Raw genomic sequence first — 56,424 nt, 5'->3', positions numbered from 1 at the left:
CGCTCGGGCCGCAGCAGGGTGCCCACCAGACCGCGGATCTCGTCCACGGCCTGTCCGGGGACCTTGCCGACGAGGTAGGCCACGGTCCGCAGCACGGTGCCCAGGACGAGCCGCAGCAGCACCCAGGGCAGCATGGCCGTGCGCGTGTTGACGAGCAGGGTGTAGGCCGCGCCAGCCTTGTCGACCTTGTGCGGGGAGGCGGTGGTGCGGCCCGCGCAGTCGACGGCGCGGCGCTCGCGGGAGGCTGCCTCGGCGTGTCGTACGACGGCTTCCGGGGCGATCAGCACGCGGTATCCGGCCGCGTTGGCGCGCCAGCACAGGTCGACGTCGTCACGCATCAGGGGCAGTCGGCGGTCGAAGCCGCCGAGTTGCTCGAAGACGTCGCGCCGGATCAGCATGCCCGCGGTGGACACGGACAGCACCGGACGGACGTGGTCGTGCTGGCCCTGGTCCTGTTCACGGCGGTCGAGGCCGGTCCAGCGGCGGCCGGAGTGGGCGATGGTGACGCCGACCTCCAGCAGCTGCCGGCGGTCGTACCAGCCGCGGAGCTTGGGGCCGACGACGGCGACGTCGTCCCGGCCCAGTTCGTACTCGTTGTCCACGACCCGCAGCAGCTGGGCCAGGGCGTCCGGTTCGGGGGCGCAGTCGTCGTGCAGCAGCCACAGCCACTGGACCGGTTCGCCGTGCGGGAGGTCCGGCATGTCGTAGGCGTCGTCGCGCCAGGTGCGGCTGACGGGGTCCCAGCCGCTGGGCCGCTTCAGGTACGGCAGCTCGTCGGGCGTCAGGACGGGGGCGGTGCGGCCGGCCTCCTCGACGGCCTGGCCGAAGCCCGTGCGCCGGGCGAGGTGCAGCACCCGGTCGGCGCCGAGGGCGTCGGTGACCAGCTGGGCGGAGTCGTCCGCGCTGCCGGTGTCGGCGCCCACGGCGAACTGCACGGGGCGCTCCTGGCCGAGCAGCCCGGTGAGCGCGTCGGGCAGCCAGCGGGCACCGTCGTGGGAGACGAGGACCGCGGTCACCACATGACGCGGGAACTCAGGTGTGGCAGCGGTGTCGTGCTGGGCTGCCGGGTGGTTGTGCACGGACATCGAGGTACGGGCCCCGGTTCGCTGGACTGCGGTGGACGCCTGTGCCCCTGGGGGGGCAGCGGGGAGTCTCGGACGAGCGCCCACACTATCGGCAGAACCAAAAGGGGCGGTGCGTCGTGCCTCGATGAGGGCGGTGGCCGGGCGCCGGGCGGGTGAGGGCGGCCGGCCGCCCGTGGACGGCCCCACCGGCGACGGGCCGTTCGTGGACGTAGGTGTGCGCGGACGGGGGGCGGGTGCTCCTCGGTCAGACGGCGGCCTTCTTGAGTCTGCGGCGCTCGCGCTCGGACAGACCGCCCCAGATGCCGAACCGTTCGTCGTTGGCGAGGGCGTACTCGAGGCACTCGGAGCGGACCTCGCAGGCGAGGCAGACCTTCTTGGCCTCGCGGGTGGAGCCGCCCTTCTCGGGAAAGAAGGACTCGGGGTCGGTCTGGGCGCACAGCGCGCGCTCCTGCCAGCCGAGTTCCTCGTCCGCGTCGTCGACCAGCAGTTGCTGCACCGTCTCGGTCATGTGCGCCCCTCGTCTGTCTTTCGCATCCCCGTGATCCAGCCGTTACCGAAGTCGGCTGAACGACACGAGTGAAATTACAAGTGTGCTGATCCGGGCGAGTCAAGCCGAGATCTGCTATTGAGCCCCTTATTCACTCTGCGGAACCAAGGCCTAGCGGAAAGTGTTCAAATCGTCCTAAACCTTGACATGCAGACGAAGCCCGAGAGGGCACCCCCTGTCATGCAGGGCCTTTCCGGCCCTGCATGGAGGAGGACGCCCGGGGGTTCGAACTCGTTCCGACGCGCGCATCGAAGCAAACCGGATCACAGTCGCATCACGGGATCACAACGGGGCTTGCGCGCCTGGTGATGCGCCATGTGTCCCGGGTAACGCCTGCACAAACCTTTCACCTTGGAGATGGACCGGATGAGGTGAAAGATGTCCCACTTGTCGGGTGTCGAGTTGACAGTGGACGTGTGAACCGATGTCCTTGTGGGCATGCTCGCGAACTTGGCACTCACCTCGACCCGCTCGGCCGGGTCCCTCGGTGCTGCCCACGCTCGCTGTAGCTGTTGTTGCTGTCCCAGCTGTTGAGCCCAACGCGCTCCGGCTGTACGTGAGTCCACCGCGACTCGGCTGCCGTTTCCTTGGATCCGCACCAGGATCGAGCCCTCACGGGCATCCTCCCCGCTCGCGACCCGGGCGGACGGTACGCGACACCCAGCCCCCCACTCTTCCGCCGAGGACACACCCACCCCATGAACAGCGACAGCGACATCCAGATCGCCGGCGACATCCTCGAAGTCCCGCACCTGCTCCAGGCCCCGCGCGAGCACCCGGCCACCGTCGCCGAGTTCGTCGGCCTGGCCCGCTCCCTCGCCGCCGACCGCTCCCAGTGGGAGCACCTCGTCCAGTACGACGCGACCACGCGCTGGTACCACCGGCTGCGCACCGGGCCCGGCTACGAGGTGTGGCTGCTGTCCTGGGTGCCCGGGCAGGGCAGCGGGCTGCACGACCACGGCCGCTCCTCCGGAGTCCTGACCGTCCTGGAGGGCACCCTCACCGAGCGGACCGAGCGGGGCACCCGCGCGCTCGGAGCGGGCACCCAGCGGGTCTTCGCCCCGGGATACGTGCACGAGGTGGTCAACGACGCGCTGGAGCCCGCCGTGAGCCTGCACGTCTACTACCCGGGCCTCACCGAGATGCCGATGCGTCCCCAGTCCCTGCTGGGTTCGACCGGGCGGACCGCCCTGGCGTGCACGGCCCCCGCGGCCCACGACGACGTGGACGACGTGACCGCGTGACGAGGGCGGGGACCGGCCGAAAGCGGGCCGGGACCGGCCGGCGCTTCGTGTGACCGCCTGACGCGGTGTCGTACCCGCCTGCAAGACTTGGCCCATGCGCATTGTGGTTCTGGCAGGCGGCATCGGCGGTGCCCGGTTCCTGCGCGGTCTCAAGCAGGCCGCGCCGGACGCGGACGTCACGGTCATCGGCAACACCGGGGACGACATTCACCTCTTCGGACTGAAGGTCTGCCCCGACCTCGACACGGTGATGTACACCCTCGGCGGCGGCATCAACGAGGAGCAGGGCTGGGGACGGGACGACGAGACGTTCCACCTCAAGCAGGAGCTCGCGGCGTACGGCGCCGGGCCCGAGTGGTTCGGGCTCGGCGACCGGGACTTCGCCACGCACATAGTACGGACGCAGATGATCAGCGCGGGCTATCCGCTGAGCGCGGTGACCGAGGCGCTCTGTGACCGGTGGCAGCCGGGCGTACGGCTGATCCCCATGACGGACGACCGGGTCGAGACCCATGTCGCCGTCGAGGTCGACGGGGAGCGCAAGGCGGTCCACTTCCAGGAGTACTGGGTGCGGCTGCGGGCCGGTGTGCCGGCCGAGGCGATCGTGCCGGTCGGGGCGGACCAGTCCAAGCCGGCGCCGGGCGTCCTGGAAGCCATCGCGGAGGCGGACGTCGTCATCTTCCCGCCCTCCAACCCGGTGGTCTCCATCGGCACGATCCTCGCCGTGCCCGGCATCCGCGAGGCGATCGCCGACGCCGGGGTGCCGGTGGTGGGCCTGTCCCCCATCGTCGGGGACGCGCCCGTGCGCGGGATGGCCGACAAGGTGCTCGCGGCCATCGGCGTGGAGTCGACGGCCTCGGCGGTCGCCGAGCACTACGGCTCGGGCCTGCTGGACGGCTGGCTGGTCGACACCGTGGACGCGGACGTGGTGGAGCGGGTGGAGGCCGCCGGGATCCGGTGCCGGGCCGTGCCGCTGATGATGACCGACGTCGACGCGACCGCGCGGATGGCCCGGGAGGCGCTGACGCTGGCCGAGGAGGTACGGGCGGTATGAACGGCGTACCTGGCGTACCTGTCGACGGTTTCCGGGTCTGGGCGGTGCCCGGGCTCCCCGAGGTGCAGCGGGGCGACGACCTCGCCAAGCTGATCGCCGCCGCCGAGCCCGCGCTGGCCGACGGGGACGTCGTCCTCGTCACCTCGAAGATCGTGTCGAAGGCGGAGGGGCGGGTGGTCCGGGCGTCCGACCGGGAAGCCGCGATCGACGCCGAGACCGTACGGGTGGTGGCGCGGCGCGGTGCGCTGAGGATCGTCGAGAACCGGCAGGGGCTGGTGATGGCCGCGGCCGGCGTCGACGCCTCCAACACCCCTTCGGGGACGGTCCTGTTGCTGCCCGAGGACCCGGACGCTTCCGCGCGGGCGATCCGGGACAGCCTGCGGGACGCCCTCGGTGTCGACGTCGGGGTCCTCGTCACCGACACCTTCGGGCGGCCCTGGCGCGCGGGGCTCACCGACGTGGCGATCGGCGCGGCCGGGGTGCGGGTGCTCGACGATCTGCGCGGCGGCACGGACGCGCACGGCAATCCGCTCAGCGCGACGGTCGTCGCCACGGCGGACGAGCTGGCCGCCGCCGGCGACCTGGTGAAGGGCAAGGCCGCCGGGCTGCCCGTCGCCGTGGTGCGCGGACTGCCGCACGTGGTGGCCGGGGAGCACGCTGAGGGCGCGCGGACCATGGTGCGCGACGCGCGCGACGACATGTTCCGGCTGGGGACCTCGGAAGCGGTACGGGCCGCGGTGACCCAGCGGCGTACGGTACGGGCCTTCACGGACGAGCCGGTCGACCCGGGGGCCGTCCGACGGGCCGTGGCCGCGGCCGTGACGGCGCCGGCGCCGCACCACACGACACCCTGGCGGTTCGTGCTGCTGGAGTCCGAGGCCGCCCGGACCGGGTTGCTGGACGCCATGCGCGAGGCCTGGATCGCCGATCTGCGGCGGGACGGGAAGAGCGAGGAGTCCATCGCCAAGCGGGTGCGGCGGGGGGACGTGCTGCGCGGCGCGCCGTACCTCGTGGTGCCGTGCCTCGTCATGGACGGGTCGCACACGTATGGCGACCCGCGCCGGGACACGGCGGAGCGGGAGATGTTCGTGGTCGCCATGGGGGCCGGCGTGCAGAACTTCCTCGTCGCGCTGGCCGGGGAGCGGCTGGGGTCGGCGTGGGTGTCGTCCACGATGTTCTGCCGTGAGGTGGTGCGGGAGGTGCTGGGGCTGCCGGAGGAGTGGGATCCGATGGGTGCGGTGGCGGTGGGGCATCCGGCGGAGGAGCCGCGGGCTCGGGGGGAGCGGGATGCCGGGGGATTTATCGCTGTGCGGTGACGCTCCGCTGGGGGGCGGGACTGAGGGGTTTGGGGTGAGGGGTTTGGGGGCGAGTGCGGGCCGGTGGGGGGTTATTGCGCAGTTCCCCGCGCCCCTGGGGGGTGGGTGGATGGCTGCGGGTTGGTGGGGGCTGGTTGCGCAGTTCCCCGCGCCCCTAATAGGTGGGTGGATGGCTGCGGGCCGGTGGGGGCTGGTCGCGCAGTTCCCCGCGCCCCTTGGGGCGGTGGGTGGCGGGGGCCGAAGGTGGGTGTGGGTTCCGTTTAGTCTCGTAGGGCATTTCCTCTACCTTCAGGGATTTATCCGTGGCAGGACGGTTCACTCCGCGGCCCACGCGTGTGACTGTGCGCGGTGGGGAGGTTGTCGTGCCCGCCGCGCGGGGTGCCGGGTCGGTGGACGCGGGGCGGGTGCGGAGGTGGGTGCCTGGGTGGCCGGTCGATCTCGGGCTGGTGCTCGGGCCGCTTCGGCGGGGGCCGGGTGATCCGACGTTCCGGGCGATGCCGGACGGGTCCGTGTGGCGGGCCAGCCTGACTCCGGTCGGGCCGGGCACGCTGCGGGTCTCCGCGGTGGGCGGTGAGGTGCGCGGGGAGGCGTGGGGGCCGGGGGCGGAGTGGCTGCTTGACCGGTTGCCGGGGATGCTGGGGGCCGATGACGACCCGGCCGCGTTCACGCCTCGGCACCGAGTGGTGGCGGGCGCCTGGCATCGGCGGCCGGGGCTTCGGCTGACGCGGACCGGGCTGGTGCTGGAGTCGTTGATTCCGTCGGTCCTGGAGCAGAAGGTCACGGCCGACGAGGCGTACCGGGCATGGCGGTTGCTGGTGCGCAAGTTCGGGGAGCCCGCGCCGGGGCCCGCCGCGGGTGGGCGGCTGTGGGTGATGCCGACGCCTCGGACCTGGGCGCTGATCCCGTCGTGGGAGTGGCATCGGGCCGGTGTCGACAACAAGCGGGCGTCGACGATTCTGCGGGCCGTCCGGGTGGCGGGGCGGATGGAGGAGGCCGTCCGGATGGAGGCGGCGGCCGCGCAGGCCCGGTTGGAGGTGCTGCCGGGGATCGGGCCGTGGACGTCGGCGGAAGTGGTGCAGCGCAGTCATGGCGCGGCGGACGCGGTGACCGTGGGCGATCTGCATCTGCCGGGGATCGTGGGGTGGGCGTTGGCCGGGGACCGGGACGCCGACGACTCGGTGATGTTGGAGTTGCTGGAGCCGTATGCGGGGCAGCGGCATCGGGCGGCCCGGTTGATCCTGCTGAGCGGGAGGGTTCCGGCCCGGCGGGCGCCGCGGATGCCGCGGGGGGACATCGGGCGGTTGTGAGCCGCCCGGCCGGTGCCTCCCGGTCCCGGCCCTCCGACGCCGGACAGGCGCGCGATGCCCGGCCCGGCGTCGCCGTTCCCGCTGCTACTGGTCCGAGGAGAACCGCACCGACCCCGCCGGGATACGCGCGTCGCACCACACCCGCATGCCGTCGCGGAGCTCGTTGTCCGCGCCGATGACCGCGCCGTCGCCGATGACCGTGTTGGTGAGGACGGAACGTTCCCCCACGCGGGCGCGGGTGCCGATGAGGGAGTCGGTGATGACGGCGCCGGGTTCGATGACGGCACCCGGGAGGATCGTCGACCCGAAGACCCTCGCCCCCTCCGCGACCAGGGCGCCCTCACCCACCACCGTGCCGCCCGTGAGCTTGGCGTCGGGCGCGACGGTGGCCGTGGGGAGGATCAGGCGGTCGGCGCCGCGGCCGGGGACCGCGGGGGACGGGGCCCGGCCCAGGACCAGGTCGGCGGAGCCGCGGACGAAGGCCGCCGGGGTGCCGAGGTCCAGCCAGTAGGTGGAGTCGACCATGCCCTGCAGGTGGGCCCCGGCCGCCAACAGGTCCGGGAACGTCTCCCGTTCCACCGAGACCGGGCGGCCCGCCGGGATCGTGTCGATGACCGAGCGGCGGAAGACGTACGCCCCCGCGTTGATCTGGTCGGTGACGATCTCCTCGGGGGTCTGGGGCTTCTCCAGGAACGCCAGGACCCTGCCCGTGTCGTCCGTGGGGACCAGGCCGTACGCACGCGGGTCGGCGACCTTGGTGAGGTGCAACGACACGTCCGCGCCCGTGGTCTCGTGGGTACGCACCAGCGCCCGGATGTCCAGGCCCGTCAGGATGTCGCCGTTGAAGATGAGGACCGGGTCGTCGGGGCCCGAGTGGAGGCGGGAGGCCACGTTGCGGATGGCGCCGCCCGTGCCGAGGGGTTCCTCCTCGGTGACGTACTCGATGTGCAGGCCCAGCGATGAGCCGTCGCCGAAGTACGGCTCGAAGACCTCGGCCAGGTACGAGGTGGCGAGCACGATGTGGTCGACGCCCGCCGCTCTCGCTCTCGCCAACTGGTGCGTGAGGAAGGGGACCCCGGCCGCGCGGACCATGGGCTTCGGCGTGTGCACCGTGAGGGGGCGCAGCCGGGTGCCCTTGCCGCCGACCAGGAGGATCGCTTCTGTCACCTGTCGTCTCCGCTTCCTGCCGGGACCGGCCGAACTGTCTTTCGGCCGGACAGTGTATGCAGACCGTTGTGCACTGCCTTCGACGGCCAGGCGGCATTCAGCCCTTTGTCCCCGTCGGCGGCGAATGTGTCCTCCAGCCAGTCGAACAGACTCCGAACACACCTTGGTGGTTCCCTGTCCGATCCGGCCTGGCGTTTCTGGTCTGGCGTCCCTGGTCTAGCGTCCCTGGTAGCGGGCCGCGGCCGTGCGGGCGGTGCCGAGCTTGCCGTAGAGCTTTCGGCCGGGGCACTCGGTGGCGAAGCCGTCCCGGTGACCGGAGATCACATTCAGTCGCACATTTTTGCCTTTTCGGTAGAGATTGCCACCACCGGACTTCAGATATGTCTTTCCGCGCGGATTGCCCCCGTGAAGGCCGAGTTTCCACGCGGTGAGCCGAGCGATGGCCGTCACGGTGGCGGCGGACGGCTTGGTGGAGCTGTAGGTGCCGAGGACGGCGATCCCCATGCTGTTGGTGTTGAAACCGAGCGTGTGTGCGCCCATGACCGGCTTCGCCACGCCCCCGGCACGTCCCTCGTAGATGTTTCCGCACTTGTCGACGAGGAAGTTGTAGCCGATGTCGCGCCAGCCCATGCTGACGACGTGGTAGCGGTAGATACCACGGATGACCGAGGGTGCCTGCGCGCACTTGTACCCATTGCCGGTCGCCGTGTGGTGGACGAAGGCCGCCTTGACCGTGTTCGTGTAGCCGAACCACTGCTCCCGCAGCTTCTCGTTCGCGCCCCAGCCGTGCCGCGTGACGATGCGCGGGCGCGGTCCGATGTACGGCTTCGCCCGCGGATACCGCGCCGACTCGCCGGTCCGCAGGACGGACAGCTCCCGCTCGGTCGCCTTGCGGTCGAGCGCGGGGATCGCGGTGGCGCCGAGGGGGACCGACAGTTCGGCGTTGGCGGCGGAGGCCTGCACGGCGGTGAGGGCGTTGTCCGGTGCGGCGGCCGGTACGGTGCCGCGACCGGCGATGCGGCCGGCGATGCGACCGGCCAGGGGCTCCGGGGCGGTGACGTGGGCTGTGGCGGCGCGGGCCCCTCTGTCCTCAGTGGCCGCGGGGGCCTTTGTGCCCTCAGCGGTCGTCCGGGCTGTGGCCGAGGCGGTGTCCTCGCCGGGGTCCACCAGTTCGAGGCGCAGGCCCGCGGGGAGGGGGGAGGTCACCGTCGCCGCGCGGGGGCCGCCGGTGGTCTCGTCGGTGTGGGGCGCCGAGGTCGCGGCGTCCGCCCGGACACGTACTTCCACACCGTCACAGTCCCCCACCCACAGCGGAGCCGTGGCGCCGCGCACCCGCCCCGAGGCGCCTTCGGCGGTGTCCGGGTCGGCCCCGTGTTCGGCGTTGTGTGTCTCGACGTCCTGCCAGTCGGACCAGGTGCCCGTGCCGACGGCGCGGGTACGGACCTGGACTCGGCCGTGGAGTTCGGTGGTGGGGTCGTCCCAGACCACGCCGACGAGCGAGAAGTGCCGCACATCCCGGCGGAGCAGGCCTTGTTCGTCGGCGCGGCCGAGGGTGCGGTCGCGGGTCAGGGGCGCCAGCGGCAGTGACTGGGTGCCGCCGGACGCCTCCGCCGTCGACCGACTGCCGGTCGCCGTGGCCGCGTTGTCCGTCGGCGCCGCGGTGGCCGCCGCACTCGCCGCAGCCGGGGTGTTCACCGCGGCCGCGGGCGGAGTCAGCGGAAGAGCCAGGGCGGCCGCACAGGTGACACCGATCGAGGAAGCAAGGAATCCACGCATGTTCCCGATCTTGGACATAGTCATGCATATCTGTCCATTGCGGAATTGACGGGCCATCGGGCGGCGTTGCGCCGAACCGGTGGCGCGGCGCAGGCCCGGGAACTCGATGCGCCCGACGGGCCCGCGTACGCTTCGGCGGGTGAACGCCACCGACCGCACCCCTGCCGACCTGCTGCGTTCCGCGCTCGCCGCGGACCCCGGACGCCCGCTGGTCACCTTCTACGACGACGCCACCGGCGAACGGGTCGAATTGTCCGTGGCCACCTTCGCCAATTGGGTGGCCAAGACCGCCAACCTGCTCCAGGGCGATCTCGCCGCCGCTCCCGGCGACCGGGTCTGCCTGTTGCTGCCCGCGCACTGGCAGACCGCGGTGTGGCTGCTGGCGTGTTCGTCGGTGGGGGTGGTCGCGGACGTCGGCGGGGATCCGGGGGCGGCCGACGTGGTGGTGAGCGGGCCGGACTCGCTGGAGGCCGCGCGGGCGTGTTCCGGGGAGCGGGTCGCCCTGGCGCTACGACCGCTCGGCGGGCGTTTCCCGCAGACCCCGGCGGGGTTCGCGGACTACGCCGTGGAAGTTCCGGGTCAGGGTGACCGGTTCGCTCCGTTCGCGCCGGTGGACCCCGAGGAGCCGGCGCTGATCACGGCCGGACGGGAGTTCAGCGGGGCGCAGGTCGTCGAGCGGGCGCGGGCGGAGGCGACGGCGGTGGGGCTGACGGGGCCCGGCTCCCGGCTGCTGTCGGGGCTGCCGTACGACACCTGGGAGGGGCTGAACGCCGGGCTGTACGCGCCACTGGCCACCGGCGGGTCCGTGGTGTTGTGCCGGAACCTGGACCACCTGGGTGAGGACGCGCTGGCGAAGCGGATCGAGAGCGAGCGCGTCACCGCGACCGCCCGGTAGACGCAGCCTCCACACCCCCCGCCGCGCGGCCCCGCGCACCCCGTCCAGCAACCTTCACCCCCCTCGTCGCGCAGCCTCCCCGTCACCCGTTCGGCTCAGTTCCACCCGCCCTCGGCGCCCCGTCCGCGCCATCGTCGTAGGAGCAGTCCGCACGACGCGCTCGTACGCGATGAGGGGTGGATCCGACGTGACCGACACCGCAGGCCCCCCCGGACGGAACGGCGCCGACGTCGGCCTCGGTCCGGGAGTGGGGGCCTCGGCCAGTGGGAGGGGGCTGTCCCGGCGGCGCAGGCGGCGGTGGTTGCGGGGGGTGGGGCTGGCCGTCGTGGTCGTGGTGCTCGCGGCGGGCGGGACCGGGTGGGCCCTCTACGCGAAGCTCGACGGCAACATCACGCCGGACGACGAGGCCGCGGCCGAGCTCGCGCGGTACGAACGGGAGCGGCCGACCGCGTTGGTGCGGGGCGCGCAGAACATCCTGGTGATCGGGTCGGACTCGCGGTCGGGGGACGGCAACCGGCGCTACGGGCGGGACTCCGGGACCGAGCGGTCCGACACGACGATCCTGCTCCATCTGTCCGCCGGGCGGCACAGCGCCACCGCCATGTCGCTGCCCCGGGACCTGATGGTGGACGTGCCGGGGTGCCGACGGCCCGACGGCAGCCGCACCGAGCCCATGTTCGCGATGTTCAACTACGCCTTCCAGGTGGGCGGTTCGGCCTGCACGGTCCGCACCGTCGAGCGGCTCACGAACATCCGCGTCGACCACTACGTGGTCCTCGACTTCCACGGGTTCAAGGACATGGTGGACGCGGTCGACGGCGTCGAGGTGTGCCTGGCCGAGCCGATCCACGACAAGGCGGCCAAACTGCGGCTCCCGGCGGGGCGGGTGAAGCTCGACGGCGAGCAGGCCCTCGGCTATGTGCGGGCGCGCAAATCGCTGGGCGACGGCAGCGACACCGACCGGATGGACCGCCAGCAGCGTTTCCTCGGCGCCCTGGTCAACAAGGTCCGCAGCAACGACGTCCTGCTCAATCCGGTGCGGCTCTACCCCGTGCTGGACGCGGCCACGTCCTCCCTCACGACGGACCCGGGACTGGCTAGCTTGCGCGGTTTGTACGAACTCGTGCGCGGGGTGCGCGACATCCCCACCGAACGTGTGCAATTCCTTACGGTGCCCCGGGAGTCGTATGTCTACAACGCCAATCGCGACCAACTCGTGGAGCCCGAGGCCGAGAAGCTCTTCGAACGGCTGCGCACGGACAAACCGGTCGTGGTGACCGCGGCCACCTCACAGAATTCAGCGACAAAAAGCCCCAATTCGGCCGCAGAGTCCAAGGGTGACCACAGCGACAACGACACCGGCACCCCCGACGCGGTGGCGTCCAAGGGTGCAAAGGCGGGCGAAAAGCGCTCGGGCGAACCCACGGGCGACGCTTCCCCCGCGCCCACGTTCCGCGGGAACACGGCCGCCGAGAACCCCTGCAAGTAAAGATTCACCCTGGTGACGAACCTTCGCCCGAGAAAATGAGCGAATTGCCCGGTTGTAGGGAAGTGGAATGCGTCACCGGCGTCGCTCGACGCCTTATCGGGCCGTTAGTGTGAGCGATCCGGTGCGTTCCAGCCACGAGGTCCGTCCTTTGGCCGTGCACCGAGTGACCGAGACCCGGGCGCCTTTTGGAGGGGGAAGGTGCCGCGTGCCCCGACGGAGGAATCTGACAACCGTGGACGCGCCAGGCCGTGGGCGGGCGGATGATATCGATCCCGCAGACCAGTGGGTGCTCAATCCGAACACCGGCGAATACGAACTGCGACTGACCCCTTCCGCACCGCAATCGACGGCGGTCCCCAGACCGCGCGCCGCCGCCCCCGTCGAGGGGGGCACGACACGCGGCCGTACCGCGTCGCCCGCGGCTCCCGGCCGCGATGTCCCGCCGCCGCGCAGGCGCCGTGGCACGCCGGTCGAGGAACCGCTGCCGGGTCGGCGCGGACGCCGGCCGGTCAAGAAGACGTCGAAGGCCAAGAAGGCCCTGCTGTGGACCGGCGGCACGATGGCGTTCGTGCTGGTGGCCGGGGCGGGCGGCGCCTACCTCTACATCGAGCACCTCAACGGCAACATAACCTCGGTCTCCGACGACGGCGCGAGCACCGGCGGCTTCCAGAAGGACAAGGCGATCAACATCCTGTTGATCGGCACGGACAAGCGCACGGGCGCGGGCAACGAGGGCTACGGCGACGCCGGCAGCGTCGGGCACGCGGACACCACGATCCTGCTGCACGTCTCCAAGGACCGTTCGAACGCGACCGCGCTCAGCATCCCGCGTGACCTGATCGTCGACGTCCCCGACTGCCCCACCACGCAGGAGGACGGCACCCAGAAGATCATCCCCGGCACCCCCGGGGTCCGCTTCAACACGAGCCTCGGCCAGGACGACCGGACGCCCAGCTGTACCGCGCGCACCGTCACCGAGCTGACCGGGGTCAAGCCGGACAACTTCATGGTCGCCGACTTCAACGCGGTCAAGACGCTGACCACGGCGGTCGGCGGCGTCGACGTGTGTCTCGCCAAGGACCTCAAGGACCCGGACTCGCATCTGGACCTGAAGCAGGGGACGCAGCACATCTCGGGCGAGACCGCGCTCGCGTTCGTGCGCACCCGGCACGCCGTGGGATTCGGCGGTGACCTCAGCCGGATCGGGCTGCAACAGCAGTTCCTCAGCGCGCTGATGCGGAAGCTGAAGTCCAACGACACCCTGACCAGCCCGTCGAAGATGATCAAGCTGGCGGAGGCGGGCACCAAGGCGCTGACCGTCGACTCCCAGCTGGACAGCATCAACAAGCTGAAGGACCTCGGCCTGGAGCTGGGCAAGCTCAACGTGAAGAACCTGACGTTCACCACCGTGCCGGTGATCGACAACCCGGCGGAGAAGGTCAAGGCGACCGTCGTCGTCAACCCGTCGACGGGTCAGCAGGTCTTCGACATGATCAAGAACGATGTGTCGTTCACCGAGGTCAAGGACCAGAAGAAGAAGGAGGCGGCCGCCGTGGCCGCCCGTCTGAAGGGCGCCAAGTCGGCCGCGTCGGAGGTGCGGGTGCGCATCTTCAACGGCGGCGCGGTGGCCGGCAGCGCGCAGGCGGAGCTCGAGTACCTGCAGAACGACGAGGGCGTGGTGAAGTCCGAGAACGCCGGCAACGCGCCCGCGGAGCTGGCCAAGACCACCCTCGAGTACGCTCCCGACCAGGCCGACCAGGCACGTCGGCTCGCGGACATCATGGGATTGTCCGGGTCGGCGATGAAGCCGGGCAAGAGCGTCACCAACTCCCAGGGCCTGCCGACGATGACACTGACGCTGGGCAAGGACTTCGAGGATGCCGGTGTCTCGCTCACCGCTCCGACGAAGGCGCCGGAGGGGGTCCAGAAGTCCACGGCTGACAAGGTCGAGTGCGCCAAGTGACCTGACGGGCCTGTCGTACGTCTATAGGGACGTACGACAGGCCCGTTCGATGGTGCGAGGGTGGGGAGACAGGGGAGATGACGCGCAGCAGCGTGCATGGGGAGGGAACCCGACCGGACGTCCGGCAGGACGCCGCGGGTCGGGAGGGCGGCCGCCGTGGGGACGGCGGGACCCGTCGGCGCAACGGGCGTTCCGGCGATGAGGCGGGAGGCGGGGACGGCTCCGGCAGACGCGGCACGGGGGAAGGACGCGGAACCGGGGGCGGACGCGGCGGACGGCGGGGCGCACCGCCCGTGCGCAAGCACCGGGTGCTGCGCTGGTCGGCGACGACCCTCGCGGTGCTGATACTCGGCACGGCCGGCGCCGGGTACCTCTACTACGAGCACCTCAACGGCAACATCCAGAAGGGCAAGCGCAGCGGCGGCGACTCCACGGCCCGCAAGGCGGAGCCCAACGCGGCCGGGCAGACGCCGATGAACATCCTGCTGATCGGCTCGGACAGTCGTAACTCCGACGCGAACGTGGCGCTCGGCGGCAGCAGGGACAACCGCGGCAACCCGCCGCTGGGCGATGTGCAGATGCTCATCCACCTGTCCGCGGACCGCAAGAGCGCGGCGGTGGTCAGCATTCCGCGTGACACCCGGGTCGACATCCCCAATTGCGAGGACCCGGACACCGGCGAGAAGTTCCCGGCGACCAACAAGATCATCAACGAGTCGCTGGCCCGCGGTGGCGCCGGCTGCACGCTGACCACCTGGGAGAACCTCACCGGGATCTACATCGACCACTGGATGACGATCGACTTCGCCGGCGTGGTCAGCATGGCCGACGCCATCGGCGGCGTCGAGGTGTGCGTGGACCAGAACGTGTGGGACCGCCCGCTGCCCCGCGTGCCCGGTGGCTCCGGGCTGAAGCTGAAGGCGGGGAAGACCAAGGTCCAGGGCAAGCAGGCGCTGCAGTGGCTGCGTACCCGGCACGCCTGGGGCAGTGACCCGCTGCGGGCGCGGGCCCAGCACATGTACATGAACTCGATGATCCGCACGCTGAAGGGCCAGAACGCCTTCACCGACACCGGCCGTCTGATGAACCTGGCCGAGGCGGCCACCAAGTCCCTGAAGGTCTCCGAGGAGATCGGCACGGTGAAGAAGTTGTACGACCTCGGGATGCAGCTCAAGACGGTTCCCACGGACCGCATCACCATGACGACGATGCCGACCGTGCAGGACCCCAAGGACGCCAACCACCTGCTGCCCGCCGGCGCCGACGCCGACAAGATGTGGGCGATGCTCCGGGACGACATACCCTTCGACAACAAGGGTGACAAGGGCGCGAAGACGGACGGGACGTCGGACGCGAAGCAGCCCGCGAGCGAGAAGGCCTCCGCGGACCCCGCCGCGGCGAAGGACCAGATCGGTGTCCTGGTGACCAACGCCACCCGCACCGCCACTCTCGGTCCGGTGTCCGGCCGCGCGGGCGCGATCGCCCAGGAGCTCGTCGGGAAGGGCTTCACGAAGGCGGCCCGGGACTCCTCGGTGGCGCTCTCCGAGGAGTCGACGGTGGTGCGCTACCCGAGCGCCGAACTGGAGGGCGACGCCCAGGCGGTCGCGAAATCCCTCGGGATTCCTGTGAGTTCGGTGAAGAAGTCGACAGACGTGTCCGGGGTCACGGTCGTCGTCGGCGCCGACTGGCGTACCGGCACGGAGTATCCGAAGCCGAAGGCTCCCAAGGCCGGTGACCTGCCCGGAAGCTCGGATGCCATCAACGGCTCGGACAGCGGTCAGTGCATGCCCGTCTATCAGCCCTACCGCTGGTAGTCCAACTCCCTCGCCACTCAATCCCCAGAAAATTCACTGGCCGCCGAAGTGTGCGGATAGTGTGAGCGGTCCAGTGATCCCCGGCCACGAGATCTGGCCCAGACGGAGGATTCCGACAACGGTGGACACGCAAGGCCGTGGGCGGGCGGAGAACGTCGACCCCGCAGACCAGTGGGTGTTAAACCCGCAGACCGGCGAATACGAACTGCGACTGGACGATTCCACACAGCAGTTGGCAGCCGCGCCGCAGTCGGCTGTGCCCCGGCCCCGGGGGGCGGGTGCCGGCCGTACGGCGCCGCCCTCGTCCCCCGGGCGCAAGGTACCGCCCCCGCGCGGAGGCGCGGGGGCGCCCGAGGATCTGCTGCCGGGGCGGCGCGGTCGCCGGCCGGTCAAGAAGGCGTCCAAGGCCAAGAAGGCCCTGTTGTGGACCGGCGGCACCATGGCGTTCGTCATGGTCGCCGCCGCGGGCGCCGGCTACCTCTACCTCCGGCACCTGGAGGGCAACGTCCAGACGACCGACGTCGGTGACGCGGGCGCCGGTGACTTCAAGAAGGACGAGGCCTTCAACATCCTCGTCATCGGCACCGACAAGCGCACCGGCGAGGGCAACGGGGGCTACGGCGACAAGGGCAGCGTGGGCCACGCCGACACGACGATCCTGCTGCACGTCTCCAAGGACCGCTCCAACGCGACCGCGCTCAGCATCCCGCGTGACCTGATCGTCGACATCCCCGACTGCCCCACCACGCAGGAGGACGGCACCAAGACGACCGTGCCCGGGCTGCGGGGCGTCCGGTTCAACAGGAGCCTCGGTGAGGCGGGCCGGGACCCCGGCTGCACCATGCGCACGGTGACGGAGAACACCGGCATCCGGGTGGACCACTTCATGATGGCCGACTTCAACGCGGTCAAGACGCTGACCTCGGCGGTGGACGGCGTCAAGGTGTGCGTGACGAAGGCGGTCGACGACAAGGAGTCGAAGCTCGTCCTGCCGAAGGGCGAGTCCACCGTCGAGGGCGAGCAGGCCCTCGCCTTCCTGCGCACCCGCCACAGCTTCGGCAATCAGGGCGACCTGGACCGTATCAAGGTGCAGCAGCAGTTCCTGGGCTCGCTGATGCGCAAGATGGCCTCCGGCGACACCCTCACCAGCCCGAGGAAGCTGCTGAAGCTGGCCGAGGCCGCCACCGAGGCGCTGACCGTGGACAGCGCGATCGGTGACGTCGGCACGCTCAAGGACATGGCCCTGGAGCTGAAGAAGGTACCGACGAAGAACATCACCTTCACCACGACCCCGGTGCGGGACAACCCCACCGAGAAGGTCAGGGCGACGGTGATCTTCGACGAGTCCGCGGCACCCCAGGTCTTCCAGATGATCAAGGACGACGTGTCGTTCACCGAGGTCAAGGCCCAGAAGAAGAAGGAGAAGGCGGAGGTCGCCGCGCGCCTCAAGGGCACCAAGGCGGACGCCTCGCAGGTGCGGGTGCGCATCCTCAACGGCGGTGCGGCGGCCGGCAGCGCGCAGAAGGAACTCGGTTATCTGCAGAACAGCGAGGGCGTCGGCAGGTCGGAGAACGCGGGCAACTCGCAGACCACGCAGGCGAAGACAACCTTGGAGTACGGCCCCGACCAGGCCGACCAGGCACGCCGGCTCGCCGACATCATGGGCCTGTCCGGGTCCGCGATGAAGCCGGGCAAGAGCGTCACCAACTCCCAGGGCCTGCCCACGATGACCCTGATCCTCGGCGAGGACTTCACGGGCGCGGGCATCAAGCTCGACGCGTCCTCGGCCAAGACCCCGAACGTGCCCAGGTCCACGGCGGACAAGGTGCAGTGCGCCGGCTGAGCGGGTGAGCCGGTCCGTGGGCCGACCGTTCAGCCGGTCGAGCGGGTGAACGGACCGGGCGGGCCGGGCGGGCCGTGACCCGCACGGCCCGTCCCGGTCCGCGTCCGCTCTCCGCCCCGGTCCCCGTAAGCTCTCCGCCCGGTCCGCGTCAGCGCTCCCCCGGGCCGCCGTCAGGCGGAGGTGGCCTCCGCGTGGACCGCCGGGCGGCGCGACGCGATGACCCGCTTCGCCAGCGACTTCGGGCTGGTCAGAAAGCCCCAGCCCCACGACATGTGCATGGTGGCGAGGGCGACGGGGATCTGCAGCCGGGCCTTCAACGGCAGCCCCTTGCCCGCCGGCACGGACCCGAGGGCGATCGCCGCGAGGTAGCCGCCGGGGATCACGAAGCCCCACGGGGTCAGCGCGGCGCCGACCACGATCCCCGCCGCGATCGCGCACACCGCGGTCGGCGGGGCGAGGTACCGCAGGTTGATGGAGCCCTGGTGGTAGCGGGCGACGACGTGCCGCCAACGGCCGTAGTCCTTGTACTGCTTGGCCAGCGCCCGCACCGACGGCCTGGGCCGGTACGACACCTTCAAGTCCGGCGAGAACCAGATCCGTCCGCCCGCCTCCCGGATCCGGAAGTTGAGCTCCCAGTCCTGGGCGCGGATGAACTCCTCGTTGTAGCCGCCCTGCTGCTCCAGCGCCGCACGCCGGAACACCCCGAGGTACACCGTCTCCGCCTCGCAGGCCGCGCCCCCGGTGTGGAAGACGGCGTTGCCGACCCCGATCTTCGAGGTCATGGCGGCGGCGACCGCGTGCTCCCAGTCGTTCTCACCCTCGGCGTGCATGATGCCGCCGACGTTCTGCGCGCCGGTCTCCTCGAGGAGCCGTACGGCGGTGGTGATGTAGTCCGGCGAGAGCATGCCGTGCCCGTCGACGCGGACCACGATCGGATGGCGGGAGGCCTTGATCGCGGCGTTCAGCGCGGCGGGCGTGCGGCCGGTCGGGTTCGGGACGGTGACCACACGTTTGTTCGTGTGGGACGCGGTTTCCGCGACGAGCTCGGCCGCGATCTCGTCCGTACGGTCCGTGGACGGACCGAGGGCGATCACCACCTCCATCTCGCCGGCGTACTCCTGCGTGAGGATCGCTTGGACGGCTCCGCGCAGATGCCGTTCCTCGTTGAGGACGGGCATGATCACAGACACGGCGGGGAGCTGCACGTCGGGCTTGGCGTTCATAGGGGGCTCACGTTACCGCGAACGGGGGACACCAGTGCGACCCTCCCGGGGCGGCGCCCGTGGTCGCAGATCGTATGGACCTACGGTGCTCACGATCCCACGTTCGGCCCCAGCGGAGGTGTCCCGCCATGCCCACGCCGCCCCGCCGCTCCCCCGCACCGGCGCAGCGCAGCCCCCAGCCGCGCCGCCGCCCGCAGCGGTCCGCCGTACGGCGGAAAAGGCCGCGTTGGGCCATGCGGACGGTGACCACGCTGTCGGTGGTCGTCCTCGCGTCCGCCGGGATCGGTCACACGGTGGTCACGAGCATCGACGCGGACATCGCCCGGGTCGACCCCTTCAAGGACATGAAGAACCGGCCGCGGGCCGGTCACGGCATGAACGTGCTGCTGGTCGGCACGGACGGACGGGACAAGATCACGGAGGCCGAGCGGCGCAGGTACCGGCTCGGCGGCGCCCCCTGCCACTGCACCGACACGATCATGATCGTGCACATCTCGGACGACCGTGAGCGGGCCAGCGTCGTGAGCCTGCCCCGCGACTCGTACGCCGTGGCGCCCGCGCACACCGACCGGATCACCGGGCAGCGGCACGGCGGTCACCCCATCAAGATCAACGCGGCGTACGCGGAGGGCGGCCCGAACCTGACCGTGCGCACGGTCGAGGCCATGACCCATGTGAAGATCGATCACTACCTGGAGATCGACTTCACCAGCTTCATGAAGACGGTGGACGTCCTCGGCGGCGTGAAGATCTGCACCGTCGACCACCTGCGGGACACCTACACCGGCCTCGACCTGCCGCCCGGCGCGCACACCCTGCGCGGGGGCCAGGCCCTCCAGTACGTCCGCGCCCGGCATGTCGACGCCTCCTCCGACCTGGGCCGGATGCAGCGCCAACAGCGTTTCATGGCCGCCCTGATCGAGCGGGCGACCTCCTCCGGGATCCTTCTCAACCCGATGAAGTTCAGGGACGTCACCCTGGCCGTCCTGGGATCCGTACGCGCCGACAAGGGCTTCGGCACGGGCGAACTGCTGGACCTGGGCCGGGCGATGCGCAACTTCTCCCCGTCGTCCTCGGAGTTCACGACGGTCCCGATCGGGCAGATGGCGTACCTCGCGAAGGGCGTCGGTTCCACCCTGAAATGGGATGAGAGGAAGGCCGAGCGGCTCTTCCGGTCCCTGCGCGAGGACCAGCCCCTGTCCGCGCACCGCACGAAGCGCGAGGCGGTGCGGGTGCCGGTGGCCCCGCAGCAGATCCGCGTCCAGGTGGAGAACGGGACGCACACCGCCGGCCTCGGTGCCCGGGTGGACACGGCACTGGCGGCGGCCGGATTCCGTACGACGCACCGGCCCATGGACGCGGCCGACCGTTCCGTGCGGCGGACCGTCGTCGCCTACGACCCCCGCTGGGACCGCTCGGCGAAGTCACTGGCGACCGCCCTTCCCGGCAGTGAGCTGCGGGCGGTGAACGGGCTGGGAGCGACGCTGAAGGTGATCGCGGGCACGGACTTCCGGCAGGTGCGCGAGGTGCGGGCCGAGGACCCGTATCAGGGCGAGTTCGGTGTGATGCGGGGGGACGACGCGGTGTGCTCGTAGGTCCTCGTCCCTTTGGTGCCGTCCGCCCCATGGCGGAGGGGGCCGAGCAGGCGTAGGACGGAGGTGCGGGAGCCGATCCCGCGGTTCCCGCCACCGAAGGAGGAACCATGGCACAGCCAACCACCACCGCCCTCAGCAAGGAGATGCAGGACTGCGTCGAGGCGTGCATGGCCTGTCACAGCGCGTGCGAGGAGACGATGAGCTCCTGTATGCAGAAGGGCGGCCAGGCCCAGATGCAGGTCATGCGCGCGCTGATCGACTGTTCCGAGACGACCCGTATGTGCTCGGACATGATGATGCGCCGTTCCCCGATGTCGGCCGAGATGTGCGCCCTGTGCGCCAAGGCCTGTGACATGTGTGCCGAGGCCTGCATGTCGATGCCCGACGACCCCCAGATGATGGCGTGCGCCCAGGCCTGCCGCCGCTGCGCCGAGACCTGCCGCGCGATGGCGGGCGCCACGATGTGAGGACCCGCCCACCGGGCCGGGGACACCTCGCGGGGTGCCCCCGGTCTCGAGCCCGCCGAAGCCGAGAGGGGCCTCCCGGGCTGGCTAGGAGAACAGCGGCCGCAACGCTTCCGCCAGGTCCGCCGGGCCGCGGAAGTGGAGCGGGCGCATGCCCACGGCGGCTGCCGCCTCGACGTTCTCCTCGCTGTCGTCGACGAACAGACAGCGGTCCGGACGGACGGCGGCCAGGGACGCGGCGAGCCGGTAGATGCGCGGGTCCGGCTTGACCATGCCGACGCGGGCGCTGTTGACGACGTGGTCCGCGAGGTCGGTCAGCCCCAGCGCGGCGAGGTCGTCCTCCAGGCGGAGGGTGGCGTTGCTGACGAGGACCAGGGGGAGATGGCTGCGCGCCCGGCGCAGCAGGGACACCACCTCGGCGTCCGCCTTGAACGGCGACTCCAGCAGGGTGGTGCCCAGCTCCCAGGCCGTCGGCTCGGGCACCAGCCCGTCCAGGCCGTCGGCGATGGACCGCACCCACTCCTGCGCGTCGATCCGCCCCAGCAGCAGCGGCAGAATGGTCTCCGGTGCGAAGGCCACCTTCATGGTGGTGCCCTCGGCCAGGTCGGCGGTGCGTTCCAGGGCGTTCAGCCTGGAGGAGTCGTAGAAGCGGATCACGTTGTCGACGTCGCAGAGCACCGCGTCGAAGGGCGCTCCGCCGCTCGGGTCGGTCACTCGACCGTGACCTTCTCGTCGTCGTTCAGCTCCTGGACCAGGGTCTTCACCTTGGCCTTGTCCCAGACGAGGTTGCCGCCCGTGGAGCCGGAGATCGGCATGTTCATCGACTTGCCGTCGCCGCCGTTGACGCCCTTCATCGCCCAGAACATCTTGCCCAGGTCGTACAGGCCCATGTCCTTGTCGACGATCAGCGAGTCCAGGCCCGCGCCCATCGTCGGGTACAGCTTGAACGGGTTGAGGATGGTGCTCGGGGTGGCGACCTGGCTGGCGAGCGCGTTCAGGAACTTCTGCTGGTTCTTCGTACGGTCCAGGTCGGAGCCGGCCAGCGCGTACCGGGTACGGACGAAGGCGAGGGCCTCCTCGCCGTTCAGGGTCTGCGTGCCCTTCTTGAAGTCCGCGCCGGACTTCTTGTCCTTGATGTCCTGCGGGATGTCGATATCGACGCCGCCGACCGCGTCCACGATGTTCGCGAAGCCGGCGAAGCCGATCTCCACGTAGTGGTCGATGTGCAGGCCGGTGTTGAACTCGACGGTGCGCACCAGCAGCTCGGGACCGTCCTCGGCGTACGCCGCGTTCAGCTTCACGTGCCGGCCCGTGCCCGGGTACGACTTGCCGGACTCGGAGCCCTTGTAACTGGGTATCTCCACGTCCGAGTCACGGGGAAGGGAGACCAGGGTGTCGCCGTTGCTGCCGACGTGCAGCAGCATCATCGAGTCGGTGCGCTTGCCCTCGGCGGAGCCGGTGTGCAGCTTCTTCTTCTCGTCCGCGGACATGCCCGCGCGGCTGTCGGAGCCGACGATCAGGTAGTTGGTGCCGGCGCCCGCCTCCGGCCGGTCGATGACCTTGGAGAGATCGACCTCGCGGTTGAGCTTGGAGTCGGCCCAGAAGTACGTGGCGACGGTCGTCACGACCAGCACGGTCGTCACGGTGATGGCCGTCCACTTGATACGGCGGCGCCAGTTCGGCGCGGGGCGCGGCCCTCTGCCGGGGCTGCCGGGGCCTCCCGGGCCACCGCCGCCGTAGACCTGGCCCGTGTTGTAGCCGCTGTCGTAGCCGCTGTCATACCCGTTGCCGTAGGCGTTGCCGTCGCCGCCGTCGACGTACGACGGCTGCCGCGGGACCCCGCCGTACTGCTGGCCCGCCTGGCCGGGACCGTAGCCGCCCTGGCCGGGCGGCGCCGCCGGGCCGCGGCGGACCTGCCGCATCACACGGGCGCTCTCGGGCTGCGCGCCTGCGCTGCCGCGTCCGTACCGGCTGCCGCGGTTGTCGGGTGCCTCGGGCCAATCGTTCATGGGCCCCAGTGTGCCGGGCGAAGGTACGTCCCTTACAAGGTTCGTCGGAAAATAAGGGCAACCCTGTTGCGAAGCTGACACAAAACACGCCGCCCTCCACCCGACAAAGCGGACGGAGGGCGAACGGAGCAGCGAGCGCGTGGCTGCGGAGCGTGAGTTACGGCAGGTTGCGGGCCATGACGATGCGCTGGACCTGGTTCGTGCCCTCGTATATCTGCGTGATCTTCGCGTCGCGCATCATCCGCTCCACCGGGTAGTCCCGGGTGTAGCCGTAGCCGCCGAGCAGCTGGACCGCGTCCGTGGTGACCTCCATCGCGACGTCGGAGGCGAAGCACTTGGCCGCCGCGCCCTGGAAGGTGAGGCCCCCTTCTCCACCTCCGGCGGCGACGCGCTCGGACTTGGCCGCCGCGGCGTAAGTCAGCTGGCGGGCCGCCTCGATCTTCATGGCCATGTCGGCGAGCATGAACTGGATGCCCTGGAAGTCGGCGATCGGCTTGCCGAACTGCTTGCGCTCCTGGACGTAGCCCTTGGCGTAGTCCAGCGCGCCCTGGGCGATGCCGAGGGCCTGGGCGGCGATGGTGATGCGGGTGTGGTCCAGGGTCTTCATCGCCGTCGCGAAGCCGGTGCCCTCCTCGCCGATCATGCGGTCCGCGGGGATGCGGACGTTGTCGAGGTAGACCTCGCGGGTCGGGGAGCCCTTGATGCCGAGCTTCTTCTCGGGGGCGCCGAAGGACACACCCTCGTCCGACTTCTCGACGACGAAGGCGGAGATGCCCTTGCTGCGCTTCTCGGGGTCGGTGACCGCCATCACCGTGTAGTACTCGGACTCGCCCGCGTTGGTGATCCAGCGCTTCACGCCGTTGAGGACGTAGTGGTCGCCGTCACGGACGGCCTTCGTCTTCATGCCGGCCGCGTCGGAGCCCGCGTCCGGCTCGGACAGGGCGTACGAGAACATCGCGTCGCCCTTGGCGAGCGGACCCAGGTACTTCTTCTTCAGGTCCTCGGAGCCGGAGAGGATCACCGGGAGCGAGCCCAGCTTGTTCACGGCCGGGATCAGGGAGGAGGAGGCGCAGACCCGGGCGACCTCCTCGATCACGATGACCGTGGCCAGCGCGTCGGCTCCGCCGCCGCCGTACTCCTCCGGTACGTGCACGGCGTGCAGGTCGTTGGCCACGAGCGCGTCGAGTGCCTCCTGCGGGAAGCGGGCCTCCTCGTCCACCGCGGCGGCGTACGGCGCGATCTTCGCCTCGGCCAGTGAACGGATCGCGTCCCGGAGCATGTCGTGCTCCTCGGACGGGCGGTACAGGTCGAAATCAGCCGATCCGGCCAAGGTCTCTCACGCTCCAAAGACGCTGTGATGCTGGCGCTAATTACCGTTAAGTAACTCAAATTTTAAGGGCCCGCCCACCTGAGTGATACGTGAGCTTGGCGACAGCCGGAAAGCTGGCCTTCCAGGCCCGTTCCCCTCCCCGGACTATGCTCTTCCAGCGCACCTGTGAACCCCCACAGCCGTACCTCGAAGCCACCCCGCACCCCCACAGCCAGACCCCTGGAGCACCCATGAGCCTCAAGATCACCGTGATCGGAACCGGCTACCTCGGCGCCACCCACGCCGCGGCCATGGCCGAGCTCGGATTCGAGGTGCTGGGGCTGGACGTCGTGCCGGAGAAGATCGAGATGCTCCAGCGGGGCGAGGTCCCCATGTACGAGCCGGGGCTCGAGGAGCTGCTGCGCAAGCATGTCGCCGGGATCAAGGGGTCGACCGGGCGGCTGCGGTTCACCATGGACTTCGCGGAGGTGGCGGCCTTCGGCGACGTCCACTTCGTGTGCGTGAACACCCCTCAGCGGCACGGTGAGTACGCCTGTGACATGTCGTACGTCGACGCCGCCATCACCTCCCTCGCGCCGCATCTGACCGGGCCCGCCCTCGTGGTCGGCAAGTCGACCGTGCCCGTCGGGTCCGCCGACCGGCTCGCCGCCTATCTCGCCGCGAACTCCCCGGCCGGCGCGGCCGCCGAGCTGGCCTGGAACCCGGAGTTCCTGCGCGAGGGCTTCGCGGTCCAGGACACGCTGCACCCGGACCGGATCGTGGTGGGCGTGCGCAGCGAGCGGGCGGAGAAGCTGCTGCGGAAGGTGTACGCGGGTCCCATCGCCGCCGGCTCGCCCTTCGTGGTCACCGACTTCCCGACCGCCGAGCTGGTGAAGACCTCCGCGAACTCCTTCCTGGCGACGAAGATCTCGTTCATCAACGCGATGGCGGAGATGTGCGAGGCCTCCGGCGGCGACGTGGCCAAGCTGGCCGAGGCCATCGGGTACGACGACCGGATCGGCAGGAAGTTCCTGCGGGCGGGGATCGGGTTCGGCGGCGGCTGTCTGCCGAAGGACATCCGGGCGTTCATGGCGCGCGCCGGTGAGCTGGGTGCCGACCAGGCGCTGACCTTCCTGCGCGAGATCGACTCGATCAACATGCGCCAGCGCGGGCAGATGGTGGAGCTGGCGCGGGAGGCGCTGGGCGGCGGGGCTTTCCTGGGCAAGCGGGTCGCGGTGCTCGGCGCCAGCTTCAAGCCGGACTCGGACGACGTCCGGGACTCGCCGGCGCTCAATGTCGCCGGTCAGATCCACCTCCAGGGTGGCCAGGTGACGGTGTACGACCCGAAGGGCATGGACAACGCCCGCCGTGTCTTCCCGACGCTCGGGTACGCGGACTCCGCGGTGGAGGCGGTGCGGGGCGCGGACGCGGTGCTGCATCTGACGGAGTGGCGGGAGTTCCGTGAGCTGGACCCGGCGGCGCTCGGTGAGGTCGCGGCGACCAAGCTGGTCCTGGACGGGCGCAACGCCCTGGATCCCCAGCTGTGGCGGAAGGCCGGCTGGACGTACCGGGCGATGGGGCGGCCGACGGCCTGAGGAAATTCGGCGCGGAACTCGGCAGAGGCTCGGCGCGGAACTGGGTAGGGAACTCGGTACGGATGTCGTCAGCATCGCGGCGCCGCAATCGGCACCGAGTTCCGTGAATTGCTGACAGGTTTGCCGAAGGTCGAGGAATTCTCGCGGAATCGGTGAAGAAAGAGACCGGACTGCGGAGATTTCCTGCCCGTCATGCGCCTCCACGCCCTGACGGACTGGGTGCGGTGGCGCCAGTTCCCCCGATGCTGGCACCCGACTTCACGGCTGGCATATGCCGCCGTCCGCGAAACCATCAACATGAGTTCGAATTTTATTCGAGGTCCATCCGAGCAGCATGCGGAATGGACCGATCTCACAGTGGACACCCTCGCGATGGAGAGCTAGGCAACAATCGATTAACCGAGGCGTATTCACGCGGAATCCGCACTCCACTCCACTGGTCGTCATTCGCCACACCCTCATGTGGATTGACCCGACCATGCCAGGAGAGAACACATGCCCTTGTTCCGTAGGGCGGAGTGGCCACGGGATCACCGCGACGAGTTGGTGGCGGGAGCACTCGTCGGCGCCGTGGTGATCGTGCTGGGTTACGCGTCGGGCATCGGCGCCCCCTCCGCCTCCGGAGAGGCCGCCACGGCTCCCACGCCACCGCCCGCCGCCACGGCACCGGCCAGCCCCACGCCGACCGCCCCGGGCGGCTCCGGCGCGCAGGACCCCGGCACCGGAATGGGCCAGTACCCCGTCGGGACCGGCGGGATGCCCGGATACGGCGGGACCGGCGTCGGCTACGGCGGGACCGGCGTCGACACCGGCTACGGCTACGGCACCGGCGGCCAGGCGGGCGGCACCGGCGAGGCCGGTCACCCGGGTCACCAGCCCGCACCGCCCGCCGGCACCACCTCCCCCTCCCCCACGCCCACCCCCTCCCCCTCGGGCTCCACCCCCGCCGACGGCGACGGCTGCCAGGACGGCGAGGTCACCCTCGTACGGCCGTTGCTCGGCGGGCTCACCCAGCCCGTGTTCGGGCTGCTCGACGGCAGCGACGAGACACCCGAGCCGCAACCGTCCCCCTGCGTCGGTCTCGCCTCCGTCTCCCTGACCGGCCTCCTCGGCACCGGCTCCTCCCCCCAGCCGGAGGCGACGCCGTGACCACGCCGCTCCGCCGCACCCTGTTCCTGTTCCTGCTCACCCCGCTCCTCTACGCCCTGGTCGGGGCGCCCCAGGCCGCCTCCGCCCACACCGAGCTGGTCTCCGCCTCGCCCAAGGACGGCGCGCACCTCAAGAAGGCACCGGGCCACCTGACGCTCACCTTCGACGAGCCCGTCGACCTCACCGACGTACGCGTGCTGACGGTGGACGGCGACCGGCTTCCGGTGTCCCGGGCGGCGGCGGCGAAGGGCGGCACCCGCGCCGTGCGGGTCGCGCTCGCCGCGCCGGACCACGGCGATCTCGCCGTCGTCTGGTCCGTCGTCGACAAGGAGGACGGGCACGCCTCCTCCGGCCGGATCGCCCTCACCGTCGGCACGCCTGCCGCGAAGGCCACGACTGGCGGCGGTGAGGCCGCGTCTCCCGCTCCCGCGCCGTCCCCCTCGGTGCGCAAGGGCCTCGTCGCCGTCCGCTGGGCCGGTTACCTCGCCCTCGCCCTGTACGTGGGCGGTCTCGGCTTCCTCATGCTGCTGTGGCCGCGCGGCGCGGACGAGCCGCGGGCCCGGGCCCTGCTCGGTCTCGCCTGGACGACAGGGCTGCTGGCGACGGTCGCGGGCATCGGCCTCCAGGGCGCGTACACCGCGCTCGGCGGCGTCCGGGACGCGCTGCGCCCGGCGACGTACGCCGACGTGCTGACCACCGAACCCGGCGTCGTGCTCGCCGCGCGCACGCTGCTGTGGGTGCTGGCGGCCGTCGTGCTCGGCGCGCTGCTACAGGGCGGGGCCCGTGCCTCCCGCTCCCCGGGCTGGCGGGTGGGCGCCCTCGCGGTGACCTTCGGGCTGCTGCGGACGACCGGGATGACCGGCCACAACTCCGAGGGCAGCGAGCCCACCTGGGGCGCGGTCGCCGACTTCGTCCATCTGCTCTTCGCCTCCCTGTGGATCGGCGGACTGGCCATGCTCGCGCTGGCCGTGCTGCCGCGACGGCGGGCCGGGGAGCTGGCGGCGGTGGTGCCGGGCTACTCGCGGCTCGCGGCCGTGAGCGTCGCCGGGATCGTCGGCGCCGGGCTGGTGCTCGCCTGGCAGGTGGTCGGGTCCTACGGCGCCCTGCTGCACACCTCGTACGGGCAGCTGCTGCTGCTCAAGACGGGCGTTCTCGGGTGCGTCCTGCTCGCCGCGTACGCGAGCCGCCAGTGGGTGCGCACCCGCCTCGATCTCGCCGTGCTGCTGCGCGGCGACACCGCCACCGTGCGGTCCTTCGGCTACTCGGTCGCGGCCGAGACGGGGCTCGTCCTCGTCGTGCTCGCCGTGACGAGTCTGCTGGTCACGGCCGACCCCGGCCGTTGAACTCTCCCCAATGCACAAGGAGTTGCAGTGACGCAGAACAACGACACCGGTGACCGGCGGCGCAGGCCGCCCGCCGGGAACCGGGGCCTGCTGGTCGCCGGGCTCGGTGCGGCGCTGGCCGCCGTGCTCAGCCTCGGACTGCTGAGCGCGGTCTCGGGCTCCAAGTCCGACTCGGTGCAGAACGCGGGCGCGGCTCAGGCGCCCGCGGCTGCCGCCGAGGCGCGGCCCGCCGCGGCCGCCAAGGCGGACTACCAGGTCGACATCTCGGGCATGAAGTTCGGCAACGGGAAACAGCTCGTCGTCGAGGTCGGCCAGACCGTCCAGTGGACCAACCACGACAGCGCGCCGCACACGGTCACCACCACCAAGGCCCCGGTCAAGTTCGACTCGGGGACCCTGAACCAGGGCGACTCGTGGTCGTACACCTTCACCAAGGCGGGGACGTACGAGTACTACTGCGCGGTGCACCCGGACATGGTCTCGTCCGTGAAGGTCGTGGCGGCCGGTGGCGGCGGTGGCGGTTCCACGCCGGCGCCCACCCCGACGACGGCTCCCACGAGCACGCCCACGACGGGCCCCACGGGCACCCCGACCGGGACGCCCACCGCGGGTCCGACCGGCATGCCGATGCCGACCGGCACGGGCGGCACGGGTGGTGGTTCCGGTGGCGGTACGGGCGGCGGTTCCGGTGGCGACGAGCAGTGCGCCAGCGCCCAGGACGTGCTGATGCCGATCCTCCAGCACCTCTACGCGGCGCACCTGGAGCGGTCGCCGGGCGAGCAGGTGCAGGACGCCCTCGCGCTGGACTCGTACATCAAGATGCACACCGTGTGGGTCGAGAGCATCCTCAAGCCGGCCGTCGAAGGCGGCGGCACGGTGCTCGACAGCACGCTCAGCACGCTGCTGAACCACGTCAACAGCGCACACCTGGGTGAGTCGCTCGGCCAGCAGGTCACCGACCTGCTGAACGTCGACAGCTACGTGAAGATGCACACCGTCTGGGCCGGGCAGATGCTCACGCCCACCACGGACTACATCACCGACAACTGCTGACGCGGTCCGCGACACGGGTGGACGCCGCTCCGGCCGGGGCTCAGCCGGCCGGAGCGGCGACCGTGTCCATTCTCCACTCCACCGCCACGCATCGGGAACCGCTTTCCAAGGAGACCGGGATGACGACCGTCACCCTGCCCACCGTCCCTCCCCCGCCTCAGTCACAGGTGGGCGACGACCGCCGACTGCCCCTGCCCGGCCGGTACACCGTGGCCGCCGGCCGCTCGCTCGTCGAACTCACCGCCTGGTACGGCCCGTTGCCGACGCTGCGCCGCCGGGTGACGCTGGCCGGGGCCTGCCTGACCGTGCCGGCCGGCCCAGAGCCCGCGGAACACGCCGAGCACGCCGCCCCCACCGGGCAGGTCGCGCACACCGAAGACGCCGTCGGCCACGAACACCCCGACTTCCGCTTCGAGTTCGGCGGCCGCCACCTCACCGCCGCCCTCACCTCCGAGCGCGTCGACGAGTCCCCCGGCCATCTCCGACTCACCGGCGACCTCGCGGTGAACGGGGTCGCCTTCCCGGTGCTGCTTCGGCTGCGGGTGGTGGAGCGGTCCGACGACGGGCTGCTCGTCGTGGGCCGCGCCCGGCTGCCGTACCGGCTGTTGCGCCGCGCCACCGGGTTCCGGCTGCCGTGGCGGACGCCGGCCACCCGGCTGCGGCTGCTGGTCGCGGCGGAGTTCGCGTGAGGGCGATCCGGGCGGCCCGGCGGACGGCCCGGGGTGCCGCCGTGTCCGCCGTCCTCGCGCTTCTCGCGTTGCCGCTGCTGCCGGCCGGGCAGGCGTCGGCGGCCTCGTACAGCGTGACGATGAAGGGGTACGCCTTCTCGCCCGCGAACCTGACCGTCCCCGTCGGATCCACGGTGACCTGGACCAACCAGGACACCGCACCGCACGACGTGAAGACCACCTCGGGCCCGGTCTCGATCCACTCCCCCATGCTCAACAAGGGGCAGAGCTGGAGCTTCACGTTCACCGCGGCCGGGACGTACGGGTACTACTGCACCGTCCACCCGAACATGACAGCCGGGATCACGGTCCGCCCTGCGGCACCGGCGGCACCGGCGGCGCCGACGCACGAACACTCCGTGGGCTCGACCTCCTCCGGCGGCTCGGGCGGCTCCGGCGGCTCGACGGAACAGCGGGCGCCCACGCCGCCCCGGACCGCGGCGAGCAGCAAGGCGCCGCCGATGCGCATGCCGTCGGCGTCGCCGTCCGCCACCGCGTCCGGTGCGGCCGCGCCGCAGACGTCCCCGTCACCGCAGGATCCGCCGGCCGCGCAGATGCCCGCGACCCAGTCCGCCGCCTCGACCGCCCGCCCCCTGGATCCCCTGCTCGTGCTGACCGGCATCGTCGCCGGGGTCGCGGTGCTGTGCCTGTTGCTGGTCGGCTCCCGGGCCTCGTCACCCCGGAGGGAGGAGGCGTAGGCCGGACCTCGAGGACGGGCCGGGCCTCGGCCGCAGCTCAGCCCCTGGCCGCAGCTCAGTCCTTCGCCCGGTAGCGCCGCATCTTCGCGCGTGCCCCGCACACCTGCATGGAGCACCAGCGGCCGCGGCCGGCCGGGCTGCGGTCGTAGTACGCCCAGAGGCAGTCGGCCGCCTCGCAGGCCTTCAGGCGGGTCCAGGTGCCCTCGACGAGGGCCTGGGCGACGGCCGCCGCGACCCGGGACAGCAGCGGGCCCTCGTCGGCCGGGGCGAGGGCCGCGGAGCCGTCTGCCGCGTCGACCGTCACGACCAGGGGCGCCCGTGCGAGCAGCTCGCCCAGCGGGATCACCGTGCGGTGCGGGGCATGGCCCGCGTGGGCGAGCAGGGCGGCGCGCAGGGACTCACGCAGTTCGCGGGCCCCCGCCAGCTCGTCCTCGGCGACACCGAACCGCGCGCGGCCCTCCACCGAGTCCAGCGAGTCGGCGTCCGACTCGATGTCCAGCGTGTTCACCAGGGACTGGATCAGGGCCAGACCGCCGGGCGCGGGCGATCTCTCACTCATGCTCGCGACGTTACCGCCAATAGGGATGCATGCGGTAACCGTTACTGGTTACTCTCCTCTACAGGTAACCGAGGTAACTGCGGCTTCAAGGAGGAAGTCATGCCGTTCGCCAAGCTGGGCACCGTCGTCCTGGACTGTCCCGACCCTCGAGCCCTGGCCGGGTTCTACGCCGATGTGCTCGGCGGCACGACGAAGGACGAGGGGGATTGGGTGGACCTCAAGCTGTCCGACGGGCAGACCCTGTCCTTCCAGGCCGCCCGGGGCACGTACCGCCGACGTGGCCCTCGTCCGACGGCTCGCAGCAGTTCCACCTGGACCTCGTCGTGGCGGACCTGGACGAGGCCGAGAAGAAGGCGCTGGCGCTGGGCGCGAAGCCACTGGACGCCGAGGACCGCTCCCGGACCTTCCGGGTGTACGCCGATCCGGCAGGGCACCCTTTCTGCCTCTGTCTCAGCTGACCTGGGAGGACTTCATGACACCCGTGGCACGCATCCGTTCGGTGGTCGTCGACTGCCCCGAACCGCGCCTGCTCGCCGAGTTCTACGCACAGGTCGGCGGCGGCACCCCCGAGGGCACGGACGACGACTGGGTCGTGCTCCGTATTCCGGACGGCCCGCGGCTGGCCTTCCAGCGGGCGCCCGGCCTCACCCCGCCGGAGTGGCCGCGCGCGGACCGCAACGCGCAGCAGTTCCACCTCGACTTCGACGCCGGGTCCACCTGGGAGGAGATCGACGCGGCCGAGGAGAAGGTGCTGGCGCTGGGCGCGAGCGTCCTGGACCGCGAGGACTACGAGAAGAAGGGCTTCCGGGTCTACGCGGATCCGGCCGGGCATCCCTTCTGCCTCTGCCGGATCGACCCCGTCTGATCCCTCCCTCCCCCCAACTCCCGTCCCTTCGGGCGGGAGTTCGGGGCCGATCGGGCACCTTTGTACGGGGACCTTCGTCTTCAGTACGTGAACATTCAAAGACCCGCCCCGCTCCGTGCCCTCGTGATCGACGCCGACCCCCGCACCCGGCCCCTGATCACGGAGCTCAGCACGCTGGGCTTCGAGGTGTACGCGGCCAGCCGCGGCCGGTTCGCGATACCGGTCGTCCGTTCCGCGCGGCCCGACCTCGTCGTCCTGGACCTGGCGCTGCCGGACGACGACGGCATCGAGACGTACGAGGAGCTGCGCGCCGCCGGGGTGAACGCGCCGGTGCTGTTCCTCTCCGGCGAGGAGCCGGAGGCCCGGGCCGCGGCGCGCCGCGTGATGACGGGCACCGACGGGCACCTCACCAAGCCCTTCGCGCCGGCCGAGGCGGTCGCACGCCTCCAGGAGCTGCTGGCACGCGACCTGGCCGACGAGAGCCGGCTGCTGCGCAACGGCGGCCTCACGGTGGACGTGGACCGCCGCGCGGTCTGGCGGGACGACACCCGCGTCGAGCTGTCGGCCCGCGAGTTCGACCTGCTGAGCTACCTGATGGGCAACGTCGGCCAGGTCGTCACGAAGAAGCAGATCCTGGAGCGGGTCTGGGGGGCGCCCTCCCGCTCCGGGACCGTCGAGACGTACGTGTACTACCTGCGCCGCAAGCTGGGCGACGACGACCAGTCGCTGATCAGGACGGTCCGGGGGCTCGGCTACACGATGACGCGCGGCTGACGACCCGCCGCCCTGTCACCCCGCCCCCACTCGGACCAGCCGCCCGGGCCACCGCCGCCGTTTCAGCCGTCCAGTGACTCGATCGTCGCGTTGGACGGCCCCCGCGTCGACCGCAGGTCGCGGGCCACGTCCTCCGCCGCACCCAGGACCCGTACCGCGTTCTGCCAGGTCAGCTTGGCCAGGTCGGGCTTCGACCAGCCGCGGTCCAGGAGTTCGGCGATCAGGTTCGGGTAGCCGGAGACATCGCTGAGACCGTCCGGGGTGAACGCGGTGCCGTCGTAGTCGCCGCCGATGCCGAGGTGGTCGATGCCGGCGACCTCGCGCATGTGGTCGAGATGGTCAGCGACCGTGGCGACCGTCGCGACCGGACGCGGGTTGCTCTCCTCGAAGGCGCGGTGCACCTTCATCGCCTCCGGGGTGGTGGCGAGATGGTGGAAGCCGTGCGCGCGCATGTTCTCGTCGGCCGCCGCCGTCCAGTCCACGGCCGCCTGGAGCACGAACTTGGGGACGAACGTCACCATCGCCACGCCGCCGTTGACCGGCAGTCGTTCCAGCACGTCGTCCGGGATGTTGCGCGGATGGTCGCACACCGCCCGGGACGAGGAGTGCGAGAACACCACCGGCGCCGACGAGGCGTCCAGGGCGTCCCGCATCGTCGTGGCCGCCACGTGCGAGAGGTCGACCAGCATGCCCTCGCGGTTCATCTCCCGCACGACCTCACGGCCGAAGGCCGAAAGACCGCCGACGCCGGGCCGGTCGGTCGCGGAGTCCGCCCAGGCCACGTTGTCGTTGTGGGTGAGGGTCAGGTAGCGGACACCGAGGGCGTACAACCCGCGCAGCGTGGCGAGCGAGTTGCCGATCGAGTGACCGCCCTCCGCGCCCATCAGCGAGGCGATACGGCCCTCGTCGCGCGCCGCCGTCATGTCCGCCGCGGTCAGCGCGGGGCGCAGGTCCCGCGGGTAGCGGGCCAGCAACTGCCGTACGCAGTCGATCTGTTCCAACGTCGCCGGGACCGGGTCGGGCAGGTCCGAGCGCACGAACACCGACCAGTACTGCGCGCCGACGCCGCCCGCCCGCAGGCGGGGGATGTCAGTGTGCAGGTGGGGGCCCTGGTGGGTGGCGATGTCGCGGGCGTCGAGGTCGTAGCGGACCTGTTCGCGCAGCGCCCAGGGGAGGTCGTTGTGCCCGTCGACCACGGGGAACTCCCGCAGCAGCTCCCTGGCCCGGTCAACCGAGTTCGTCGAGTTCGTCGAGGTCGTCGGGGTCATCGGGTCACTTCCCGAATCCGAAGCCGTCGCCGAGTCCCTCGACCTTGGCGCGCAGCCGCTTGCCCTTCTCGGTGGCCTGGTCGTTCAGCTCCTGCTGGAACTCCTGCATCCGGCCGAGGAGTTCCTCGTCGTGGGTCGCCAGGATCCGGGCCGCGAGCAGGCCCGCGTTGCGCGCGCCGGCGACGGAGACCGTGGCGACCGGGACACCGGCCGGCATCTGCACGATGGACAGCAACGAGTCCATGCCGTCGAGGTACTTCAGCGGGACGGGAACGCCGATCACCGGCAGCGGGGTCACGGACGCGAGCATCCCGGGCAGATGGGCCGCGCCCCCCGCACCGGCGATGATGACCTTCAGCCCGCGCTCGGCGGCCTGCTCGCCGTACGTGACCATCTCGCGCGGCATCCGGTGCGCGGAGACGACGTCCACCTCGTACGTGATCTCGAACTCGTCGAGGGCCTTGGCGGCGGCCTCCATGACGGGCCAGTCGGAGTCCGAACCCATGACGATGCCGACAACAGGGCTCATTCGGTGATCGTGCCTCTCAGGTAGCCGGCAGCGTGACGGGCGCGCTCCAGCACGTCGTCCAGGTCGTCGCCGTAGGTGTTGACGTGTCCGACCTTACGGCCGGGCTTCACGTCCTTGCCGTACATGTGGATCTTGAGCTGGGGGTCGCGGGCCATGCAGTGCAGGTACGCGGAGTACATGTCCGGGTAGTCGCCGCCGAGCACGTTGACCATGACCGTCCACGGGGCGCGCGGGCGCGGGTCGCCGAGCGGGAGGTCGAGGACCGCGCGGACGTGGTTGGCGAACTGGGACGTGATCGCGCCGTCCATCGACCAGTGCCCGGAGTTGTGCGGGCGCATGGCGAGCTCGTTGACGAGGATGCGTCCGTCGCGGGTCTGGAACAGCTCGACGGCGAGGTGGCCGACGACGCCGAGGTCCTGGGCGATCCGCAGCGCCATCTCCTCGGCGCGCAGGGCGAGGCCCTCGTCGAGGTCGGGGGCGGGCGCGATCACCGTGTCGCAGACGCCGTTGACCTGCCGCGACTCGACGACCGGGTAGGCCACGGCCTGACCGTGCGGGGAGCGTACGACGTTGGCGGCGAGCTCGCGGACGAAGTCGACCTTCTCCTCGGCGAGCACGGGGACACCGGCACGGAAGGGGTCCGCGGCCTCCTCGACGGAGTCCACCACCCACACGCCCTTGCCGTCGTAGCCGCCGCGGACGGTCTTGAGGACCACCGGGAAGCCGTCGCCCTCCGCCGCGAAGGCGGCCACGTCGGCCGGATCGCGCACGATCCGGTGCCGCGGGCAGGGCACCCCGATCGCGTCCAGCCGCGCCCGCATCACGCCCTTGTCCTGGGCGTGCACCAGCGCGTCCGGGCCGGGGCGGACGGGAATGCCCTCCGCCTCCAGCGCCCGGAGGTGCTCGGTGGGCACGTGTTCGTGATCGAAGGTGATCACATCGCACCCGCGCGCGAAGTCACGCAGCGTGTCGAGATCGCGGTAGTCGCCTATGACGACATCGCTCACGACCTGCGCCGCGGAATCCTGCGGGGTGTCACTGAGGAGTTTGAATTTGATGCCGAGCGGGATGCCCGCCTCGTGTGTCATACGAGCGAGCTGACCCCCGCCGACCATGCCGACTACCGGGAACGTCACGGTCCTAGGGTATCGGCCACGCCTCGGTGGCTGGTTTCCCACCCTCCGGGCCCGTCTTTGCCGTCCTGTGAGCTCGCCCATAGGCGATCACTAAGGGGGGATGGTTAGCATGGCTGAGTTGACGAAATCTAACGGGATGGGGGCCTGGACAGCCATGGAACGTGGTTCCCAGGGGCTTCCTGCGGCTCCTCCGGCGCCTCGCAGCGCGGCGCGCCAGCGGGTCGACCGGTTGATGCGTGAGGCCGTCAAGTTCGGCGCCGTCGGCGGGGCCGGAGTGCTGGTCAACCTGCTCGTCTTCAACCTGGTGCGGCACTCGACCGACCTCCAGGTGGTGCGGGCGAGTGTCATAGCGACCGTCGTCGCCATCGTCTTCAACTACGTCGGTTTCCGGTACTTCGCCTACCGGGACCGCGACAAGAGCGGCCGCACCAAGGAACTCACCCTGTTCCTGCTGTTCAGCGCGGTCGGACTGGTGATCGAGAACGGCGTGCTCTACGCGGCGACCTACTGGTTCGGCTGGGACAGCCCGCTGCAGAGCAACATCTTCAAGTTCGTCGGCATCGGCGTCGCGACCCTGTTCCGTTTCTGGTCGTACCGCACCTGGGTGTTCCGCGCACTTCCGGCCAAGGAAGCCGTGGCCAGCGCGGAATCGTTCCTGGCGACGGACGCGAAGAAGGGTCCGGCGAAACAGCGCGCCTAGGGCCTGTCGTTTGGATCAGGCCGCAGGAAACTGACGGTGCTGGTCGATGCCGGTGAGCGGGGTCTGGTGCGTGCAGCTGCAAGGCGGAGGAGGGCGTCGATGCGGAGCATCGGCAACCGACGACAACGCGGGTGGGGGTCCCTCCCGCTCGAGCGAAGCCGAGAGTGGGGGAGTGCGTGCCAGACCCCGCGTCTGCGGCGTGATCCAAACGACAGGCCCTGACCGTCCTGCCCGCGTTCAGCGGACCGTCGGTTCCTCGTCCTGCTCGGCGGCCGCCTTCCGCAGCGGCGTACGCGACAGGAACAGGCCAAACACCGGGGGCTGGGTCTGGAGCATCTCCAGGCGGCCCCCGTCGGCCTCCGCCAGGTCCCGGGCCACCGCCAGACCGATGCCCGTGGAGTTGCGGCCGCTGATCGCCCGCTCGAAGATCCGCGCCCCGAGGTCGGTGGGCACCCCGGGCCCCTCGTCCGTGACCTCGATCACCGCCTGGTTGCCGGTGACCCGGGTGCGCAGCGCCACCGTGCCGCCGCCGTGCATGAGGGAGTTCTCGATCAGCGCGGCCAGCACCTGCGCGACCGCGCCCGGGGTGCCGACCGCCGTCAGATGCCGCTTCCCGGAGCTGACGATGGCCCGGCCCGCGCTGCGGTAGGCGGGGCGCCATTCGGCGAGCTGCTGCTGGATGACCTCGTCGAGGTCGAAGGTGACGGCGGAGCCGGTGCGCGGGTCGCGGTTGTTGGTGAGCAGCCGGTCGACCACGTCGGTGAGGCGCTCCACCTGCGTCAGCGCCACGTTCGCCTCCTCCTTCACCGTGTCCGGGTCGTCGGTGAGGGTGATCTCCTCCAGGCGCATCGACAGGGCCGTCAACGGCGTACGCAGCTGGTGGGAGGCGTCGGCGGCAAGCCGGCGTTCCGCGGTGAGCATGCGGGCGATGCGCTCGGCGGAGGAGTCGAGGACATCGGCGACCCGGTCCAGCTCGGGGACGCCGTACCGCTTGTGCCGGGGGCGTGGGTCGCCGGAGCCGAGGCGTTCGGCGGTCTCCGCGAGGTCGGTGAGCGGGGAGGCGAGCCGGTTGGCCTGGCGGATCGCCAGCAGCACCGCGGCGATCACCGCGAGCAGTGCGACCAGCCCGATGATCAGCAGGGTCCGGCCGACCTCGCGGGTCACCGAGGAGCGCGGCTCCTCGACGACGACGGTCTCGCCCTCCTCGCCGTCGGCCTTGCCCTGGATCACGTCACCGGGCAGCCGGGTGCCGACCTCGATGGTGCGCTCCCCCGGGATCCGGATCATGGCGTATCGATCCTGCGCCACCTGGTCCCGCAGGATCTGCGCGTCCACGGTCGCCGAGGTGAGCAGTCTGCTGTCCACGATGCTGGCAAGCCGCTGCGCCTCGGAGTCCACCCGCTCCTGCGCACTGGTGCTGATGGTGCGGGTCTCGACGATGACGAGTGACACCCCGAACACGGCGATCACGACGAGCACCACGGCGAGGGTGGACTGGATCAGACGGCGACGCACGGGGCCCTCCGGACAGCTTTACGACGAACGGCGCGCCGTGACGACGAACGGTGCGCCTAACTCTTCTCGAACCGGAACCCCACACCGCGCACCGTCGCGATGTACCGGGGGTTCGCCGCGTCGTCACCGAGCTTCTTGCGCAGCCAGGAGATGTGCATGTCGAGTGTCTTGGTCGACGACCACCAGGTGGTGTCCCAGACCTCCCGCATCAGCTGGTCGCGGGTGACGACCCGGCCGGCGTCCCGTACCAGGACCCGCAGCAGGTCGAACTCCTTGGCGGTGAGCTGGAGCTCCTCGTCGCCCATCCAGGCGCGGTGCGACTCGACGTCGATGCGCACCCCGTGGGTGGCGGGCGGCTGGGCCGGTTCGGCGGCGCCGCGCCGCAGCAGGGCCCGCACCCGGGCGAGCAGTTCGGCGAGCCGGAACGGCTTGGTGACGTAGTCGTCGGCGCCCGCGTCGAGGCCGACGACGGTGTCCACCTCGTCGGCGCGCGCGGTCAGGATGAGGATCGGGACCGTCAGGCCCTCGGCGCGCAGCCGGCGGGCCACTTCGAGACCGTCCATGCCGGGCAGACCCAGGTCGAGGACGACCAGGTCGACACCGCCCTGCGTTCCGGCGTCGAGCGCGGTGGGGCCGTCCTCACGCACCTCGACCTCGTACCCTTCCCGGCGCAGTGCGCGGGCCAGCGGCTCCGAGATGGACGCGTCGTCCTCGGCGAGCAGTACACGGGTCATGAGCCGATGGTAAACCGCGCAGGCCAGGACCTGGGGTGTGATCGACGGCCCGTTGTTCTTACCTTTTGACGTTCGGGGCCCAACCCGTGAGGCACTGTGATGCACACCTCCATCTATGAGGTGCGATTGTCGTAAAGACCTTGGAAGGGGCGTGTGAGGTTCCCGTCTTACCTGTGATTCGTGTCTCAAGTCCTTTTTTTTCCGGCGCTGTGCTGCCGTATGGTGAACGAACGCCTGCAGCACCGTGGGGACCTTTGGCGAGGAGTTGACGCTGAAGGTCTCTTTTGTGTGCGGGCCGGTCACCCACCGGCCTTGAAAGGAAAGCACCCCAGCAAGGATCGACCATGGCGTCCAGCCTGACGAAGGACTCGGTCACCCCCGGCTCCGAGAAGACCTTCTTCGGCCATCCCCGCGGACTGGCCACTCTCTTCATGACCGAGATGTGGGAGCGATTCTCCTACTACGGCATGAAGGCCCTGCTCACCGTCTATCTGCTCTCCGGCGGCCCCGGCGCCGGCAAGGGCAGCATGGGCGGCGGCCTGGCGATGGACGTGGCCACCACCACGGTGATCGTCTCCGTGTACTCGGCGATGGTGTACCTGCTCGCCATGCCCGGCGGCTGGCTCGGTGACCGGGTCTGGGGGCCGCGCAAGACGGTGGCCATCGCCGCCGTCACCATCATGGCGGGCCACCTGGTGCTGGCGCTGCCCGGCGGTCAGGCACCGTTCTTCGCGGGCCTGGCGCTGGTCGCGGCCGGTTCCGGTCTGCTCAAGGCCAACATCTCCACGATGGTGGGCCACCTGTACGACGGCCCCGAGGACCCGCGCCGCGACGGCGGCTTCACGATCTTCTACATGGGCATCAACGCGGGCGCGTTCTTCGCCCCGCTGGCCATCGGCACCGTCGGCCAGGAGGTCAACTGGCATCTCGGCTTCGGCATGGCCGCGGTCGGTATGGCGATCGGTCTCGCCGCGTTCCTGCTCGGCACCCGCAACCTGAGCCCGACCAGCAGCATCGTGCCCAAGCCGCTGGCGGCCGAGGAGCGCGCGGCCTGGCTGCGCAAGGGCCTGCTCTGGCTGATCGCGGCGGCCGTCTTCTACGGCGTCGTCGGCTTCACCGGCCACTTCACCCTGAACTGGGCGATGATCCCGCTCACCGTCATCGGCCTGATCGTGCCGGCGGGCGTGCTGCTGCGCATCAAGCGGGACAAGGACCTCTCGGGCACCGAGCAGTCGAAGATGACCGCCTACATCTGGTTCTTCGTCGCGGCCGCCGTGTTCTGGATGATCTACGACCAGGGCGCGTCCACCGTCCAGGCGTTCGGTGAGGGCAAGGCGGCGGGCTCGCTGCTCGGGTTCGACTTCCCGTCCTCCTGGTACCAGTCGCTGAACCCGCTGTTCATCATGGCGCTGGCCCCGGTCTTCGCCTTCGTGTGGGTGTGGCTCAACCGCGGGGGCAGGGAGCCGAGCACCATCGTGAAGTTCTCGATGGGTCTGGTCCTGATCGGCGTCTCGTTCTTCTTCTTCCTGATCCCGCTGGGCATGGCGTCGAACGGCACCGCGGTCAGCCCGATGTGGCTGGTGGGCATCTACTTCATCCAGACCGTCGGCGAGCTGTGTCTCTCCCCGGTCGGCCTGTCGGTGACCACGAAGATGGCGCCGGCCAAGTACGCCAGCCAGATGATGGGCGTGTGGTTCCTCGCGGTCACCGCGGGCGACTCGATCACCAGCCTGCTGTCCAACCCGGCGATCGCCGGTGTGGACCTCAGCGGCACCCCCGCCGTCCTCGGGGAGGCGGTCCTCGCCGCCCTCGCCGGCGTGGCGGTGTGGATGTACCGCCGCAAGGTGAAGTCCCTGATGGGCGACGTCCGCTGAGGCCTGCCGACCCCGTCTGATGATGCGCTGAGGGCCACCACACCGGGCAGGTGTGGTGGCCCTCAGTGCATCGCGGTCCCTGCCGTGGTCAGCGCAACCTCCGCCGTCCCGGCATGAACGTGAACACCGCGCCCCCCAGCAGTACCGCCGTCCCGGCGACCAGGCCGAGTGCCTTGAGGGCGCCGTCCGACTTGGCGCCGGTCTCGGCCAGGCCGCCACCGGACGTCGTACCGGAGGTGCCGCCCGAGCCCGAGGAGCCGGCCGAGCCGCCGCCGGACGCACCGCTCGCCTGCTGAGTGGTGTCCAGGGTGAGCGAGACCTCCGACTTGGTCGGTGTGCAGGTCGTGGTGGTGCCGAGGGCCTTGACCGTCAGGACGCCCGGCGACAGCGTGGACTCGCCGCTCGCGCCCGGCTTGTAGGTGCCCTTCAGGTCCGGGATCGTCATCGGGTCACCGGCGTTGATGGGCGCCGCGTTGGTCGGGCCCTCCACGTGCACCGTGCCCTTGTCGGCACCGCCGAGGACCACCTCCATCGACGGCTTGACCGAGTCCTTCGGAATGGCGGCCGGGCTGTCCATCACCGACCCCTTGAAGCGGACGGTGAGGTCGTAACTCCCGCCGTTCTTCTTCGCGTTGATCTGCACGGGCGAGGTCGCGTTCTTGTTGCCGATGGGCGTCTTGCAGGCGTACGGCACCTGGACCTCCTTGCCGGTGAAGTCGCTCTGCCCGGTGCCGTCGTCCTCGCTCTCGGTGGCGGTCGGCGTGCTCGTCGGAGTGGGGGTGCCGGTGGGGGTCGGGGTGGGGGTGGGGGTCGGGGTCGGAGTGCCGTCCCCCGCGGTCACCTTGATGGTCGCGGCCGGCTGCACCGCCGCCGTGGGCGCGCACTTGGTGTCCGTCGTCATGACGTTGATGGCGTACGCGTCCGGCGTCAGGGTGACCTCGCCCGGCGTCGTCAGCTTCAGCTTGCCCTTCATGTCGGACAGCACCATGTCCCCGCCCTTGGGGATCGCCGGGTTCTCCCGCGGCCCCTCCATGGCGACGGCGGTGGTCTGTGCGCCGGCCGCCTTCAGCGTTCCGGAGGGCTGGACGGAGTTCGCGGGCAGGTCGATCAGGTCCGGGTTCTTCGAGGCGGCCTGCACGAACTTCCACACCACCTCGACCTCGTCGCCGACCTTCGCGGTGGCCGGTGCGGTGATCTCCGCCTTGGTGGTGCCGTCGACGGGAGGCAGGTTCGCCGCGGCGGGCGGCACGCAGCGGGTCGCGTACGACACCTCGGCGGCCTGCGCGGACCCCGCGGTCACCCCGAGCAGCACGCCCGCCCCGCCGAGCACCAGCGCGAGGCCCGCCGCGCCCGCTCTTCTCGGCCCGTGGGCCGGTATGACTCTCCTTCGCTCGCTCACGTTGGTCCCTTCGTGGTGGGAGTCGTAGGACTCGTCGGACTGTCGTCGTGCGGTGCGGAGAGCCGGCCGGCCGTGCCCGGACCGGCGTCCGGAACGAACCACGGCAGGGTCGAAGCGGAGGGGGGCGCCTGCGCGGGGGCCTTCGGTCCGAAGACCTCGCCGGTCTTCGGACGGCGAGCACCGCGGGTGCCCGGTCCCGAAGCGCCGGCGGTCCTCGACCAGGGCGGGCGCAGCGGGAGTCGGGGCAGCCTGAGGCCGCGGTGGCGGACACCGCCCGCCCGGCGCGGCCGTACCCGGTCCACCACCGCCATCCCGACGCGGAACAGCGCGGCCGGTACGACCAGGCAGACCAGGATCCAGAACAGGGTCACGCCCCAGGGCCGCCCCACCTCCCAGGGCTGCTCGGCGAGGACCTTCCCGCCGTACTTCAGCGAGACCGTGTAGTCGCCGTGCGCGCCCGCCGACAGCTCGACGGGCAGCTTGAGCCGTGCCTTCCCGCCGGGCCGGAGGGTGCCGCGCCACTGCTGTTCCTCCCACTGCGGGGCGAACACTCCGTGGGCGGTGCCGATTTGGAAGACGGGGTCCTTGACGGCGGAGGTGCCGACGTTGCCGACGGTGAGGACGAGGGTGCGGTCGGGCGGCGCCCCGAACCAGGTCAGCAGCCCGCTGGAGCCGTCGAGCCGGGTGTCCGTGAGCACCGACAGGCGGCCGCCGGCCGGCTCGGCGGGCAGCGGCTCGACCGGGTGCCCGGCCACCTGGAAGACCGCGTCGGCCTGGGCCTGCGCCCCGGTCACCGTCGCCACGTGCACCACGCACGGACAGGGCACCGGCGGCTCGGCGACCGGCAGCTTCCGGCTGAACCGGCCCCGCGCGTCGGTGGTCACGGCCCGGCCGTCCGCGTTGGCGCAGGAGTTGGTGCCGCCGACCACGCCCCGGGAGGGCACGGCCCGCCCGCAGATCAGGATCATCAGCAGCGCCCGCTCCCGCCAGCCGCTGCCGGTTACGGTCACCGAACCCCCGGTGCCCGCCTGCGCGGTGGACAGCTTCACGCTCGGCCGGCCGGCCGCGGCCGCGGTGCCCGCCAGAGGCAGCAGGAGCAGCGCGAGCACCATCACCAACGCCCAGATCCGCACCTTCCCGCTCACGTTCCCACTCCCGTCATCCCGGCGACCGCCCACGGCGTCCCGGCGACCACCCCGACACCGACACCGACACCGACACCGGGACCACGCCGTACGCCGACGGACGCGCCACCCACCGCCGTCACTCCCCCGGCGCCCCACGGCAGGAACCGCACCGGCCCGACGCCGTCGCCACGCCCACCACGCCGTACGCCGACGGACGCGCCACCCACCGCCGTCGCTCCCCCGGCGCCCGCCTCGGGGGCTGCGCCCCGCGCCCCGCCGGATGCCGTCCCCCTCGGCCGCGGATCGACCGCGGCCGGATCGGGCCGGTCGAACCACCCGTGGGCGGCCTCGGCGGCCTCGGCGGCCTCGGCGGCCGCGGCGGCCTCGGCTCCGGTGGCGGCCCGAGCCGCGCCGAGCAGCGGCGGGAGGGACCGGCGCAGGGCACTGACGGCACGGTCGGTGGACGGCATCGGGCGGCTCCAGCGGCGGGGCGGTGCGGGTGGGCTCCAGGGGCGGGTTGGTGCGGATGGGACCAGTGACGGGGTGGTGCGGAGGGGACCAGCGCGGGGCGGGTGCGGATGCTGGCGGCGACGGCGGTCGCCCCGGGCGCGATCAGCGGCGGGCGGCCTGGTTCCTCCGGGTCAGCCACAACGCGCCCGCCGCGCCCGCGAGCAGCACCGTGCCGCCGAGCGTGCCGAGGGCCACCGCGGAGTCCTCGGGGCCGGTCTGCGGGAGTGCGGTGCCGGGGTCGCCGCCCGAGCCGCCCCCCGAGCCGCCGCCTGAGCCGCCGCCGCCCTGGGTGCCCCCGGAGGAGCTCCCGCCCGCCGCCGTCACGTCCAGGGACAGCGACGGCTGCGGGCTGCCGGTGGGCGTGCAGGTCGTCGTCGTACCGAGCGCCTTGATGGTGAGCACGCCCGCCGTGAAGGTGACCTTGCCGGACTTCTTCGGGGTGTACGTGCCCGACAGGTCACTGATCTTGATCGGGCTGTTCGCGGGGATCGCGGCCGGGTTGGCGGGGCCGGTGACGCTCAGCGTGCCGCTGTCCGCGCCGCCCAGCTTGATGGTGGCGCTCGGGTTCATCGACCCCTTGCCCAGTTCGACCGGGCTGGAGGAGACGCCCTTCTGCCACGACATGGTGACCCGGTAGCCGCCGCCGCTCTTGACGCCCTTGATGTCGATGGGCGAGAGCGCCGACTTGACGCCGATCGGTGTCTCGCAGCGGTAGTTGACGTCGACGACCTCGGCATGGGCGGCCGGGGCGGCCATCAGCACCGCCGAGCCGGCCAGGGCCGCGGCGGACGCGAGCGCGACGGTTCGTTTCTGGTACGTCCGGTTCGACACGGTCCCCTCATTCCCGAAGGCATTCCCGAAGGCGTTACCTGACGGCACATCAGATCGGCCGTCAAGGTACGCCGGGGCTCCAGAGGAAGGAAGACAAAGTGAACGCCGGATCTGTGGCGATCCGGCGTAGGTGAGGTGACGCGTGACGAAGGGCGCGAACCGTGGGTAACCCTAGGCTCGGCTCATGACGGAGCTCGTTGCGGAGCTCCGTACAGAGCCCTGCGCAGAGTCCCGTGCAGAGCCCTGCGCGGGACTCACGCGGGCGCCCCGAGCTCCGCCCACACCGTCTTGCCCGCGGCCCCGGGACCGCGCACCACGCCCCAGTCCAGGCACAGCCGCTGCACGATGAACATGCCGTGGCCCCCGGGGCGCCCGGCACGGTGCGGGGTGCGCGGGGACGGCTGGCCGGCACCCTTGTCGGAGACCTCCAGCCGGATCACCTTGTTGTCGCAGGTGATCCGCAGTTCGTCCGGCCCCTCGGCGTGCAGGCAGGCGTTGGTGACCAGCTCCGAGACGACGAGCAGGACATCCTCGGCGGCGGCCCGCTGGTCCGCACCGGACGCGGGCAGCCAGCCCCACTCGTACAACGCCTGCCGGGTGAAGTCTCGGGCGAGGGGAACGACACCGCTCTGCCCGTCGAAGCTCAACCCACGCACCTGACGCCCCCCTGACGACACGGCCGCGCCCCCGTCGGAAACCCCGGTCGACGGCACGCCCCCCTCGGACGTCCCGGAAGCGCCGCTGGGCTCCGGACCGCGGTCGCCCGGCGGGTTAGGCCGGGTGATGCTCATCAGCGCTTCACCTCACCGATTCACCAGTTCACGATTCAAAACGTCACTACTCAGTCGGTACGCCCGGCCGGCCCCGCACAGCGGGTACGGATGTCTCCTGCCCGACCGAGCCGAGCAAACACCCCCGTATTTCGGCACGAAAGGCGTGACGCCCGAAAAGCACCGGTCCCAGGAGGACGAATGAGGCGTCACCCGGGCCCGGCGCGGCGTCTCAGCCGGACTCGCCGGCCTCGCCCGATTCGCCGGCCAGGGCCAATTCCAGGGTGTCATGGACAGTGAAGACCGCATCCGCCCCCGTGATCTCGAAGACGCGCGACACCACGGGCAGCATCCCCGCCAGATGCACTCCACCCCCGGCCGCCTCCGCCTTCAGTCGCGCGCCCAGCAGCACGTTCAGCCCGGTGGAGTCACAGAACTCCAGGCGCGAGCAGTCGACCACCAGGCGACTGAATCCCTTGGCGAGGCACTCTTCGAGCGGCTCGCGCAACAAATCGGCGGTGTGGTGGTCCAACTCACCCGCCGGGGTCACGACGGCACTAGGGCCCGCTTCCCGAACCTCGACCAGAAGCCGGCCCGACTGTGCGCTGCCGACTGTCCCGCGGTCCATGCCGTCTTCTCTCCCGACGTCGTGGCTGCTGACTGACGCCCCCGAACACTACGCCTTCTCCACAGTCTCCGACACCTGAACAATCACCCACAAACGGACATAACCGAACATTATGCACTTGCGGTGGCCTCAGGAAACCGGGTAGGGCTAGTAGAGACACGTATTCGACACGGTCGGCTTCGGAGGCGCCGCACACCGCAGTGCACAAACCGGCTTCGGCAGCCATATGCCGAGAACGATGGAGGACATCATGTCACCCCGGCTCGACGCATCGCATACCCAGCAGGCGACGTCGACATCCCTACCGGAAAACCTGGATCCCATCGAGCAGGACGACGCGCTCGCCGGGCTTCCGGAGATCCCGCCTTACACCGAGGTGGGCCCGGTGGACGCGCGGGCACTGTCCAAGACCCTCTTCGCGCGCCTCGAGTCGCTGGAGGAGGGGACGCACGAGTACTCGTACGTCCGCAACACGCTCGTCGAACTCAACCTCGCCCTGGTCAAGTTCGCCGCCTCCCGCTTCCGCTCCCGCAGCGAGCCGATGGAGGACATCATCCAGGTCGGCACGATCGGCCTGATCAAGGCGATCGACCGCTTCGAACTCAGCCGTGGAGTGGAGTTCCCCACTTTCGCGATGCCAACCATCGTGGGCGAGATCAAGCGTTTCTTCCGCGACACCTCCTGGTCCGTGCGCGTCCCGCGCCGGCTTCAGGAGCTCCGGCTCGACCTGGCCAAGGCCGGCGACGAGCTGGCCCAGAAGCTCGACCGCGCCCCGACCGTGGGGGAGCTCGCGGAGCGCCTCAGCCTCTCGAAGGACGAGGTCGTCGAGGGCATGGCCGCGTCGAACGCGTACACCGCCTCGTCGCTGGACGCCCAGCCCGAGGAGGACGACGCAGAGGGCGCCCTCGCGGACCGTATCGGCTACGAGGACCACGGGCTCGAAGGCATCGAGTACGTCGAGTCGTTGAAGCCGCTGATCGCCGAACTTCCCACCAGGGACCGGAAGATCCTGTCCCTCCGCTTCGTCGCGGGCATGACGCAGTCCGAGATCGGCGACGAACTCGGCATCTCGCAGATGCACGTGTCGCGGCTGCTGTCGCGCACGCTGGTGAAGCTGCGCAAGGGGTTGACCGTCGAGGAGTGACGGCGAGCGCAGCCGAGGATGACTGAGCGACCCGGCCCGGTGTGGGCCGGGTCACAGTTGTCCCTGTTCGCCGACTGAAACCCCGCTGTCGCCGGGGTGGGGGCCTCGGATCAAGGCCGGGCGAGGCAGTCCCCCCAGAGCGCGGCCAGTTGTGCGGGGATCTCGGGGATGGCGGCGCAGCCCCGGGGATCGCGCGGGAACCCGTCACTGGCCACGAAGGTCCATGCGCCGCCCTTGGCCTCGGCCTTGCTGAAGTACTTTTCCGCGGCTCCCTCGTCCTGGACCTGGACCAGCTCGTTCTCGGTGGCGCCGGCCGTCGGCGTGAAGGCGGTCCCCGCGTAGAGAACGCCGTCGCACACGCCGTAGTAGAAGGTGCCCTTGACCGGGGCGATGTGCACCAGCCCCGGCTGAGATCGCCGGTACGCCAGGGTCACCGCGTCCTTGACCTCCTGCGGCACCACCAGGGAACGGCACGCCGGGGAAGAGGTCGACGGGGAGGTGCCCGCCGGAGGGGTGACCGCCGGGTCGTCGGGCGCCGCGCCGGGGGTTTTCGGGGGCACGGTCGGCGGGGCCGTGGACGCGAGCGGTGTGGTCGGGCTCAGGACCGCCTCGGGTGGATCGGCCTGGTGGGACTGGCCCGTGACGGCGAAGGCACCGCCGCCCACCGCGGCGATCAGGGCGACGCCCAGGGCGGCGGAGGCCATCCGGTGACGGCGCCGCAGCCTGTCGCCGCGCGCCCGGACCACTGTGGCGGGCCGGGCACTGGTTCGCGCGGCGAGCTCCTCGGACCCTCCCCGGAGGACGGACTCGAAGTCCTCAGTCATGGTGGTGCACCTCCTGGTCGGCGGAGCCGGGACGTCCGATACGTAGATGAGTCCCCGGGGACCTCTGAGGAACCGTCGGACCGCTTCCGGGCCGCGGAGACGGGCGGTCGCCCCCGACCTCGGACAGAAACTGCGCCATCGACTGGCGCCCACGGGACAACCGGGCCTCGACCGTTCCCGGCGGGACCTCGGTCTCCCGTGCGGTGTCCTCGACGGACAACCCCACCAGGTGATGCAGCACGATCGCCCGCCGTTGCTCGTAGGGGATGCGCCGCAACGCCGCGACGATCGCGACGTAGTCGGGGCTGACACCGGGCACCTCGTCGGGTGTGCCGTGCCGGCGGTGGGCCGTGAGGCGGTTGGCCGCCTTCCGCCACACACTCACCCGGAGCCGGCAGGCCACCGAACGCACCCACGCCTCCGGGTCCGCGTAGCCGGACACCTTCTCCCAGTTCTGCCAGGCCCGGGCGAACGCCTCCTGCACCAGGTCCTCGGCCTCGGCGAGGCTGCCGGTCATCGCGTACATCTGGCTGGTCAGCCGACGCACATGGCCGGCGTAGAAATCGTCGAAGACGCGTGCGTCACGCATTGCCCCTCCGCATCACTGGTTCGAGGGGTCGTGCCCTCAATCCCTTGTCACGCCCGGAGAGGGAGCGGGGTTGCATGGGCGCGGTGACGGGATTGTCCCCGGACGCGGGCGACGGCCACTGGCGGGCGCGGGGCGAGCTCCCCGCATCCCGCAGTCGTACGACTCACGAGCCGTCGGCGAACAGCTCTGACGCGTCGGTGACCTGGTAGGAGCGGTCGAGCCAGGTGTCGAGCTCGTCCAGGTCGGTGGAGGAGAGGACGCGGTCACGGACCTGGTCGGGGACGTCGATCTGACGGTGCCGGAGATTACGAAGGATCATCTGCGCCCTCTCCGAGGCACGCCCTTCCTCGCGCCCTTCCTCGCGCACCTGCTCGGCCAGCGGGTGCCGCCAGAAGTACTGGATCCGTGCCACGGCTCAGAAACCGTCGCCGAACAGATCTACCGCGTCGGTGACCTGGTAGGAGCGGTCGAGCCAGGTGTCGAGCTCGTCCAGGTCGGTAGAAGAGAGAATGCGTTCGCGGACAGAATCGGGGACGTCGATCCGGCGGTGCCGGAGATTACGAAGGATCATCTGCGCCCTCTCCGAGGCACGCCCTTCCTCGCGTCCTTCTTCACGGCCTTGCTCACGCCCTTCTTCGCGCACCTGCTCCGCCAGCGGGTGCCGCCAGAAGTACTGGATCGCTGTCATCAAGTCCCTCCACATCTGCTGGGCCTGGGGGTCTGCCAGGCATGAGTCGACGAACTGCACGAAGACCGCGGCACTGTCCGCGTCGATGGTCCGCAGGGCGGCTGCCAGGGATTCCAGTATGGCGGCGGCCCGCGGGCCCTTGCCGTGTGTCATCGCCGAAAGCACCGCAAGGGGTACGTCCCGTTGGGCCTCCCTCTCGTCGACGATCACCGGGACGTTGTCCGGCCCCAGCACGAACGGCCGTACCGTCAGAGACGGGCATCCCCGCACCCCGAGATGGATGGGCTCCGCCGCCCAGCGGGCCGTGGCGCTGTTCTGGGTGATGACGATGAGCACCGGTTCACAGCGGTACTTCTCGTGCAGGAAGCTGAGGTAGTACGGCCAACTGCCGCGCTTCCTCTCGTCCGGCTTGCCTTGGGACTCGACGACCAGGAGGTAGACACCGTCATCGGTCTCCGCCCGCAACAGCGTGTCCACGCGTCGCTCGACCGGCTCGATCTCGGTGAGGTCCACGTTCATCGCGGCGAAGTCGCGGGGCTCGGGGAACGGGACGCGTAAGACGTGTTGCAAGGCACGGGTCAGGAGCGCGGGATCCTTCTGGAAGATCCGGTGCAGCGCCTCGTGCGACGAGCCGACCATCGGCTCTCCTTTCTGTACGACTCGATCAACGAGCTACGCGGCGACCAGGTCACACCACACGTACTTGCCCCGGTTGCCGAATCTGGAGAGCGGCTGCCAGCCCCAGACGTCGGCGCAGGCTTGAACCATGGCCAGGCCCCTGCCCCCCTCCGCGTCCGTGAGGTTCGCCAATTCGCCCGGTGGCTCCGGTGGCCGGGGGTCCGCGTCCCACGCCCCGATCCGCAGGACGCCCGCCGACCAGCGGACACGGAGGGTCGCGGGGCCCTTCGTGTGGAGTACGGCGTTGGCGATCAGCTCGGTCGCGAGGAGTTCGGCGGTGTCGGCGAGGCGGATCAGGCCGTGCATGGTGAGGATCAGGCGGAGGGTGCGGCGGCAGATGGTGACGGCGCGGGGGTCGTTGGGGATGGAGAGGGAGTACGCCCAGGGTTCAGACGCGGGTTCGTTTTTGGGCATGCGGCAGCTCCAGGGAGGGTGGGTAGCGGGCGGTGGCATTGCCGCAGCCGTCATGGCAGGACGGAGTGGTGCGCTTCCGCAGCGTGTGCGTTGCGTCACCGACGGTAGGGTAGTAATTCCACCCCTTGCAAGCCGCTCGCGTAATCTGACACCCGAACGAGGAGTCGCAGAGAGGCAGTTGCCCGGATGACCATGCGGAACCAGCCGACCGCTCGCCAAGTGCGCCTGGGCGGAGAACTACGCCGACTGCGGGAGGCGGCGGGGTTGTCGGCCAAGGAGGTCGCAGGCCTGCTGAATTCGAGCTCGACCCACATGAGCCAGATCGAGGCAGGCAGCTCAGGCATCAGCGAGGAACGTCTGCGGAGGCTGGCGGCGCACTGCGCCTGCGCGGACGAAGCGCTGGTCGAAGCTCTGGTGGCGATGGCGGCCGACCGGACCCGGGGCTGGTGGGAGGAGTACCGGGGCGTGCTACCGCCGGTCTTCCTCGACGTGGCCGAGTTGGAACATCACTCGACGTTCCTACGAGAGGTCGTGATCACCCACGTACCGGGGCTGATGCAGACCCCGGACTACGCACGCGCCGTCTTCGGGTACATGGTCCCGGAGCTGCCTCCGAGCGAACTGACCCCACGCGTCGAACATCGCATGCAGCGCAGAAAGGTCCTCGAAGGCGAGAACGCGGCTACGTACGAGACGGTCATCCACGAGGCCGCGCTGCGGATCCGCGTCGCCGACCGCAAGGTCGCCCGCGCCCAACTCCTCGAAGTCATCCGCACCATCGAGGAGGAACGGGCAACGGTACGCGTCGTCCCGTTCGACACGGACGGATTCGCCGGCGCCAGCAGCGCGATGATGTACATCGGCGGACCGATCGCCCGGCTGGACACAGTGCTGCGGGACTCACCCAACGGCACAGCCTTTGTGGACACCGAATCTCAACTGGAGCGCTTCCGACAGTTGTTCCATAAGGTGGAGAAGGCAGCGCTGAGCCCGGTTGCATCCCGGGATTTCATCCACCATGTCGCAAAGGAACTGTGAGGCGTCAGCATGACCCAGGCCGCCCGCTGGCAGAAGTCGTCCTTCTCTGAGGGCGGCGACGGCAACACCTGCGTCGAGCTGACTGGTACCGGAGTTCACGTCCACCTCCGCGAAAGCGACACCCCCCACACCGAACTCACCACCACCACCGCCCCGTTGGCTCACCTCATACGCGGTGTGAAGTCAGGTCTGTTCCCCGCCGCCACACCCCGCTGACCAGCGGAACCCCCGGCCGGTAGGCCAGGTGGACGTGGCTGGGGGCGTCGAGCAGGGTCAGGTCGGCGTACGCGCCCGGCGTGAGGCGGCCGATGTCGTCCCGGCGCAGCGCACGCGCCCCGCCCGCCGTGGCCGACCACACCGCCTCGTCCGGGGTCATCCCCATGTCCCGTACCGCGAGCGCGATGCAGAACGGTACGGAGGAGGTGAAGGACGAGCCCGGGTTGCAGTCGGTGGACAGGGCGACCGTCGCACCGGCGTCCAGGAGACGGCGCGCGTTCGGCCACTCGGCGCGGGTGGAGAACTCCGCGCCGGGCAGGAGCGTCGCCACCGTGTTGCCGGAGGCCAGCGCGTCGACGTCCGCGTCCGTCAGGTGGGTGCAGTGGTCGGCGCTGGCCGCGTCGAGTTCGACGGCGAGCTGGACACCGGGGCCGTACGACAGCTGGTTGGCGTGGATGCGGGGGTGGAGCCCCTTCGCCTTGCCCGCCGTGAGGATCGCGCGGGCCTGGTCGCCGTCGAAGGCGCCCTTCTCGCAGAAGACGTCGATCCAACGGGCGTACGGGGCACAGGCGTCGAGCATCTCGCCGGTGACCAGGGCGACGTAGGCGGCGGGGTCGTCGGCGTAGTCCGGGGAGACGATGTGGGCGCCGAGGTAGGTGACCTCGTCGGTGTGGGCGGCGGCGATGCGCAGGGCGCGGGACTCGTCGGCGACGGTCAGGCCGTAGCCGGACTTGGTCTCGAAGGTGGTCGTGCCCTGGCGGAGGGCTTCGGCGAGGTAGTGGGTGAGGTTGGTCTCCAGTTCGCCGTCCGTCGCCGCGCGGGTCGCCGCGACCGTCGTACGGATGCCGCCCGCGCTGTACGGGCGCCCCGACATCCGGGCGTTGAACTCCTGCGTCCGGTCGCCCGCGAAGACCAGGTGGGAGTGGGAGTCGACGAAGCCCGGCAGGACCGCCCGGCCACCGGCGTCGACCCGATTGTCAGTGGCGGGTGCTTTGCTTGATTCACCGGTCCACGCGATGCGGTCGCCGTCGATGACGACGGCCGCGTCCTGGATCAGTCCGAGGGGGGAGTTGTCACCCAGGGAGGGATCGTTGGTGACCAGCGTGGCGATGTTGGTGATGACGGTGGTCGTGCCGGTGGTGCTGCTCATCATGTCCTCGTGGGGGCGGAGTTCGGCGGACGGTACGGGCGCGGGCGCTACGCGCGCAGGGCTTCCACGGCCCGCGACAGAGCGTGCGGCACATCGGGTACGAGGGTGTGCGCCCCGTCGCGTACGACGTGCCGTCCGCCCACGATCGTGTGCCGTACATCCGCTGCCGTCGCCGCGAATACGGCCGTCTCGGCGCCGAGCCTGGGCAGTGGGCCCGCTGTCCTGACGGAGTCGAGCGCGATCGTCGTGAGGTCGGCGAGCGCGCCCGCCTCGATGGTGCCGGCCTCGCTCCAGCCGAGGGCCGCGTGACCGTCGGCGGAGGCGGCCCTCAGGAGGGCGGCGGCGGTCCAGTGGCCGCGGGTGCGGGTGCGCAGGCGCTCGTTCAGCTCCATCGCGCGCGCCTCTTCGAGCAGGTCGATGACGGCGTGGCTGTCGGAGCCGAGGGAGAGGGGCGAGCCGGCCTTCTGCAGGGCGACGGCGGGGCCGATGCCGTCGGCGAGGTCCCGCTCCGTCGTCGGGCACATGCAGGTGCCGGTCGTCGAGTCGCCGAGCAGGGCGATGTCCTCGGGGGTGAGGTGCGTGTTGTGGACGCCCGTGGTGCGCGGCCCGAGGACCCCGTGGTCGGCGAGCAGCTGGGTGGGCGTGCACCCGTGGGCGGTCCGGCAGGCGTCGTTCTCGGCGGTCTGCTCGGACAGGTGCACATGGAGCGGGGCCCGCCGCTCCTCCGCCCACCGCGCCACGGTCGCCAACTGCCGGGCGGGTACGGCCCGTACGGAGTGGATGGCGGCCCCGATCCGCGCGTGATCCCGTTCCTTGAGAACTGAACAGCGTTCGGCCCAGGCGTCCGCGCTGCCGTCGGAGAAGCGGGACTGGTGGGTGTTGGGCTGCTGTCCGAAGCCGGAGGAGAGATAGGCGGTGTCGAGGAGGGTGATGCGGACACCGGCGTCGGCGGCGGCCTGGATCAGGGCCTCACCCATCGCGTTCGGGTCGGCGTAGGGGGTGCCGCCCGGGGCGTGGTGCACGTAGTGGAACTCGCCGACGGCGGTGATGCCGGCCAGGGCCATCTCGGCGTACACGGCCCGGGCGAGGGCGAGGTAGGTCTCGGGGGTCAGCTTGTCGGCGAAGGAGTACATGACCTCGCGCCAGGTCCAGAAGGTCCCCGAGCCGACCTGGACGGTGCCGCGCAGGGCGCGGTGGAAGGCGTGCGAGTGCGCGTTGGCGAGGCCGGGGAGGGTGAGTCCGCGCAGGATCTCCGCGCCGGGGGGTGGGGACTCGATGTCCGAGCGGACGGCGGTGATGCGGCCGTCCGCGACCTCGACGACGACCCCCGGCTCGACGTGGGTGTCGAGCCAGGCGTGTTCCAGCCAGTACGTCCGCGTGAGGGAGTGGGTCACCTGCTGGCCAGCCCTTCCAGTACGTCGGCGAGTGCGGTCACCCCGGCCACGCAGTCGTCCTCCGCCGCGAACTCGGCCGGGGAGTGCGAGACGCCGGTGGGGTTGCGTACGAACAGCATGGCGGTCGGGATGCGTCCGGAGAGAATCCCGGCGTCGTGTCCGGCGCCGGTACCGAGGACGGGGACCGTGAGGTCCGTGTCCGTGCCCAGGATGCGGGCGAGTTCGTCGCGCAGGGCGTGGTCGAACTCGACGACGGGCGTGAAGGACTCGCGGACGATGTCGAGGTCGATCCCGTGTTCCCGGGCGTGCGCGCGGGCCGCCTTCTCGATCCCTTCGACCACGGTGTCCAGGGACTCCTGGTCGGCGGCGCGGGAGTCGAGCCAGCCACGCACCAGGGAGGGGATCGCGTTGACGCCGTTGGGCTCGACGGCGATCTTGCCGAAGGTGGCGACGGCCCCCGCGAGTCGTGCCTCGCGGCGGGCGGCGAGGACGGTCTCGGCGTAGGGCAGCATGGGGTCGCGCCGGTCGACCAGCCGGGTGGTGCCAGCGTGGTTGGCCTCGCCCCGGAAGTCGAACCGCCACCGTCCGTGCGGCCAGATGGCACTCGCGATGCCGACCTGGTCGCCGCTGAGGTCCAGCGCCCGCCCCTGCTCCACGTGCAGTTCCACGAAGGCACCGATCCGGGCGAGCCGCTCCGGGTCCGGTCCGATGGCGTCGGGGTCGTATCCGGCGGCCGCCATGGCCTGCGGGAGGGTGACCCCGTCACCGTCGGTCAGCCGGTGTGCCTGCTCGACGCCGAGTTCTCCGGCGGCCAGCCGCGACCCGACGCAGGCGAGCCCGAACCGGGCGCCCTCCTCGTCGCCGAAGTTGACGATGGCGAGGGGCTTGTCGGGCGTGACGCCACGCGTGCGCAGTTCGTCGAGCGCGGCGAAGGAGGACACGACTCCGAGGGGGCCGTCGAAGGCGCCGCCGTCCGGTACGGAGTCGAGATGGGATCCGGTGACGACGGCGTCCCCGGCGTCGGGGTCCCCGAGCCACGCCCACTGGTTCCCGTTCCGGTCCAGCTCGTAGGCCAGGCCACGGCTCTCGGCCTGTTCCCGGAACCAGGCCCGGCAGTCGGCGTCGGCACCGGTCCACGCGAAGCGCCGGTAGCCCCCGGAGTCGGGGTGCCGCCCGATGGGCCGCAGGTCGCGCCACATGGAGTGGAAGGAGTCACCGCCGCCAGGCTGTGGGCGGTCGTTCCGCGGGGCGGAACGGGCGGGCACAGCCGAACCCGCACCCGGCGACGCCCCTTCGGCCCCAGCCGGACGGTTGCCGCCCGTTTCACCTCCCGGAAGGGTCACGCGTCGTCACCTTCGCGCATCGGCACCCGCACGCCCCGCTCGTCGGCGACCGACTCCGCGATGTCGTACCCGGCGTCCACGTGCCGGATGACACCCATGCCGGGGTCGTTCGTCAGCACCCGCCGGATCTTCTCGCCCGCCAGCTTCGTGCCGTCGGCCACCGACACCTGCCCGGCGTGGATGGAGCGCCCCATGCCGACGCCGCCGCCGTGGTGGAGGGAGACCCAGGACGCGCCCGAGGCCACGTTGACCATGGCGTTCAGCAGCGGCCAGTCGGCGATCGCGTCGGAGCCGTCGAGCATGGCCTCGGTCTCGCGGTAGGGGGAGGCCACCGACCCGCAGTCGAGGTGGTCGCGGCCGATGGCCAGCGGGGCGGCCAGCTCACCGGAGGCCACCATGTCGTTGAACCGCTCACCGGCCTTGTCCCGCTCGCCGTAGCCGAGCCAGCAGATCCGGGCGGGCAGGCCCTGGAAGTGGACGCGCTCCCCCGCCATCTTGATCCAGCGGTGCAGCGACTCGTTCTCCGGGAAGAGGTCGAGGATCGCCTTGTCGGTCTTCGCGATGTCGGCGGGGTCCCCGGACAGGGCCGCCCAGCGGAAGGGGCCCTTGCCCTCGCAGAACAGCGGGCGGATGTAGGCGGGGACGAAGCCGGGGAAGGCGAACGCCCGCTCGTACCCGGCGAGTTGGGCCTCACCGCGGATCGAGTTGCCGTAGTCGAAGACCTCCGCGCCGGCGTCCATGAAGCCGACCATCGCCTCGACGTGCCGGGCCATCGACTCGCGGGCGCGGGTGGTGAACCCGGCCGGGTCCTTGGCCGCGGCGGAGGCCATGTCGTCGAAGTCGACGCCCACCGGGAGGTACGCGAGCGGGTCGTGCGCCGAGGTCTGGTCGGTGACGATGTCGACGGGGGCGCCCTCGGCGAGCATCCGCGGCAGCAGCTCGGCGGCGTTGCCGAGCAGGCCGATGGAGAGCGGGCGGCGGGCGTCCCGGGCCTCGACGGCGAGCTGGAGGGCGTGCTCCAGGCTGTCGGCCTTCACGTCGAGGTAGCGGTGCTCGATGCG

Annotated in this window: 53 protein-coding genes and 1 pseudogene (2 of these 54 running past the window's edge); 25 read left to right on the top strand and 29 right to left on the bottom strand. The window is 71.0% G+C overall.

Features of this window, described 5'->3' with window-relative positions; genetic code table 11:
* A protein-coding gene (locus tag ACFYRY_RS38330; protein WP_389156658.1) for a glycosyltransferase crosses the window boundary here: on the bottom strand, positions 1–1,085 show its 5' portion. The gene continues 2,608 nt to the left of window position 1, outside the view; 1,085 of the gene's 3,693 nt are visible here — the first part of the coding sequence; it begins with the start codon at positions 1,083–1,085; the stop codon falls past the left edge of the window.
* A 244-nt stretch (positions 1,086–1,329) separates the two neighbouring features.
* Entirely contained in the window at positions 1,330–1,593 is a 264-nt protein-coding gene (locus ACFYRY_RS38325) for a WhiB family transcriptional regulator (protein WP_010034659.1), read from the bottom strand.
* Positions 1,594–2,330: 737 nt separating this feature from the next.
* On the opposite strand from ACFYRY_RS38325, the gene ACFYRY_RS38320 reads away from it, so the two are divergent.
* From ACFYRY_RS38320 to ACFYRY_RS38305, 4 genes are all read left to right on the top strand, one after another.
* Positions 2,331–2,876 (top strand): cysteine dioxygenase, encoded by a 546-nt coding sequence (locus ACFYRY_RS38320; protein WP_389156655.1) that lies wholly within the window; start codon positions 2,331–2,333, stop codon positions 2,874–2,876.
* Between the two features lie 94 nt (positions 2,877–2,970).
* Complete coding sequence (gene cofD / locus ACFYRY_RS38315; RefSeq protein ID WP_389156652.1) at positions 2,971–3,930, top strand: 2-phospho-L-lactate transferase; 960 nt, start codon at positions 2,971–2,973, stop codon at positions 3,928–3,930.
* Positions 3,927–5,246, top strand: coding sequence for a coenzyme F420-0:L-glutamate ligase (locus ACFYRY_RS38310; protein WP_389156649.1), 1,320 nt, complete (start codon positions 3,927–3,929; stop codon positions 5,244–5,246). Before cofD ends, ACFYRY_RS38310 begins: the two co-directional genes overlap by 4 nt.
* Before the next feature lie 302 nt (positions 5,247–5,548).
* Entirely contained in the window at positions 5,549–6,553 is a 1,005-nt protein-coding gene (locus ACFYRY_RS38305) for a DNA-3-methyladenine glycosylase family protein (protein ID WP_389156646.1), read from the top strand.
* 84 nt (positions 6,554–6,637) lie between these two features.
* Here ACFYRY_RS38305 and ACFYRY_RS38300 read toward each other — a convergent pair whose 3' ends face one another.
* Both ACFYRY_RS38300 and ACFYRY_RS38295 read right to left on the bottom strand, forming a co-directional pair.
* Positions 6,638–7,720: a sugar phosphate nucleotidyltransferase gene (locus ACFYRY_RS38300; RefSeq protein ID WP_389156643.1), complete on the bottom strand. Its 1,083-nt coding sequence runs from the start codon at positions 7,718–7,720 to the stop codon at positions 6,638–6,640.
* A gap of 216 nt (positions 7,721–7,936) precedes the next feature.
* Positions 7,937–9,514: an N-acetylmuramoyl-L-alanine amidase gene (locus ACFYRY_RS38295; protein ID WP_389156728.1), complete on the bottom strand. Its 1,578-nt coding sequence runs from the start codon at positions 9,512–9,514 to the stop codon at positions 7,937–7,939.
* Between the two features lie 121 nt (positions 9,515–9,635).
* Between ACFYRY_RS38295 and ACFYRY_RS38290 the strand changes: the two genes are divergently transcribed.
* From ACFYRY_RS38290 to ACFYRY_RS38270, 5 genes are all read left to right on the top strand, one after another.
* On the top strand, positions 9,636–10,391 hold the full coding sequence (locus ACFYRY_RS38290) for a TIGR03089 family protein (protein WP_389156640.1): 756 nt from the start codon (positions 9,636–9,638) through the stop codon (positions 10,389–10,391).
* Between the two features lie 187 nt (positions 10,392–10,578).
* Positions 10,579–11,880, top strand: a complete 1,302-nt coding sequence (locus tag ACFYRY_RS38285; protein ID WP_389156637.1) for an LCP family protein — start codon at positions 10,579–10,581, stop codon at positions 11,878–11,880.
* Between the two features lie 232 nt (positions 11,881–12,112).
* Positions 12,113–13,843, top strand: a complete 1,731-nt coding sequence (locus tag ACFYRY_RS38280; protein WP_389156634.1) for an LCP family protein — start codon at positions 12,113–12,115, stop codon at positions 13,841–13,843.
* Positions 13,844–13,920: 77 nt separating this feature from the next.
* Complete coding sequence (locus ACFYRY_RS38275; protein WP_389156631.1) at positions 13,921–15,657, top strand: LCP family protein; 1,737 nt, start codon at positions 13,921–13,923, stop codon at positions 15,655–15,657.
* 121 nt (positions 15,658–15,778) lie between these two features.
* Positions 15,779–17,500 carry an LCP family protein gene (locus tag ACFYRY_RS38270; RefSeq protein ID WP_389156629.1) on the top strand — a complete coding sequence of 574 codons (1,722 nt, stop codon included), beginning with the start codon at positions 15,779–15,781 and terminating at the stop codon, positions 17,498–17,500.
* A 170-nt stretch (positions 17,501–17,670) separates the two neighbouring features.
* Here the strand turns inward: ACFYRY_RS38270 and ACFYRY_RS38265 are convergent, their stop codons facing one another.
* Positions 17,671–18,723, bottom strand: a complete 1,053-nt coding sequence (locus ACFYRY_RS38265) for a glycosyltransferase family 2 protein (RefSeq protein ID WP_389156626.1) — start codon at positions 18,721–18,723, stop codon at positions 17,671–17,673.
* Positions 18,724–18,851: 128 nt separating this feature from the next.
* Here ACFYRY_RS38265 and ACFYRY_RS38260 point away from each other — a divergent pair, with 128 nt between their 5' ends.
* Positions 18,852–20,318: an LCP family protein gene (locus ACFYRY_RS38260; RefSeq protein ID WP_389156624.1), complete on the top strand. Its 1,467-nt coding sequence runs from the start codon at positions 18,852–18,854 to the stop codon at positions 20,316–20,318.
* Positions 20,319–20,425: 107 nt separating this feature from the next.
* Complete coding sequence (locus ACFYRY_RS38255) at positions 20,426–20,785, top strand: four-helix bundle copper-binding protein (protein WP_389156621.1); 360 nt, start codon at positions 20,426–20,428, stop codon at positions 20,783–20,785.
* A gap of 84 nt (positions 20,786–20,869) precedes the next feature.
* Here the strand turns inward: ACFYRY_RS38255 and ACFYRY_RS38250 are convergent, their stop codons facing one another.
* The 3 genes from ACFYRY_RS38250 to ACFYRY_RS38240 form a co-directional block, all read right to left on the bottom strand.
* Complete coding sequence (locus ACFYRY_RS38250) at positions 20,870–21,496, bottom strand: HAD-IA family hydrolase (RefSeq protein WP_389156619.1); 627 nt, start codon at positions 21,494–21,496, stop codon at positions 20,870–20,872.
* Entirely contained in the window at positions 21,493–22,791 is a 1,299-nt protein-coding gene (locus tag ACFYRY_RS38245; RefSeq protein ID WP_389156616.1) for an LCP family protein, read from the bottom strand. The genes ACFYRY_RS38250 and ACFYRY_RS38245 overlap by 4 nt, the downstream gene beginning before the upstream one ends.
* Positions 22,792–22,948: 157 nt before the next feature.
* A complete protein-coding gene (locus ACFYRY_RS38240) occupies positions 22,949–24,121 on the bottom strand; it encodes an acyl-CoA dehydrogenase family protein (protein ID WP_389156613.1) in 1,173 nt (390 codons plus the stop codon).
* A gap of 230 nt (positions 24,122–24,351) precedes the next feature.
* Between ACFYRY_RS38240 and ACFYRY_RS38235 the strand changes: the two genes are divergently transcribed.
* From ACFYRY_RS38235 to ACFYRY_RS38210, 6 genes are all read left to right on the top strand, one after another.
* The gene (locus ACFYRY_RS38235) at positions 24,352–25,695 is read left to right on the top strand and encodes a UDP-glucose dehydrogenase family protein (protein ID WP_389156610.1); all 1,344 of its coding nucleotides are present in this window, start codon (positions 24,352–24,354) and stop codon (positions 25,693–25,695) included.
* A 495-nt stretch (positions 25,696–26,190) separates the two neighbouring features.
* Positions 26,191–26,844, top strand: coding sequence for a hypothetical protein (locus tag ACFYRY_RS38230; protein ID WP_389156608.1), 654 nt, complete (start codon positions 26,191–26,193; stop codon positions 26,842–26,844).
* Complete coding sequence (locus ACFYRY_RS38225) at positions 26,841–28,187, top strand: copper resistance CopC/CopD family protein (protein ID WP_389156605.1); 1,347 nt, start codon at positions 26,841–26,843, stop codon at positions 28,185–28,187. Before ACFYRY_RS38230 ends, ACFYRY_RS38225 begins: the two co-directional genes overlap by 4 nt.
* A gap of 27 nt (positions 28,188–28,214) precedes the next feature.
* Complete coding sequence (locus ACFYRY_RS38220) at positions 28,215–29,240, top strand: cupredoxin family copper-binding protein (RefSeq protein ID WP_389156602.1); 1,026 nt, start codon at positions 28,215–28,217, stop codon at positions 29,238–29,240.
* 119 nt (positions 29,241–29,359) lie between these two features.
* Positions 29,360–29,929, top strand: a complete 570-nt coding sequence (locus ACFYRY_RS38215; RefSeq protein ID WP_389156599.1) for a hypothetical protein — start codon at positions 29,360–29,362, stop codon at positions 29,927–29,929.
* Positions 29,926–30,666 (top strand): plastocyanin/azurin family copper-binding protein, encoded by a 741-nt coding sequence (locus ACFYRY_RS38210; protein WP_389156596.1) that lies wholly within the window; start codon positions 29,926–29,928, stop codon positions 30,664–30,666. The genes ACFYRY_RS38215 and ACFYRY_RS38210 overlap by 4 nt, the downstream gene beginning before the upstream one ends.
* A gap of 55 nt (positions 30,667–30,721) precedes the next feature.
* Here the strand turns inward: ACFYRY_RS38210 and ACFYRY_RS38205 are convergent, their stop codons facing one another.
* Positions 30,722–31,225: a CGNR zinc finger domain-containing protein gene (locus ACFYRY_RS38205; protein WP_389156593.1), complete on the bottom strand. Its 504-nt coding sequence runs from the start codon at positions 31,223–31,225 to the stop codon at positions 30,722–30,724.
* A gap of 99 nt (positions 31,226–31,324) precedes the next feature.
* On the opposite strand from ACFYRY_RS38205, the pseudogene ACFYRY_RS38200 reads away from it, so the two are divergent.
* From ACFYRY_RS38200 to ACFYRY_RS38190, 3 genes and pseudogenes are all read left to right on the top strand, one after another.
* Positions 31,325–31,683, top strand: a pseudogene (locus ACFYRY_RS38200) (VOC family protein).
* 14 nt (positions 31,684–31,697) lie between these two features.
* On the top strand, positions 31,698–32,090 hold the full coding sequence (locus ACFYRY_RS38195; RefSeq protein ID WP_389156590.1) for a VOC family protein: 393 nt from the start codon (positions 31,698–31,700) through the stop codon (positions 32,088–32,090).
* An 87-nt stretch (positions 32,091–32,177) separates the two neighbouring features.
* On the top strand, positions 32,178–32,864 hold the full coding sequence (locus ACFYRY_RS38190) for a response regulator transcription factor (protein WP_389156587.1): 687 nt from the start codon (positions 32,178–32,180) through the stop codon (positions 32,862–32,864).
* 62 nt (positions 32,865–32,926) lie between these two features.
* On the opposite strand, the gene ACFYRY_RS38185 is transcribed toward ACFYRY_RS38190, so the two are convergent.
* The 3 genes from ACFYRY_RS38185 to ACFYRY_RS38175 are packed head-to-tail and all read right to left on the bottom strand — an operon-like array spanning position 32,927 to position 35,797.
* On the bottom strand, positions 32,927–34,132 hold the full coding sequence (locus tag ACFYRY_RS38185) for a dipeptidase (protein WP_389156584.1): 1,206 nt from the start codon (positions 34,130–34,132) through the stop codon (positions 32,927–32,929).
* Positions 34,133–34,136: 4 nt separating this feature from the next.
* The gene (gene purE / locus ACFYRY_RS38180; protein ID WP_389156581.1) at positions 34,137–34,661 is read right to left on the bottom strand and encodes a 5-(carboxyamino)imidazole ribonucleotide mutase; all 525 of its coding nucleotides are present in this window, start codon (positions 34,659–34,661) and stop codon (positions 34,137–34,139) included.
* Entirely contained in the window at positions 34,658–35,797 is a 1,140-nt protein-coding gene (locus tag ACFYRY_RS38175) for a 5-(carboxyamino)imidazole ribonucleotide synthase (RefSeq protein WP_389156578.1), read from the bottom strand. The genes purE and ACFYRY_RS38175 overlap by 4 nt, the downstream gene beginning before the upstream one ends.
* A 154-nt stretch (positions 35,798–35,951) precedes the next feature.
* Here ACFYRY_RS38175 and ACFYRY_RS38170 point away from each other — a divergent pair, with 154 nt between their 5' ends.
* Positions 35,952–36,497 carry a GtrA family protein gene (locus ACFYRY_RS38170; RefSeq protein WP_389156575.1) on the top strand — a complete coding sequence of 182 codons (546 nt, stop codon included), beginning with the start codon at positions 35,952–35,954 and terminating at the stop codon, positions 36,495–36,497.
* 237 nt (positions 36,498–36,734) lie between these two features.
* On the opposite strand, the gene ACFYRY_RS38165 is transcribed toward ACFYRY_RS38170, so the two are convergent.
* A complete protein-coding gene (locus ACFYRY_RS38165; RefSeq protein WP_389156572.1) occupies positions 36,735–38,012 on the bottom strand; it encodes an ATP-binding protein in 1,278 nt (425 codons plus the stop codon).
* Positions 38,013–38,068: 56 nt separating this feature from the next.
* Positions 38,069–38,746 (bottom strand): response regulator transcription factor, encoded by a 678-nt coding sequence (locus tag ACFYRY_RS38160; protein ID WP_356772541.1) that lies wholly within the window; start codon positions 38,744–38,746, stop codon positions 38,069–38,071.
* Positions 38,747–39,090: 344 nt separating this feature from the next.
* Between ACFYRY_RS38160 and ACFYRY_RS38155 the strand changes: the two genes are divergently transcribed.
* Positions 39,091–40,620, top strand: coding sequence for a peptide MFS transporter (locus ACFYRY_RS38155; protein WP_389156569.1), 1,530 nt, complete (start codon positions 39,091–39,093; stop codon positions 40,618–40,620).
* Between the two features lie 88 nt (positions 40,621–40,708).
* Here ACFYRY_RS38155 and ACFYRY_RS38150 read toward each other — a convergent pair whose 3' ends face one another.
* The 6 genes from ACFYRY_RS38150 to ACFYRY_RS38125 all read right to left on the bottom strand — a co-directional run bounded on the left by ACFYRY_RS38150 (position 40,709) and on the right by ACFYRY_RS38125 (position 45,885).
* Positions 40,709–42,019: a hypothetical protein gene (locus tag ACFYRY_RS38150; RefSeq protein ID WP_389156561.1), complete on the bottom strand. Its 1,311-nt coding sequence runs from the start codon at positions 42,017–42,019 to the stop codon at positions 40,709–40,711.
* Entirely contained in the window at positions 42,016–43,164 is a 1,149-nt protein-coding gene (locus ACFYRY_RS38145; protein ID WP_389156558.1) for a hypothetical protein, read from the bottom strand. The genes ACFYRY_RS38150 and ACFYRY_RS38145 overlap by 4 nt, the downstream gene beginning before the upstream one ends.
* Positions 43,161–43,616: a hypothetical protein gene (locus ACFYRY_RS38140; protein WP_389156555.1), complete on the bottom strand. Its 456-nt coding sequence runs from the start codon at positions 43,614–43,616 to the stop codon at positions 43,161–43,163. The genes ACFYRY_RS38145 and ACFYRY_RS38140 overlap by 4 nt, the downstream gene beginning before the upstream one ends.
* 142 nt (positions 43,617–43,758) lie before the next feature.
* Complete coding sequence (locus ACFYRY_RS38135) at positions 43,759–44,487, bottom strand: LPXTG cell wall anchor domain-containing protein (RefSeq protein ID WP_389156552.1); 729 nt, start codon at positions 44,485–44,487, stop codon at positions 43,759–43,761.
* A 254-nt stretch (positions 44,488–44,741) separates the two neighbouring features.
* Positions 44,742–45,278: an ATP-binding protein gene (locus ACFYRY_RS38130; protein WP_389156549.1), complete on the bottom strand. Its 537-nt coding sequence runs from the start codon at positions 45,276–45,278 to the stop codon at positions 44,742–44,744.
* Between the two features lie 211 nt (positions 45,279–45,489).
* A complete protein-coding gene (locus ACFYRY_RS38125; protein ID WP_389156547.1) occupies positions 45,490–45,885 on the bottom strand; it encodes an STAS domain-containing protein in 396 nt (131 codons plus the stop codon).
* Positions 45,886–46,135: 250 nt separating this feature from the next.
* Here ACFYRY_RS38125 and ACFYRY_RS38120 point away from each other — a divergent pair, with 250 nt between their 5' ends.
* Complete coding sequence (locus ACFYRY_RS38120) at positions 46,136–47,029, top strand: RNA polymerase sigma factor SigF (protein WP_389156545.1); 894 nt, start codon at positions 46,136–46,138, stop codon at positions 47,027–47,029.
* Positions 47,030–47,139: 110 nt separating this feature from the next.
* Here ACFYRY_RS38120 and ACFYRY_RS38115 read toward each other — a convergent pair whose 3' ends face one another.
* The 5 genes from ACFYRY_RS38115 to ACFYRY_RS38095 all read right to left on the bottom strand — a co-directional run bounded on the left by ACFYRY_RS38115 (position 47,140) and on the right by ACFYRY_RS38095 (position 50,222).
* Positions 47,140–47,853 (bottom strand): hypothetical protein, encoded by a 714-nt coding sequence (locus ACFYRY_RS38115; RefSeq protein WP_389156543.1) that lies wholly within the window; start codon positions 47,851–47,853, stop codon positions 47,140–47,142.
* A complete protein-coding gene (locus ACFYRY_RS38110; RefSeq protein WP_389156540.1) occupies positions 47,846–48,442 on the bottom strand; it encodes an RNA polymerase sigma factor in 597 nt (198 codons plus the stop codon). Before ACFYRY_RS38110 ends, ACFYRY_RS38115 begins: the two co-directional genes overlap by 8 nt.
* A gap of 163 nt (positions 48,443–48,605) precedes the next feature.
* Complete coding sequence (locus tag ACFYRY_RS38105; RefSeq protein WP_389156537.1) at positions 48,606–48,854, bottom strand: hypothetical protein; 249 nt, start codon at positions 48,852–48,854, stop codon at positions 48,606–48,608.
* Positions 48,855–48,857: 3 nt separating this feature from the next.
* Complete coding sequence (locus tag ACFYRY_RS38100) at positions 48,858–49,769, bottom strand: hypothetical protein (protein ID WP_389156534.1); 912 nt, start codon at positions 49,767–49,769, stop codon at positions 48,858–48,860.
* Positions 49,770–49,802: 33 nt separating this feature from the next.
* A complete protein-coding gene (locus ACFYRY_RS38095; protein ID WP_389156531.1) occupies positions 49,803–50,222 on the bottom strand; it encodes an ATP-binding protein in 420 nt (139 codons plus the stop codon).
* Between the two features lie 186 nt (positions 50,223–50,408).
* On the opposite strand from ACFYRY_RS38095, the gene ACFYRY_RS38090 reads away from it, so the two are divergent.
* On the top strand, positions 50,409–51,260 hold the full coding sequence (locus tag ACFYRY_RS38090) for a helix-turn-helix domain-containing protein (RefSeq protein WP_389156528.1): 852 nt from the start codon (positions 50,409–50,411) through the stop codon (positions 51,258–51,260).
* A 9-nt stretch (positions 51,261–51,269) separates the two neighbouring features.
* A complete protein-coding gene (locus ACFYRY_RS38085) occupies positions 51,270–51,476 on the top strand; it encodes a DUF397 domain-containing protein (RefSeq protein ID WP_389156525.1) in 207 nt (68 codons plus the stop codon).
* Here the strand turns inward: ACFYRY_RS38085 and hutI are convergent.
* From hutI to hutU, 4 genes are all read right to left on the bottom strand, one after another.
* On the bottom strand, positions 51,427–52,626 hold the full coding sequence (gene hutI, locus ACFYRY_RS38080) for an imidazolonepropionase (RefSeq protein WP_389156726.1): 1,200 nt from the start codon (positions 52,624–52,626) through the stop codon (positions 51,427–51,429). The two genes, ACFYRY_RS38085 and hutI, sit on opposite strands and share 50 nt — an antisense overlap.
* A 47-nt stretch (positions 52,627–52,673) precedes the next feature.
* Positions 52,674–54,020 (bottom strand): formimidoylglutamate deiminase, encoded by a 1,347-nt coding sequence (locus ACFYRY_RS38075; protein ID WP_389156522.1) that lies wholly within the window; start codon positions 54,018–54,020, stop codon positions 52,674–52,676.
* A complete protein-coding gene (locus ACFYRY_RS38070) occupies positions 54,017–55,219 on the bottom strand; it encodes an allantoate amidohydrolase (protein ID WP_389156724.1) in 1,203 nt (400 codons plus the stop codon). Before ACFYRY_RS38070 ends, ACFYRY_RS38075 begins: the two co-directional genes overlap by 4 nt.
* 140 nt (positions 55,220–55,359) lie before the next feature.
* Positions 55,360–56,424, bottom strand: partial view of a urocanate hydratase gene (gene hutU / locus ACFYRY_RS38065; RefSeq protein ID WP_389156519.1) — the 3' portion only. It continues 600 nt past the right edge of the window; 1,065 of the gene's 1,665 nt are visible here — the last part of the coding sequence; its start codon lies beyond the right edge, outside the window; it ends in the stop codon at positions 55,360–55,362.

The organism is Streptomyces sp. NPDC005263, assembly GCF_042872365.1.
In the GTDB taxonomy this organism is placed as follows: domain Bacteria; phylum Actinomycetota; class Actinomycetes; order Streptomycetales; family Streptomycetaceae; genus Streptomyces.
This window is presented reverse-complemented; position numbering and strand designations above follow the sequence as displayed.

Bases quoted from the DNA above. Each gene is read 5' to 3' on its own strand.
- ACFYRY_RS38325 (WP_010034659.1), bottom strand. From the start codon at position 1,593: ATGACCGAGACGGTGCAGCAACTGCTGGTCGACGACGCGGACGAGGAA.
- ACFYRY_RS38320 (WP_389156655.1), top strand. From the start codon at position 2,331: ATGAACAGCGACAGCGACATCCAGATCGCCGGCGACATCCTCGAAGTC.
- cofD (WP_389156652.1), top strand. From the start codon at position 2,971: ATGCGCATTGTGGTTCTGGCAGGCGGCATCGGCGGTGCCCGGTTCCTG.
- ACFYRY_RS38310 (WP_389156649.1), top strand. From the start codon at position 3,927: ATGAACGGCGTACCTGGCGTACCTGTCGACGGTTTCCGGGTCTGGGCG.
- ACFYRY_RS38295 (WP_389156728.1), bottom strand. From the start codon at position 9,514: ATGTCCAAGATCGGGAACATGCGTGGATTCCTTGCTTCCTCGATCGGT.
- ACFYRY_RS38275 (WP_389156631.1), top strand. From the start codon at position 13,921: ATGACGCGCAGCAGCGTGCATGGGGAGGGAACCCGACCGGACGTCCGG.
- ACFYRY_RS38265 (WP_389156626.1), bottom strand. From the start codon at position 18,723: ATGAACGCCAAGCCCGACGTGCAGCTCCCCGCCGTGTCTGTGATCATG.
- ACFYRY_RS38260 (WP_389156624.1), top strand. From the start codon at position 18,852: ATGCCCACGCCGCCCCGCCGCTCCCCCGCACCGGCGCAGCGCAGCCCC.
- ACFYRY_RS38255 (WP_389156621.1), top strand. From the start codon at position 20,426: ATGGCACAGCCAACCACCACCGCCCTCAGCAAGGAGATGCAGGACTGC.
- ACFYRY_RS38245 (WP_389156616.1), bottom strand. From the start codon at position 22,791: ATGAACGATTGGCCCGAGGCACCCGACAACCGCGGCAGCCGGTACGGA.
- ACFYRY_RS38235 (WP_389156610.1), top strand. From the start codon at position 24,352: ATGAGCCTCAAGATCACCGTGATCGGAACCGGCTACCTCGGCGCCACC.
- ACFYRY_RS38230 (WP_389156608.1), top strand. From the start codon at position 26,191: ATGCCCTTGTTCCGTAGGGCGGAGTGGCCACGGGATCACCGCGACGAG.
- ACFYRY_RS38215 (WP_389156599.1), top strand. From the start codon at position 29,360: ATGACGACCGTCACCCTGCCCACCGTCCCTCCCCCGCCTCAGTCACAG.
- ACFYRY_RS38205 (WP_389156593.1), bottom strand. From the start codon at position 31,225: ATGAGTGAGAGATCGCCCGCGCCCGGCGGTCTGGCCCTGATCCAGTCC.
- ACFYRY_RS38195 (WP_389156590.1), top strand. From the start codon at position 31,698: ATGACACCCGTGGCACGCATCCGTTCGGTGGTCGTCGACTGCCCCGAA.
- ACFYRY_RS38185 (WP_389156584.1), bottom strand. From the start codon at position 34,132: ATGACCCCGACGACCTCGACGAACTCGACGAACTCGGTTGACCGGGCC.
- purE (WP_389156581.1), bottom strand. From the start codon at position 34,661: ATGAGCCCTGTTGTCGGCATCGTCATGGGTTCGGACTCCGACTGGCCC.
- ACFYRY_RS38170 (WP_389156575.1), top strand. From the start codon at position 35,952: ATGGAACGTGGTTCCCAGGGGCTTCCTGCGGCTCCTCCGGCGCCTCGC.
- ACFYRY_RS38160 (WP_356772541.1), bottom strand. From the start codon at position 38,746: ATGACCCGTGTACTGCTCGCCGAGGACGACGCGTCCATCTCGGAGCCG.
- ACFYRY_RS38155 (WP_389156569.1), top strand. From the start codon at position 39,091: ATGGCGTCCAGCCTGACGAAGGACTCGGTCACCCCCGGCTCCGAGAAG.
- ACFYRY_RS38140 (WP_389156555.1), bottom strand. From the start codon at position 43,616: ATGCCGTCCACCGACCGTGCCGTCAGTGCCCTGCGCCGGTCCCTCCCG.
- ACFYRY_RS38130 (WP_389156549.1), bottom strand. From the start codon at position 45,278: ATGAGCATCACCCGGCCTAACCCGCCGGGCGACCGCGGTCCGGAGCCC.
- ACFYRY_RS38125 (WP_389156547.1), bottom strand. From the start codon at position 45,885: ATGGACCGCGGGACAGTCGGCAGCGCACAGTCGGGCCGGCTTCTGGTC.
- ACFYRY_RS38120 (WP_389156545.1), top strand. From the start codon at position 46,136: ATGTCACCCCGGCTCGACGCATCGCATACCCAGCAGGCGACGTCGACA.
- ACFYRY_RS38115 (WP_389156543.1), bottom strand. From the start codon at position 47,853: ATGACTGAGGACTTCGAGTCCGTCCTCCGGGGAGGGTCCGAGGAGCTC.
- ACFYRY_RS38110 (WP_389156540.1), bottom strand. From the start codon at position 48,442: ATGCGTGACGCACGCGTCTTCGACGATTTCTACGCCGGCCATGTGCGT.
- ACFYRY_RS38100 (WP_389156534.1), bottom strand. From the start codon at position 49,769: ATGGTCGGCTCGTCGCACGAGGCGCTGCACCGGATCTTCCAGAAGGAT.
- ACFYRY_RS38095 (WP_389156531.1), bottom strand. From the start codon at position 50,222: ATGCCCAAAAACGAACCCGCGTCTGAACCCTGGGCGTACTCCCTCTCC.
- ACFYRY_RS38090 (WP_389156528.1), top strand. From the start codon at position 50,409: ATGACCATGCGGAACCAGCCGACCGCTCGCCAAGTGCGCCTGGGCGGA.
- ACFYRY_RS38085 (WP_389156525.1), top strand. From the start codon at position 51,270: ATGACCCAGGCCGCCCGCTGGCAGAAGTCGTCCTTCTCTGAGGGCGGC.
- hutI (WP_389156726.1), bottom strand. From the start codon at position 52,626: ATGAGCAGCACCACCGGCACGACCACCGTCATCACCAACATCGCCACG.
- ACFYRY_RS38070 (WP_389156724.1), bottom strand. From the start codon at position 55,219: ATGTGGCGCGACCTGCGGCCCATCGGGCGGCACCCCGACTCCGGGGGC.